The sequence below is a fragment of the Salipaludibacillus neizhouensis genome, assembly GCF_002886185.1.
In the GTDB taxonomy this organism is placed as follows: domain Bacteria; phylum Bacillota; class Bacilli; order Bacillales; family Salisediminibacteriaceae; genus Salipaludibacillus; species Salipaludibacillus neizhouensis.
Genome location: NZ_KZ614146.1, coordinates 1,259,699 through 1,317,369 on the forward strand (window position 1 = coordinate 1,259,699; position 57,671 = coordinate 1,317,369).

General features: G+C 35.4%; 54 protein-coding genes (1 of these 54 cut by a window edge). 45 read left to right on the forward strand and 9 right to left on the reverse strand.

Annotated features, from left to right (window positions below; genetic code table 11):
* The first annotated feature begins 296 nt into the window (after window positions 1–296).
* Window positions 297–470, forward strand: a complete 174-nt coding sequence (locus CEF18_RS05980; protein ID WP_110937607.1) for a histidine phosphatase family protein — start codon at window positions 297–299, stop codon at window positions 468–470.
* A gap of 41 nt (window positions 471–511) precedes the next feature.
* The gene (locus CEF18_RS05985; protein WP_110935629.1) at window positions 512–1,411 is read left to right on the forward strand and encodes a PhzF family phenazine biosynthesis isomerase; all 900 of its coding nucleotides are present in this window, start codon (window positions 512–514) and stop codon (window positions 1,409–1,411) included.
* Window positions 1,412–1,998: 587 nt separating this feature from the next.
* Here CEF18_RS05985 and CEF18_RS05990 read toward each other — a convergent pair.
* Complete coding sequence (locus tag CEF18_RS05990) at window positions 1,999–3,273, reverse strand: IS110 family RNA-guided transposase (protein WP_110935630.1); 1,275 nt, start codon at window positions 3,271–3,273, stop codon at window positions 1,999–2,001.
* Window positions 3,274–3,425: 152 nt separating this feature from the next.
* Between CEF18_RS05990 and CEF18_RS05995 the strand changes: the two genes are divergently transcribed.
* Window positions 3,426–4,253 (forward strand): dihydrodipicolinate synthase family protein, encoded by an 828-nt coding sequence (locus CEF18_RS05995; protein ID WP_110935631.1) that lies wholly within the window; start codon window positions 3,426–3,428, stop codon window positions 4,251–4,253.
* A 399-nt stretch (window positions 4,254–4,652) separates the two neighbouring features.
* Here CEF18_RS05995 and CEF18_RS06000 read toward each other — a convergent pair whose 3' ends face one another.
* On the reverse strand, window positions 4,653–5,273 hold the full coding sequence (locus CEF18_RS06000) for a TetR/AcrR family transcriptional regulator (protein ID WP_110935632.1): 621 nt from the start codon (window positions 5,271–5,273) through the stop codon (window positions 4,653–4,655).
* Between the two features lie 178 nt (window positions 5,274–5,451).
* Between CEF18_RS06000 and CEF18_RS06005 the strand changes: the two genes are divergently transcribed.
* Entirely contained in the window at window positions 5,452–6,240 is a 789-nt protein-coding gene (locus tag CEF18_RS06005; RefSeq protein ID WP_110935633.1) for an SDR family NAD(P)-dependent oxidoreductase, read from the forward strand.
* 365 nt (window positions 6,241–6,605) lie between these two features.
* Here CEF18_RS06005 and CEF18_RS06010 read toward each other — a convergent pair whose 3' ends face one another.
* Entirely contained in the window at window positions 6,606–7,457 is an 852-nt protein-coding gene (locus CEF18_RS06010; protein ID WP_183041262.1) for a LysR family transcriptional regulator, read from the reverse strand.
* A gap of 117 nt (window positions 7,458–7,574) precedes the next feature.
* On the opposite strand from CEF18_RS06010, the gene CEF18_RS06015 reads away from it, so the two are divergent.
* From CEF18_RS06015 to CEF18_RS06115, 21 genes are all read left to right on the forward strand, one after another.
* Complete coding sequence (locus CEF18_RS06015) at window positions 7,575–8,669, forward strand: oxidoreductase (protein WP_110935635.1); 1,095 nt, start codon at window positions 7,575–7,577, stop codon at window positions 8,667–8,669.
* A 508-nt stretch (window positions 8,670–9,177) separates the two neighbouring features.
* Window positions 9,178–9,756 (forward strand): CDP-diacylglycerol--glycerol-3-phosphate 3-phosphatidyltransferase, encoded by a 579-nt coding sequence (gene pgsA / locus CEF18_RS06020; RefSeq protein WP_110935636.1) that lies wholly within the window; start codon window positions 9,178–9,180, stop codon window positions 9,754–9,756.
* A 328-nt stretch (window positions 9,757–10,084) separates the two neighbouring features.
* A complete protein-coding gene (locus CEF18_RS06025) occupies window positions 10,085–10,474 on the forward strand; it encodes a hypothetical protein (RefSeq protein ID WP_110935637.1) in 390 nt (129 codons plus the stop codon).
* Between the two features lie 44 nt (window positions 10,475–10,518).
* Entirely contained in the window at window positions 10,519–10,908 is a 390-nt protein-coding gene (locus tag CEF18_RS06030; RefSeq protein ID WP_220693848.1) for a phosphotransferase, read from the forward strand.
* Between the two features lie 204 nt (window positions 10,909–11,112).
* Window positions 11,113–11,298, forward strand: coding sequence for an HIT domain-containing protein (locus tag CEF18_RS26320; RefSeq protein WP_223292252.1), 186 nt, complete (start codon window positions 11,113–11,115; stop codon window positions 11,296–11,298).
* A 476-nt stretch (window positions 11,299–11,774) separates the two neighbouring features.
* Window positions 11,775–13,022, forward strand: coding sequence for an APC family permease (locus CEF18_RS06040; RefSeq protein WP_110935639.1), 1,248 nt, complete (start codon window positions 11,775–11,777; stop codon window positions 13,020–13,022).
* A 28-nt stretch (window positions 13,023–13,050) separates the two neighbouring features.
* Window positions 13,051–13,623, forward strand: a complete 573-nt coding sequence (locus CEF18_RS06045) for a bifunctional transcriptional activator/DNA repair enzyme AdaA (protein ID WP_110935640.1) — start codon at window positions 13,051–13,053, stop codon at window positions 13,621–13,623.
* On the forward strand, window positions 13,613–14,092 hold the full coding sequence (locus CEF18_RS06050; protein WP_110935641.1) for a methylated-DNA--[protein]-cysteine S-methyltransferase: 480 nt from the start codon (window positions 13,613–13,615) through the stop codon (window positions 14,090–14,092). Before CEF18_RS06045 ends, CEF18_RS06050 begins: the two co-directional genes overlap by 11 nt.
* Window positions 14,093–14,221: 129 nt before the next feature.
* On the forward strand, window positions 14,222–14,761 hold the full coding sequence (locus CEF18_RS06055) for a DUF1572 family protein (RefSeq protein WP_110935642.1): 540 nt from the start codon (window positions 14,222–14,224) through the stop codon (window positions 14,759–14,761).
* A 224-nt stretch (window positions 14,762–14,985) separates the two neighbouring features.
* Window positions 14,986–15,726: a type I methionyl aminopeptidase gene (gene map / locus CEF18_RS06060; protein ID WP_110935643.1), complete on the forward strand. Its 741-nt coding sequence runs from the start codon at window positions 14,986–14,988 to the stop codon at window positions 15,724–15,726.
* A 100-nt stretch (window positions 15,727–15,826) separates the two neighbouring features.
* Window positions 15,827–16,180, forward strand: coding sequence for a hypothetical protein (locus tag CEF18_RS06065; protein ID WP_110935644.1), 354 nt, complete (start codon window positions 15,827–15,829; stop codon window positions 16,178–16,180).
* A gap of 316 nt (window positions 16,181–16,496) precedes the next feature.
* On the forward strand, window positions 16,497–16,919 hold the full coding sequence (fosM, locus tag CEF18_RS06070; RefSeq protein ID WP_110935645.1) for a FosM family fosfomycin resistance protein: 423 nt from the start codon (window positions 16,497–16,499) through the stop codon (window positions 16,917–16,919).
* Window positions 16,920–17,113: 194 nt separating this feature from the next.
* Window positions 17,114–17,653 (forward strand): hypothetical protein, encoded by a 540-nt coding sequence (locus tag CEF18_RS06075; protein WP_110935646.1) that lies wholly within the window; start codon window positions 17,114–17,116, stop codon window positions 17,651–17,653.
* Window positions 17,654–17,707: 54 nt separating this feature from the next.
* A complete protein-coding gene (locus tag CEF18_RS06080) occupies window positions 17,708–18,259 on the forward strand; it encodes a phosphotransferase (protein WP_317624097.1) in 552 nt (183 codons plus the stop codon).
* A gap of 360 nt (window positions 18,260–18,619) precedes the next feature.
* Window positions 18,620–19,156 (forward strand): ATP-binding protein, encoded by a 537-nt coding sequence (locus tag CEF18_RS06085; RefSeq protein ID WP_110935647.1) that lies wholly within the window; start codon window positions 18,620–18,622, stop codon window positions 19,154–19,156.
* 88 nt (window positions 19,157–19,244) lie between these two features.
* Entirely contained in the window at window positions 19,245–19,724 is a 480-nt protein-coding gene (locus tag CEF18_RS06090; RefSeq protein ID WP_223292353.1) for a class I SAM-dependent methyltransferase, read from the forward strand.
* A gap of 541 nt (window positions 19,725–20,265) precedes the next feature.
* Window positions 20,266–20,691, forward strand: a complete 426-nt coding sequence (locus tag CEF18_RS06095) for a GNAT family N-acetyltransferase (protein WP_110935648.1) — start codon at window positions 20,266–20,268, stop codon at window positions 20,689–20,691.
* Window positions 20,692–20,929: 238 nt separating this feature from the next.
* The gene (locus CEF18_RS06100) at window positions 20,930–21,685 is read left to right on the forward strand and encodes an aminoglycoside phosphotransferase family protein (protein ID WP_110935649.1); all 756 of its coding nucleotides are present in this window, start codon (window positions 20,930–20,932) and stop codon (window positions 21,683–21,685) included.
* An 84-nt stretch (window positions 21,686–21,769) separates the two neighbouring features.
* On the forward strand, window positions 21,770–22,777 hold the full coding sequence (locus CEF18_RS06105) for a DUF3231 family protein (RefSeq protein ID WP_110935650.1): 1,008 nt from the start codon (window positions 21,770–21,772) through the stop codon (window positions 22,775–22,777).
* Window positions 22,778–22,787: 10 nt separating this feature from the next.
* Entirely contained in the window at window positions 22,788–23,258 is a 471-nt protein-coding gene (locus CEF18_RS06110; RefSeq protein WP_110935651.1) for a hypothetical protein, read from the forward strand.
* Window positions 23,259–23,538: 280 nt separating this feature from the next.
* On the forward strand, window positions 23,539–24,741 hold the full coding sequence (locus tag CEF18_RS06115; RefSeq protein ID WP_110935652.1) for an IS110 family RNA-guided transposase: 1,203 nt from the start codon (window positions 23,539–23,541) through the stop codon (window positions 24,739–24,741).
* Window positions 24,742–25,049: 308 nt separating this feature from the next.
* On the opposite strand, the gene pdxR is transcribed toward CEF18_RS06115, so the two are convergent.
* Window positions 25,050–26,447 (reverse strand): MocR-like pyridoxine biosynthesis transcription factor PdxR, encoded by a 1,398-nt coding sequence (pdxR, locus tag CEF18_RS06120; protein ID WP_110935653.1) that lies wholly within the window; start codon window positions 26,445–26,447, stop codon window positions 25,050–25,052.
* A 141-nt stretch (window positions 26,448–26,588) separates the two neighbouring features.
* On the opposite strand from pdxR, the gene CEF18_RS06125 reads away from it, so the two are divergent.
* Window positions 26,589–27,452 (forward strand): DMT family transporter, encoded by an 864-nt coding sequence (locus CEF18_RS06125; protein ID WP_110935654.1) that lies wholly within the window; start codon window positions 26,589–26,591, stop codon window positions 27,450–27,452.
* Window positions 27,453–27,761: 309 nt separating this feature from the next.
* On the forward strand, window positions 27,762–28,718 hold the full coding sequence (locus CEF18_RS06130) for an NAD(P)-dependent alcohol dehydrogenase (RefSeq protein ID WP_110935655.1): 957 nt from the start codon (window positions 27,762–27,764) through the stop codon (window positions 28,716–28,718).
* A gap of 95 nt (window positions 28,719–28,813) precedes the next feature.
* Here CEF18_RS06130 and CEF18_RS06135 read toward each other — a convergent pair whose 3' ends face one another.
* Complete coding sequence (locus CEF18_RS06135) at window positions 28,814–29,002, reverse strand: DUF4177 domain-containing protein (RefSeq protein WP_110935656.1); 189 nt, start codon at window positions 29,000–29,002, stop codon at window positions 28,814–28,816.
* Between the two features lie 911 nt (window positions 29,003–29,913).
* Entirely contained in the window at window positions 29,914–30,150 is a 237-nt protein-coding gene (locus tag CEF18_RS06140; RefSeq protein WP_110935657.1) for a DUF3953 domain-containing protein, read from the reverse strand.
* Between the two features lie 584 nt (window positions 30,151–30,734).
* Between CEF18_RS06140 and CEF18_RS06145 the strand changes: the two genes are divergently transcribed.
* Window positions 30,735–31,553: a MerR family transcriptional regulator gene (locus CEF18_RS06145; RefSeq protein WP_110935658.1), complete on the forward strand. Its 819-nt coding sequence runs from the start codon at window positions 30,735–30,737 to the stop codon at window positions 31,551–31,553.
* A 100-nt stretch (window positions 31,554–31,653) separates the two neighbouring features.
* Window positions 31,654–32,862 (forward strand): MFS transporter, encoded by a 1,209-nt coding sequence (locus CEF18_RS06150; protein ID WP_110935659.1) that lies wholly within the window; start codon window positions 31,654–31,656, stop codon window positions 32,860–32,862.
* A 137-nt stretch (window positions 32,863–32,999) separates the two neighbouring features.
* Here CEF18_RS06150 and CEF18_RS06155 read toward each other — a convergent pair whose 3' ends face one another.
* Entirely contained in the window at window positions 33,000–33,545 is a 546-nt protein-coding gene (locus CEF18_RS06155; protein WP_110935660.1) for a helix-turn-helix domain-containing protein, read from the reverse strand.
* 320 nt (window positions 33,546–33,865) lie between these two features.
* Between CEF18_RS06155 and CEF18_RS06160 the strand changes: the two genes are divergently transcribed.
* Window positions 33,866–34,261 (forward strand): DoxX family protein, encoded by a 396-nt coding sequence (locus tag CEF18_RS06160; protein WP_110935661.1) that lies wholly within the window; start codon window positions 33,866–33,868, stop codon window positions 34,259–34,261.
* Between the two features lie 299 nt (window positions 34,262–34,560).
* On the opposite strand, the gene CEF18_RS06165 is transcribed toward CEF18_RS06160, so the two are convergent.
* A complete protein-coding gene (locus CEF18_RS06165; protein WP_110935662.1) occupies window positions 34,561–35,004 on the reverse strand; it encodes a CHRD domain-containing protein in 444 nt (147 codons plus the stop codon).
* Window positions 35,005–35,443: 439 nt separating this feature from the next.
* Between CEF18_RS06165 and CEF18_RS06170 the strand changes: the two genes are divergently transcribed.
* The 6 genes from CEF18_RS06170 (at window position 35,444) to CEF18_RS06190 (ending at window position 41,180) form a co-directional block, all read left to right on the forward strand.
* A complete protein-coding gene (locus CEF18_RS06170; protein ID WP_223292253.1) occupies window positions 35,444–35,908 on the forward strand; it encodes a hypothetical protein in 465 nt (154 codons plus the stop codon).
* 246 nt (window positions 35,909–36,154) lie between these two features.
* Window positions 36,155–36,754, forward strand: coding sequence for a CBO0543 family protein (locus tag CEF18_RS06175; RefSeq protein WP_110935663.1), 600 nt, complete (start codon window positions 36,155–36,157; stop codon window positions 36,752–36,754).
* 42 nt (window positions 36,755–36,796) lie between these two features.
* Window positions 36,797–36,958, forward strand: coding sequence for a hypothetical protein (locus CEF18_RS25765; protein WP_183041207.1), 162 nt, complete (start codon window positions 36,797–36,799; stop codon window positions 36,956–36,958).
* 104 nt (window positions 36,959–37,062) lie between these two features.
* Window positions 37,063–37,338, forward strand: a complete 276-nt coding sequence (locus CEF18_RS06180) for a hypothetical protein (RefSeq protein ID WP_110935664.1) — start codon at window positions 37,063–37,065, stop codon at window positions 37,336–37,338.
* Between the two features lie 908 nt (window positions 37,339–38,246).
* Window positions 38,247–40,727: a phosphatase PAP2 family protein gene (locus CEF18_RS26770; protein WP_259457988.1), complete on the forward strand. Its 2,481-nt coding sequence runs from the start codon at window positions 38,247–38,249 to the stop codon at window positions 40,725–40,727.
* A 294-nt stretch (window positions 40,728–41,021) separates the two neighbouring features.
* The gene (locus CEF18_RS06190) at window positions 41,022–41,180 is read left to right on the forward strand and encodes a hypothetical protein (protein WP_190238677.1); all 159 of its coding nucleotides are present in this window, start codon (window positions 41,022–41,024) and stop codon (window positions 41,178–41,180) included.
* Between the two features lie 141 nt (window positions 41,181–41,321).
* Here the strand turns inward: CEF18_RS06190 and CEF18_RS06195 are convergent, their stop codons facing one another.
* Window positions 41,322–42,125, reverse strand: a complete 804-nt coding sequence (locus CEF18_RS06195) for a rhamnogalacturonan acetylesterase (RefSeq protein ID WP_407690385.1) — start codon at window positions 42,123–42,125, stop codon at window positions 41,322–41,324.
* Between the two features lie 778 nt (window positions 42,126–42,903).
* Between CEF18_RS06195 and CEF18_RS06200 the strand changes: the two genes are divergently transcribed.
* The 9 genes from CEF18_RS06200 to CEF18_RS06240 all read left to right on the forward strand — a co-directional run.
* Complete coding sequence (locus CEF18_RS06200; RefSeq protein WP_223292354.1) at window positions 42,904–43,767, forward strand: ABC transporter permease; 864 nt, start codon at window positions 42,904–42,906, stop codon at window positions 43,765–43,767.
* Complete coding sequence (locus CEF18_RS06205; protein WP_110935667.1) at window positions 43,767–44,636, forward strand: carbohydrate ABC transporter permease; 870 nt, start codon at window positions 43,767–43,769, stop codon at window positions 44,634–44,636. Before CEF18_RS06200 ends, CEF18_RS06205 begins: the two co-directional genes overlap by 1 nt.
* Window positions 44,637–44,704: 68 nt before the next feature.
* Window positions 44,705–46,252 (forward strand): extracellular solute-binding protein, encoded by a 1,548-nt coding sequence (locus CEF18_RS06210; protein WP_110935668.1) that lies wholly within the window; start codon window positions 44,705–44,707, stop codon window positions 46,250–46,252.
* A 375-nt stretch (window positions 46,253–46,627) separates the two neighbouring features.
* Window positions 46,628–47,944, forward strand: a complete 1,317-nt coding sequence (locus CEF18_RS06215) for a Gfo/Idh/MocA family protein (RefSeq protein ID WP_110935669.1) — start codon at window positions 46,628–46,630, stop codon at window positions 47,942–47,944.
* A 1-nt stretch (window position 47,945) separates the two neighbouring features.
* A complete protein-coding gene (locus CEF18_RS06220) occupies window positions 47,946–50,102 on the forward strand; it encodes a glycoside hydrolase family 88/105 protein (protein WP_110935670.1) in 2,157 nt (718 codons plus the stop codon).
* Between the two features lie 72 nt (window positions 50,103–50,174).
* The gene (locus CEF18_RS06225; RefSeq protein ID WP_110935671.1) at window positions 50,175–52,448 is read left to right on the forward strand and encodes a helix-turn-helix domain-containing protein; all 2,274 of its coding nucleotides are present in this window, start codon (window positions 50,175–50,177) and stop codon (window positions 52,446–52,448) included.
* 62 nt (window positions 52,449–52,510) lie between these two features.
* A complete protein-coding gene (locus CEF18_RS06230) occupies window positions 52,511–54,565 on the forward strand; it encodes a glycoside hydrolase family 65 (RefSeq protein WP_110935672.1) in 2,055 nt (684 codons plus the stop codon).
* Between the two features lie 103 nt (window positions 54,566–54,668).
* Window positions 54,669–55,790 carry a glycoside hydrolase family 88/105 protein gene (locus CEF18_RS06235; RefSeq protein ID WP_110935673.1) on the forward strand — a complete coding sequence of 374 codons (1,122 nt, stop codon included), beginning with the start codon at window positions 54,669–54,671 and terminating at the stop codon, window positions 55,788–55,790.
* Window positions 55,791–55,897: 107 nt separating this feature from the next.
* Window positions 55,898–57,671, forward strand: the 5' portion of a protein-coding gene (locus tag CEF18_RS06240) for a glycosyl hydrolase family 95 catalytic domain-containing protein (RefSeq protein WP_110935674.1). Its footprint extends 617 nt past the window's final position; only the first 1,774 of its 2,391 coding nucleotides appear in the window; its start codon is at window positions 55,898–55,900; its stop codon lies off the right edge, out of view.

The following is a 57,671-nucleotide window of genomic DNA, read 5'->3' on the forward strand; positions in this document are numbered from 1 at the left end:
TCTTCCCGTTTCTTATCATAAAACGCTCGTAATCTCTTATTACGTGGAAGGATTTCATCGTTTTAGTACCTAATCCCTATCGATTATATCTTCAACAAACAGGCGCAATTCTGTAATAAGAATTGCGCTTTTTCTATGTGACTAGGGGCATATTGTGGAAGATCAGTATAATTTTTTATCAGAAAATCATTACAAATAAAAGTGATAATTGGAAAATTTATGTTAACATGATAATAGAAAATATAAGAATTTGTGAAACTTTTTCACTTAAACTATATTATTTTGGAGTGGTGGTATTGAATAAAATATACGTTGTAAGACATAGTGAAGCTGAAGGACAATCACCAGATTCCCAACTTACCGAAAGAGATTTTAAACAGGCTAGGGAATTAGCTGATTTCTTTTACGAAGTAAAGGTTGACCGAATTATTTCTAGTCCAATTGAACTAGAAATTCTTAATGAATGGTAAAATGATGAAAACTATCTAATTTGAACTTAGGGGGAATGGGAATGAAGTCGATAACAGTTTATCATTATGATGCTTTTAGTAAAGAACCTGACAAGGGAAATCCTGCGGGAGTAGTTTTAAACGGTGATGAATTGACAGATTTAGAAATGCAAGAGATTGCTTACAAAGTTGGCTTTAATGAGACGGCTTTTCCAGTTAAATCTGATGTAGCTGACCTTAGAATTCGATTTTTTACACCAGGTCATGAAATGAATTTATGTGGTCATGCAACAATGGCAACTATTTATGCTTTAAAAAGTAAAGGGTTATTGGGAGATAAAACAGAGATAACAATTGAAACAAACGCTGGCATTCTACCGATTAAAATTAACACATCTGTCGATAGTGAAATATTTATAACGATGAAACAGGCTTCTCCCCAATTCAAGGAATTCACAGGTTCAAAAGAACAATTGGCCAACTCAATAGGATTAAAGGAATCAGACCTTCATGCTGATTTACCTATCCTTTATGGAAGTACAGGTACTTGGACTTTGCTAATACCGATAAAACAACTTGATACTTTTCAAAAAATGGTACCGAATCATAAGCAATTCCCTGAAATTTTAAAGGAAATGCCTAAATCATCTGTTCATCCTTTTTGTCTGGAAACATACGATTCAAAAGCTGATATGCACGCTCGGCACTTCTCTTCACCCTATTCAGGTACTATTGAAGATGCAGTAACTGGTACTGCATCAGGGGTAATGGGGGCTTTTTATGCAAAATACATAGAAAATAGTTTTATAGAACCTCTGAATCTTATAGTTGAACAAGGTCATGAAATTGAAAAAGATGGTCGGGTTGTAGTACATGTTTCAAAAAATAGTGAATCATTTGATGTTCAAATTACTGGAAATGCAATTTATGTTAAAGATTTTCAAGTTTTGTTAGAAAACTAAGAGTTTGTAAATTTATACACTTAAACAAAGGGGTGCGTTTCTTCAACAAGCAAGTTTTTTGTATAGGGCCAGTTTGTTAAAGAGTAGTTCCAAAGTTTTTGAAATTAAATTGGTAAATTTATGTTAAAATGATAATAGAAAATGTGAGAATTTGTGAAATTTTTCACTTAAACTCCCTCAGTGTGATTGTTATATCTCTTGAATGCTCACTTATTCGCAGGATTCCATAACCCTTCATAAGGGACCAGCGGAGGAATGGAATGAGTGATGATGGTTAAGGCTACATGAAGGCGTGCTCGAATAAAGGAGTTAGATGAAACTCCATTTTTTACCATATACTGCACGTATTCTCCACGCCGCCCCTGGAGGCTAGCCCTCCCATGTCTCAACGGGTCTTATAAAATAAGCCCTCTCATTCCTTCGTCACGCCTATCCAAGGGGTGGAGGCCGGTTTTGCTATAGGTATGGGTCATAGCCCTTTTGTTTAAGTCATCCAGTACTCCGTGCTTTCTTTGGATCCTGCGAATAAGCCAACATTCAAATTTTTAATAAGGTAATTAGGGTATAAAATAAATCTGTCTTCGTCATTATGCAGCTATAGAAGTTGAAGGTTGTACTTTTTCTGGGCAATAGGATTCATTGCGACGGGCCATGCTTACCAATATTCTTGCTAGTTTACCGATCAATTTCATGATAGATTTCATCCCCTTCATTTTCTTAACATGAATATTATTGTAGTGAAGATCTTTGAACTCAGGGTTGTTCATGACAAGACTCATGGTTGCTAAGTAAAGAAAGCGCCGTAGGCGGGATCTTCCTCGTTTAGAGATCACCACTTTTCCATTCCACTTACCAGAACTTGCCTCTACTAGATGTAAACCTGCATGTCGCAATAAAGCATTCCCATGGGCGAATCCACTTAGATCACCAGCTTCACCTAATATGCCAGAAAGTGAGATTTGACTAATACCTTTCATGGCCAGTAGTTTCATAGCGAAAGGGATTTGGTTCAAGCACTCCGTGACTTCCTGTTCAACTCTTTCGAGTTGTATGGAAGCAAGATCGTATTCCTCTAGCAATTGTGATAAGTGAAAGGTGTACGCATCAAGTGCTGTCTGGCTCCCGATAGATTCTTTAGCCAATTCACTTAGTAGACGGGCTTTTCGGAACCCAGGCTGTCTTTTCATGGTGGATCTCCAACCTTGAACAATGTCTTCCGGAGATAAGCTTTTAAGTTCTCCTGGAGTAGGAAATAACCGAAGTGTGGCAATGGCTCCTTTACATGTCACGTTTTTGAAAACTTCTCGCAACTCAGGGAAGACGACATCTACCCAGCGATTGATTTGGTTCACAGAACTGACCAGTCGTTTGACAACAACGTCTCGATTCGACATCAATACTTGGAGCTTTTCGAAGGATTCAGGCGTCTTGTAAATGAAGGCATAGTAGCCGTTTTTGACCATATCAGCGATGACGAGTGCATCTTTTTTATCACTCTTTGATTGAGTATTATCCCTATTTTCTTTATTTCTTTTGACTAAATAAGGGTTGACTGTGACAGCCTCAATGGTTTGATTTAATAACCATTTAGACAAGTTCGTCCAGTAATGTCCCGTTGGTTCCATCCCAACGATCGTAGATTGTAAGTTGTTTTTACGTTTTAACTCGTTGATCCAAACTTTTAACCTATGAAATCCATCCTCATTATTTTCAAAGGATAGGGGATCACCTACAACAATACCGCGGAAATTCACTGCACGAGCCACATGAATATGTTGGGCAATATCAACACCAACAACGAGATGACTGTCTGAAATTCTTTCAATCAATTGATTTTGTTTGTTTTGCATTTTATACTTCATATAGAGCTTCCTCCTTAGAATGATTTGTGTTCGTGTCTATAATCATTTTACTGAGGGGCTCTTTTTTTATCAAACCTGATAAATAACGATCTACAGGAATGCTAAAGGGGAGTTTAGATTAAGTATATAAAAAGGAAAAGGGGGATAACAAAATGCTAACAGAAAAAGTTCATATTGCCGTACCAACAGCTTTTTTTGAAGATGAATCTTTAAATGTCCAAGGGACAATAAGCCATATAAGAGACCTGTATAAACAAGGAGTAAAATCTGTTCTTGTCTCTGGAACTACTGGAGAACAGCATAGTCTAAACCTCCAAGAGAAAATTGAAATAATAAACGGTTTAGAACTGGAAGAAGAACTGATTAGTAATATGGAAATTTTATTTGGTGTGGCTTCAATTAGACAGAAAGAGGCAGAGGAATTAGCTGAAAAGATTCGATACACAAAAATATCCGGTATCATGCTTGGGTATCCCCCCTATGTTATACCAACACAAGAAGAAGCATTCGTTTATATAAAAAGGATTATGGACCTTAGTAATAAACCTACAATTTTATATAACAATCCAAAAAGAACTGGATTTGATTTATCAGAGAAGAGTATTATTCAATTAAGTAAGATAGACTTAGTGGTTGGAATAAAAGATGCTGGCAATAAAGAAAAAGTTGAACGAATAAAAAAAGGTATGCATAGAAACGATTTGTATTTTTATGCTGGTGGAGAAGTGGATTTAGAAGAAAAAGTATTACATGGATATAATCGTCTTTCTTCCATTGCTGGGAATGTTTCCCCGACAGAAATAAGTCAATGGTTTCTAAAAATGCTTATGAAGCAAAAAGTAAGTACACAAGAAAGCGAAAAAATAGAAAATATTATGGAACAAGTTTATCAAGGAAATGCTATTGTGAATCTGAAAAAAATCATTAATCGTAAGGGTATTCCAATGGGGATTTGCAGGAGTCCAATAGGAAATATTTAAATAGATAGTGAAATATTTTAGACTATATACTAAGATGTTTATCTCATCATGTAATATGTAGGTTGCTATTTCTGAACACTTTTAATTTTCCTCACTCGATACTTTTGAACTAACGAGTTTGCATTAGTTCGAGAAGCTAGATGCCCTTTATACCTAAATCCTATCGATTTTTCTTCCGAAATCATGCGCAAAACTGTAATAAGAAATGCGCCCTGGAGGCATATTGTGGAGTATCTCTCGTATTACGCAGTAGAAAATACTGTACAGCGAGAGTCTACACTTTTTAACGACTTTGTGAAGCTAAAGGGTGCGTATATTGTTTAAGTAAATACACTATCCCCCCTAGGCTTAACACAAAAACAGCCTATCCATAAGGATTGGCTGTTTTTGCATATAAGATTACCAAGTAGAACTCTGCATGTATGTTCGAATTAACTTTGTTACCGATTTATTGTATAAGGCTTTTGCTGTTTCTAAGCTTTCGATGTGCCCTCCAAGATAGAGGTGAATCAACCCGTGTAACGATGCCCATATAACGCAGACAACTTCTTGGGGGTCTTTCTCCGCAATTAATCCTGCTTCAATCGCCTCTGTAATAACCTGAGTGAACTGCTGCAATGCTGTAGTTGTAGCATAAATACTTTCTTCCTCTGGTTTAAACTCACTAAAAGCTCCACCGAACATCAATTGATAATAGTTGGGATAGTTATAGCTGAATTCCCAATAGGCTTCACATAGAGCACGAAGATAGTCTTCCATATTTTCCTGCCTTTTTACTGATTGGAAGGATTTTGCTAATAGTTTACAGCCTTCTAGATATAGAAGTTTAATCAAACCATCCTTTTTGTTGAATAAATTATATATAATTTTTGTCGAACATTCCATTTTCTCTGCGACTCTGCGAATAGTGACTGCGTCGGGCCCTTGTTCCTGTAAGAGCATTGCTGCAGCTTCCACAATGGTCTGTTTTAGATTTTCAGTATGCTGTAGTTTTGTTTCTTGATAGGTTTTTAAGTTCATGTGATGTCACCCTCAAATCATTCGGATTAAAAAAGAAACGGTGTTTCCACATCTGTACTATACTGTATTCAATCTTAGCTAGTCAAATTCGTAGACATTAGTTTCCACTTGGGATACAATGATACTCATAAGAAACAGTGTTTCTGTGTTTTGATAAACAACTGAAAGGGATGATGGAATGAAACAAGTTATTGACAAATGGGCTCTGATTACCGGTGCTTCATCAGGTATTGGTAAAGTATTTGCCTACGAATTGGCAGCTAAAGGGAGTCACTTGATCTTAACAGCTCGCTCGGAATCAAAACTTAATGATCTTGCTCGGAAACTAATGGAAAAATATGCTATACAAACGGAGGTAATTGTATCTGATCTGTCACAAGCAGGTGCTCCTTTAGAACTTTACCAAGAAACTATGGATCGAGGCCGCAATGTTGATATATTAGTAAATAATGCTGGCTTCGCTACACATGGATTATTAGAGAACCAGTCTTTAGAAAGAAATCATGATCAAATTATGCTGAACGTTATGTCTCTCGTAGAGCTTACTCATTTATTCTTACCCGAGATGTTGAAGAGTAGTAATGGTGCAGTTATTAATGTGGCTTCCACAGCAGCATTCCAACCAAACCCTTATATGGCTGTATATGGAGCAACCAAGGCTTTTGTACTCTCGTTTACACAGGCGTTATGGGAGGAAAACCGCAATCGGGGTGTTCAATTCCTTACTTTGTGTCCAGGGTCAACAGAAACAGGCTTCTTTGAAAGTGTAGGCACTAATGATGCAGTAGTAGGAAAGAAGGCTAGTCCCAAGCAGGTCGTAGATGTTGCACTTCAATCACTTGGGACTCGTCGATCTTATGTGGTTGTAGGGCGTCTGAACAATCTGGTTTCTCAAATAAATCGCTTTGTTCCAAAAAAAGTAATGCTACAGGCAGTCAGCGGTTTGATACGCCCAGCAAGTAAGTAGAAGAATACGGGTAACATTAAATAGAAGTGAATGGATAAAGAATAGGGGAGTAATGTGGAATAAAAAGGTCGTCAATCGTGTAGTGTAGTAGTACAAGGATACTGGTAATTGAATAGCCCTCTAAAGAGACGATTGCTTTCATAGTAATCGTCTTTCGTATTTGAGTTTATACTATTAGGAGAATCGATTACATGGCTAACGATTGTTATAGCGATTATTGTTGTGACATGTTTGATGATTGGAAAAAATACACCTGTGAGAAAGAAAGAGTCAGATTATAACAATAGTGTTCTTCATGATAGAAGTAGATGATTTTTATATAAGGTAAAATTAAAACCGCCCTTTCTAACCGACGAATACTTACTTTATAGTTTATTCTTATTAATTTTTTCAATAAAGGATGATAAACCCTTATTAGTTGCTAAATCTTTGCGTCTAACAAGATGTGTTTCCATAAGTCGATAATCTTCTGGCAGAGGGGTTGAGTTGAATTCTATTTCTTGGGTTTTATTAATTACTGATACAGGAAGAACTGCTGAAGCCAATCCCGACTTCACACAATTTAACAAAGTGTCTAAGGTACTAACTTCTATAAAGTTAGTTGGTTTTTCCCCGTTACTGTCTAACCAATCAACTAAAACCTTTCTAAATGGGCATCCTTCGGGAAATACTGCCCAAGTCTTTGATGTCTGTTCAGCCTTCACTCCTCTTTTAGTAACTAGACTAACTACATCTTGAATCGTATATTCGATTTCAAACAAATTAGTCTGTGTTTGGCCTGTTATAAATGCAGCATCAAGCTTGTATTTCTGGATCATCTCTAATAATTTTGGTGATGTTCCTGTTATTAACGAAATCGATACATTTGGATGCTGTTTTTGGAAATCAGAAAGTATATTCATAAATTTATTTGAGGCAAGAGTCTCAACAACTCCAATAGCTAACTTCCCCCCAAAGTTTTCAGCTTCTCGAACAGCAAAAATTGCTTCTTCAACCCGTTTATTAATGGAAGCTGCATGTTCATAAAAAATCAAGCCTCTTTCAGTTAAACTAACTCCTTTAGGGTGTCTATTAAATAGAGTAACCTCTAGTTCAGATTCCAGTTTTTTAATTCGATTGGTGATATTAGACTGTACATAGCCTAATTTGTCTGCTCCCTTAGAAAAATTTTCCTGATCAGCTACAGTTAGGAAAACTTTTAAATCAGTTAACTCCATAACATTCTCCTTATCACTTTTATTGATGGATATATCATTTTTAATCATTTTACTAAATACCAACCCCAATGTAAACTTTTAATTGCAAGCAAATAAAAAAACAGGAGTGTTTTGATTATGTCAAAGTATACTAATCTTTTTTCCGAATTTATGATTGGTTCATTGGAGTTATCAAATAGATCGGTAGTATCTCCAATGACTAGAACAAGTGCTCAACCGAACGGGTTAGCTAATGAAAGAATGGTCCAATATTATTCACGTTTTGCAAGAGGTGGATTTTCTTTAATAATTACAGAAGGTACTTATCCTGATTTGACACATGGGCAAGCGTATGAAAATCAACCCGGAATAGCATCTGAAGAACAAGCTGCTGCATGGAAACCAGTGGTAGATGCTGTTCATAATGAAGGAGGAAAAATCTTTCTACAAATTCAACATGCAGGAGCAATTGTTCAATACAATCGATATACGAACTATTCATTAGCTCCCTCTGCCGTTAAGCCAAAAGGAGAAAAACTTAAAGCCCATGGGGGGAGTGGCGATTATTCACTACCAAAAGAAATAAGTAAAAAAGAAATGGAGGCAGTTATTGAGAGTTTTGCCAATGCTGCATTAAGAGCCAAGAATATTGGTTTTGATGGTATTGAAGTCCATGGAGCCAATGGATATTTATTAGATCAATTTCATACGGACTATACAAATCTTCGTGAAGACGAATTTGGTGGGACACCTGAAAATCGTGTACGGCTAAGTGTTTTAGTGTTGAAAGCTATTCGAAATAAAGTGGGTAACAATTTTGTTGTGGGTATACGTGTCTCTCAAGGTAAAGTAAATGATTTCTATCATAAATGGAAAGGAAAAGAGGATGAAGCAAAAATAATCTTTGAGAATCTAGCCTCAGCTAGCCTAGATTATATACACACAACAGAATTTGAAGCAGATAAACCAGCGTTTGGAGAGCACAGTCATACACTTGCTAGCCTAGCCAAAAAATACGGAAATGTACCTGTAATTGCAAATGGGCAGTTAGGAGAACCCGAAACAGCAGAAAAAATGATAGGTAACAGAGAAACTGATTTTGTTGCAATAGGAACTAGTGCTCTAGCTAACCCTGATTGGCCAAACAAAGTAAAAGATAATCAAACATTATCTAAGTTTGATCATCGCGTATTGGATCCAATTGCAGTAATAAGAGAAGAAGAAACTTATTAGTAGGAAATTGAATAGTCAAACTTAATGTATGGTACTCCAATACGGGTATCCTTCAAACAAGAGGTGGATAAAAAGTGAGTTGGATATTTTTAATTATTGTAGCAATCTTAGAAGTTGTTTGGATAGCTGCCCTAAAAATGTAAAAGGGTTTTACAATTCTAACTCCTAGCTTTATAACAATTATCCTGATTATAATTACATTTTATTTCTTTGCAAAATCGGTTATTAGATTACCATACAGTTTATTAACTTTTATCAATTCACTATCAATGCTTATTAAACTCCCTCAGTGTGATTGAACAAGTAGGTAACTATTTTTAAAAAGAGGACAAATTTTGGTTTGTTCTTTTTTTATTGGGCCAGTTTGTATAATAACTCAGGCTTCAAAATTGGGTATTTATGTTAAAATATAAATAACATTAAAGTTTGTACTTAACGGGTAGGTTAATGCATGAAACAATCATAAAGATAATAAGTGTATAAATAATAATCCAAAGGGAGGAACAATATGAATTTACCAAATAAGATAACGATTATTAGGATATTCTTTATTCCAGTATTTTTGATTTTTCTTTTAGCTCCAATTCCTCTAGGCGAGATACAAATAAAAGAAATCGATATCCCCATCGCACATTTTATTGCAGCAATACTTTTTATTATTGCTTCAACTACTGATGGACTAGATGGATACTACGCACGAAAATATAATTTAGTTACGGACTTTGGTAAGTTTCTGGACCCTTTAGCTGATAAGTTGTTAGTTGCAGCAGCATTGATAGCTCTAGTGGAGTTAAATATAGTACCTGCTTGGATTACTGTAATTATTTTAAGTAGGGAGTTTGCTGTAACAGGGCTTAGACTAATCGCAGTTCAAGAAGGAATTGTAATTGCTGCAAGTAATATTGCAAAATGGAAAACTCGAATTCAAATAATCTCTATCTCAGCATTACTGTTACATAATTATCCTTTTGTCTATATTGGTGTTCCATTTGATGTTTGGTCTTTGTGGATAGCTATGATTATTACTCTATATTCTGGATGGGATTACTTTGTAAAAAATAAGCACGTGATGCTTAAAAGTATTTAGCAGCTGATTCACAAGCGGGACAGCGTTGGTTCAACAAGCTAGCTGCCCTTTATTACCTAATTCCTACCTATTATTTCTTCAACAATCAGGCGCAATTCTGTCATAAGAATTGCGTTCTTTCTTTTTGTTTAGGACCATAATGTTGGAGAGTAGTTTCTAATATTTTGAAAATGAATTGGGAAATTTATGTTAAAATGATAATAGAAAATGTGGGATTTGTGAATTTTTCACTTAAGCTAAAAGGGAGTTTAGTTACACAACAGACTTTAAAGGAATTAATAAACAAAATAGTGATATATATATATAAATTATTTTAGGGGGAAAGCAATTGATTAATGAAGTACCAACTGTACAAAAAGTGGAGGAAGAACTAATTGAACATTACGACGACTTAAAAAATATAAATAAAGTTACATACTTAGGAAAAAGTGATAATGTAACATTTTGTATTGAGACTGTAAATACAAAAAGATATTTACTTAAACGTCATATGGAAACTAATTCGAAAAGTGTGATTGAATCTGAATTGTTATGGCTAGAAGAGTTAGAAGCGAACACTAACTTAAAAGTTCAAAGACCAGTAAGCAATATAAACAATCAATTCATTTCAGAAATAATTGATGAAAGAACAGGTAATCATTCTTACTGGACTTTGCAAGTTTGGATTGAAGGAGAAACATTGAATAGACAACCAACTGATGTTGAGTTAAAAAATTAGCTCAATTAATAGTTACTCTTCATGGACATTCCGTTTGTTGGAGTGTGCCTAAAGTATTTGAAAGACCTTACTATAATAATGACAATCTATTGAGTTCGCTAAATCAATTAAAACAAATGTTGGCTTTAAATGTTATGTCTTCTGATGACTATAAAGTATTACAAAAGACTACAGATAAAATAGTAAAGGTAATTAATTCGCAGGATAAAAATAGTGATACTTGGGGTATTATTCATTCCGACATTCATGAAAGTAACTATGTATTTAACCAAGGAATGCCTTCCATTATAGATTTTTCATCATGTGGATTTGGATTTTACTTATTTGATATTACCGAAACCTTTTTGCATCTTATGCCAAAAGGTAGGGAGAAATTAATAACCTATTATCAACAAGAACGCAATTTGCAAGGCAACTACTGTGAATTATTATAAGCGTTTTTCATATGGGCAATTATTCGAAATTTTGCATTTCTATCTAAAAACGCTAATGAACACAATGAGTTAGCTAAAACCATTCCAATGATAGTTGAAAAATTTTGTCAAAAATATCTAAAAGAGGAACATTTCTTGTACAACTAACGAGAGATAGTTGTACAACAAGAACAATAGTTAAGGAATTTATTTAGGAGGTATAGTATGTCGAACGATATATATTGCGATGAAATCTTAAACGGGCTTCTCCCAGTTAAAAAGGTCATAGAAACTGAAAGGGTACTAGCGTTTTATCATACACGCCCCAAATTTGAAGCCCATATCGTAGTGATACCAAAGAAACACATTCCGTCGCTGATTGAATATGACGAGCAGAGAAGGAAATTTTAATAGAACTACTTGGAGTGGTTCAACAAGTTGCAACCCAACTTAACGCAGAGTACGGAGCTTGCGGTGGGAAACCTACATGGGTGAATACCAATCATCTAAACACTTACATGTACATGTTCGGGCTGGAAAACAACTTAGACCCACGGGAGCTTTGGTGAAATAATTCTGTCGCTATCGGACAAGCGTTAGTGCAATAAGATAGGTGCATTTTAGTACCTAATTCCTATCGATTCTTTCTTCAACAATCAGGCGCAAATCTGTAATAGGAATTGCATCCTTTCTTTGTGTATAGGGCCATAATCTGGAACTAAGTGGTTGCTTACAACCAAACCTATAGAATAACAAAAATGGTGATCAAACTTTGAAAAAACAACGCATATGAGCCGTAATTGAAAATCCCCTAATTACATCGCAAAAATCCGGAAGCGTATTTTAATCCTTCATTGTTATACTGCATTTAGAAAAGAGGTGACTACATGCCCAATACATCAATCGGATTATTTCAAGGTATTGCTTTATATATTGCAACCGTTTTAGGGTCAGGTGTGCTTTTTTTATCCGGTGTTACTGCCTCAATAGCCGGACCGGCATCCATATTATCTTGGATGATCGTGATCATCATTAGTTTTCCCCTGGCTTATTCATTTGCCTGCTTAGCAAGGGAATACCCAGACGCTGGAGGGGCTGCCACTTTTGTAAGATATTCATTTGGGGAACATTCAGGTAATATTATTGGATGGTTCTATTTTGTCACAGCAGCAGTTGGACAGACCATCGTTTCTTTAACAGGAGCTTATTATTTAGGGAATGCTTTTGATTTTTCTCAGATTCAAATAACGTTTTCTACCCTATTGATCTTAGTTATTGCCGGGATTACTAATTATTATGGCATTCGAGTAAGTGGCAAAATTGCATTATTGTTAAGTGGGTGTTTATTTCTTCTATTAGTAATAACGATTGTGTTGGCTATTCCTAGTATAAGATGGAATCAATTTAGCCCTTTTTTTCCTAACGGAAGTGGTTCAATTGGATCTGCTGTAACCGTGATTTTTTGGGCCTTTTTTGGTTGGGAGGCGATTTGCAACCTTGCAAGCAATTTTAAGAATCCAAGTCAAAACATCGTTAGAAGTACCATTATTAGTGCCTTAATTATAGGGGTGCTTTTTCTTTCCCTTAGTTTTATAACCATTGGAACAGGAACGTACGGTAATGAGGAGAGTAATTTATCGCCCATTGCCGTTATTATGAATGATACGTTTGGTTTGAATGCTCAATTAATTACCGGTATTCTTGCCTTCATCATTTGTACAGGAACAACAAACGCATTTGTTGCAAGTCTTACTCAGCTTGGTTATTCATTAAGCAGAGATGGAGCGTTTCCTTCTTATTTTTCTGTGCTACACCCAGAAATCCAGATATCAAGACGCATGGTTTTGTTTGTCGTTATGTTCGCTGGGGCAGGGGTTATCATTACAAACGCTCTTTCTCTTACGTTTAATGATATTTTATTTATTCCAACGTCCTTGGGGATACTCGTTTATATTCTTTCAATGGCTGCTGGTGTTAAACTGTTTAGAAAAGGAACCTTTCCCTGGTTGTGTTCATTGACCGCCTTTATCTTATGTGCGCTCGTCCTTCCGTTTTTTCGGTCATATATCATTGTTCCATTGGTTGTCATTTCTATATATATAGCTTATATGTTCTTTTGTAATAAAAGGCGTTAAAATATTGAAAAGACAGGAGTTGAACGAGATGATTGTTCATACAAAGTTTTCTTTCAATGAAATGGTAAAAATCGCTAACAGTTGTGACTATTCATATGACGGTCTGTTTTTCTATGCAGTGAAAACCACAGGAATTTTTTGCCGACCCTCTTGTAAGTCGAGAAGCCCCAATAAAGAAAATATCACCTTTTTTCTAACATCAGAAGAAGCAAAACGAGCAGGCTTTCGTCCCTGTAAAAGATGCCAACCGGACTTGATGAAATTTGATCCTAAAATGGATCTTATTAATGACACAAAAGCATATATTCAAGGGCATTATAAGGAAAAATTTACATTACAACAATTAGCGCAAAACATCGGCATAAGTCCCTATTATTTAGGGCGACTCTTTAAAGAATACACAGCAAGAACACCACGCGCCTATTTAGAGAGTATACGTGTACGTAGAGCCGTTCATCTATTGAAAAGCACTGACTTGTCAATTATTGATATTTGTTATGAAGTAGGTTTTCAAAGCGCCTCAAGTTTTTATCATGCTTTTCAAAAGCAAACACAGCATACACCTCAACAGTATAGAAAGGAAATAAGCTATGATCTATGACGAATGTCAAACAGAGATAGGGCGTCTAAGATTTGTTCTAAGGGAAAATGAAACGCTTGTGCGCATATTTTTAACCGATCATCATTGGTTATCTTTTGTTGGAAATACCCCTGTTAAAAAGAGCTCTGAGCTAGGAAAACCTATTCGACAACAGTTACAAGAATATATTGGTGGGGAACGGAAGGAATTTAATTTACCATTCGCATTTGAAGGGACATCATTTCAAATGCAGATATGGGAAGCATTGCAAGCTATTCCTTATGGGGGAACAAAATCTTATTCAGAAATGGCCCGTTTTATTGGACGACCACAAGCTATTCGTGCCGTTGGCCATGCAAACAGTAAGAATCCGTTGCCGATTATATTTCCTTGTCACAGGGTTATTGGAAAACGTAAAAGTCTGACTGGATACGCTGGAGGTATAGAAATGAAAAAGCAATTACTTCATATTGAGGGTGTCATTATTTAAATACCCCACAAGAAATCAACAATCCTACAGGATCAATTGTACCCATGGGAGGAATAAGTCATGTCCTAAAAACGTGTACCTATGTAATGTAATATTCTATTGTATTATTCTTTAATAAGGGGGAGTTAAATGGAGATTGGAAAAGAATATTTGAGGATTGTAATAGAAAGATTTAATAGTGTAAAAAGCCTTGGAGATAAGACATTAAACCAATTATCGGAAGAGGAAATACATTGGAATTATAATAGCGAGTCCAATAGTGTGGCAATAATAGTAAAGCATTTAAGTGGAAATATGGTTTCAAGGTGGAGTGACTTTTTAACTTCAGATGGGGAAAAAGAATATAGAATTCGTGATGAAGAATTTATAGATGATATAACTGCGAAAGCAGAGATAATTACTGTTTGGGAAAAGGGTTGGAAAGTCCTAATCGAGACACTAACTGATTTAAGTGAGCAAGATTTATTAAAAAATATATACATTCGCGGAGAAAGTCATTTGGTCTTAGAGGCTATTGAAAGGCAAATGGCACATTACGCATATCATGTCGGACAAATTGTATATATGGGCAAACAACTAAAGGATAATAATTGGAAGAGTCTCAGCATTCCAAAAGGGAAATCCGAGAAATATTTACAGGTAATGCTTGAAAAACACCAGGATAAATAGGTTGAGATTGTTCTACTAACGGAGGTTTAGTGCAAGAAGCTAGTTGCCTTTTAGTACCTAATTCCTATCGATACTATCTTCAACAATCAGGCGCAAATCTGAAATAAGATTTGCACCCTTTTTTTGTGTATAGGGGCATTTTGTTGAAGAAAAAGCCGTTCCGTTTATAATAGAACCTAAATGGAACGATAATCATAAAATGCTTTAAAAAGGGAGAATACACGATGATTGCAAAGACTGAAGAGGATTTTAATGGATTAAGAGAAATTGGTAAAATTTGTGGAGCGATTCGAGATAAATTAGTCCAATGTATTAAACCTGGAATTACTACAAAAGAACTCGATGAAATTGCGGAGGAGATTTTTGATAAAGCAGGAGCTCAATCTGCACCAAAAGGAGAATACGATTTTCCAGGGTATACGTGCATTAGCATAAATGAAGAAGTAGCGCACGGGATTCCGGGGGAACGGACCATTCAAGAAGGGGACCTTGTAAATATTGATGTTTCAGGTTCTAAAAACGGGTATTTCGCAGATACTGGAATTTCCTTTGTTGTTGGGAAGGGAGAGATAATTTTGCAGAAAATATGTGACGTTGCTAAAGAAGCATTCGACGCTGGACTTGAGAAGGCAAAACCAGGTTCGAAAAAAAGCGCTCTCGGAAAGGCTGTACACAATGTGGCGAAACAACATGGCTTAACTGTCATAAAAAATCTTACTGGACACGGTGTTGGGCGCTCGATTCATGAAGCACCAGACCATATTTTCAATTACTTCTCTCGCTGGGATGACGAAATTTTAAAAGATGGTATGGTAATTGCCTTTGAGCCTTTTATCTCTACATTTGAAGAGAAAGTTTTCCAATCCGAAGATGGATGGACCCTCCTAACCGATGAAAGCTATGTGGCTCAATACGAACATACGATTATTCTTACAAAGGAAGGACCGATCATTACTACATTGTAAGAGCATAAATACCACAATCAGGAGCAATTCTATAGCAAGAATTGTGCTAGTTCTTTTGTATAGGGCCATTTAATGGAATAAATATAAGGAGAATAGTAAAGTGTATTTACTTTTATTTACCATAATTTATAGTGTAATAACACAGGTTTTGAATATAGGCTATGGACCTGCTATGGGAATTTATTTAATAGGTTTAGGCCTTGTCAAAGGTTTTTTTAGCGAGGAATTAAAAGATGTCTTTAATTTCATAAAAACTAAGTACTTGTACGAAAAAAACGGATTTAAAGACTCTTTAATGGATTTATTGTCTTTAATGTTAATTTTTATTAATTCATATTTAATCGATTATGAGCCATTTTTCCTTTTCAAATTTGTTTATATGTTTTTGCTTATTGCACTTGTATACCGCTTTCTATTTTGGGGCTTAACACGAACAATAAGGAAAAGAAACTAACTTTATGGAGTAAAAGCCAATGTTCGAGAATAGGGTGCGTTAGTGACTTAACAGAAGCAAGCTGCCTTTTAGTACCCAATTCCTATCGATACTATCTTCAACAATCTAGGCGCAATTCTGTAATAAGAATTGCGTCCTTTCTTTGTGAATAGGGCCATTTAATGGAATAAGACTTCCAAACTTAACCGGATATTTATGTTAATATTAGTATAGTTTGTAAACAAATATACTTAAAATAAAGTGGCAGAATACTTCAATAAGATTGATTTCCCTTGTATGATGGAAATATTAAGAAGTCTAAATTTGAGGTGATACGGTGCAAGTGAAAGGTCTCAATCATTTTTTATTTTCAGTGTCTAATTTAGAGGAATCTAGTAAGTTTTATAAAAATGTGTTTGATGCAAAGTTGTTAGTTAAGGGTAGAAATACTGCCTATTTTGATTTAAATGGTATGTGGCTTGCTCTTAATGAAGAAAAAGATATTCCTCGTAATGAAATTAGCCAATCATATACACATATAGCTTTTTCAATATTAGAATCAGAATTTGATATTATGTACGATAAACTAAAGAAATTGAATGTAAACATCCTGTTAGGTCGCTCAAGAGACGAAAGAGATAAAAAGTCTATTTACTTTACTGACCCAGATGGTCATAAGTTTGAATTTCATACAGGTACTATACAAGACAGACTGGATTATTACAAAAAGGAAAAAGCACATATGAAGTTTTACGATTAATTGATTTCTTGTTCAAGCAACGAGTTGCTTTGGAGAGATTGTGAAGGATTGTACTTAAAGTAACGGTAGCGCTTCTTGAATATCCGTATATTGTTGTCCCTGATCCGCTATCGTGGTTAGTTTAACATGAGTTATGTTTTAAATAAACAATTACACGAATTAATCGTCTAACTGCATGAGAGGAAGTGTTTTTTATGAAAAAACTTATTTTATTTTTATCTATGTCAGTATTGGTAGGTACATTGATTGCTTGTACTGATACAAATATTGAAAATGAAGGTGTTTCAGAAGAAACAAATCAAGAAGAGGTTCAAGAAACTACAAATGAAGTCGTTTATGAAATCCCGAATGATAGTTGGGATTTATCGTCAACATTTGAACATTCCATTTTAGATGAAGATGGAAAAGAAGTTTCTTATACGATTGTAGGTAATGAAGAAACGTTAGGTTTTACTGGTCCAATTCCGATGGATGTAGAAATAACTCATAAAAAGATTTGGTTTTATTTTGGGGAAGAAAATATTTATGATAAGCCAGTTGAAGTAAAAGCTGTTAAAGAAGGTACAGAAGAACTTATTGATTTGCATTCAGGTTCATTTTATGAAGGTGCTGAAGTAAGTCCTAATAGTGTCAATATGCCATCTCATTTGGAGTTTCCATCATCAGGATTATGGAAGATCCTTGTTTATATTGACGGTGAGTTTTATGAAAGCATTGTGGTAGAGGTTTATTAGAACGAATAAAATTCTTATTTAACGGGTGCTAGGCTTCAATAAGTGCGAGCCAGCTTGTTGCAGATTAGTGTGATTTTTTATCAGAAAATGAATACAAATAAAGTGTTAACGGGTATAAAAAATGAATTTCCGAACTGGTCAAATTTTGTTGAAAACCAATTTTATAGTTTTTCTGAAGATGTAAAGGACATTTTGGAAGAACAATTATTTAAAAAATCCATTGAAAAATTTGAAAAGATGAAACAACAGTTACCGTCTCCAGATGGACCAAGCTTTGTACATATGGATTTTCGTCCAGCAAATATAATTGTTGATAATGACAAAGTTTCAGGAATAATCGATTTTGAAAGCGTAAGATATGGTTCAACAGAAATCGATTTTACCAAACTGTATCGCGATTTTTTAAGTGTGGATGTTAACTTGTATGATGCATACCAAGAAGGCTATAACAGTATTAGGCCATTAATTGACCTAGAAAATGTATTACCTTTTTACCGATTTACTGATGCCTTTAATAGTATTGGATGGTGTAAACGTCGAGGAATTGAAAAAAATGCTTTATTTCTAGAGGAAAATTTAGCGAGATTAGAAAAATGGTTATTATAAAATATAGATGATTTTCATCTGTTTTTGAAGGAATGTTCTTAACGTAACGGGTGAGCGTTAGTTTAAGAAGCTAGCTGCCCTTTATTACCTAATTCCTACCTATTATTTCTTCAACAATCAGGCGCAATTCTGTCATAAGAATTGCGTTCTTTCTTTTTGTTTAGGACCATAATGTTGGAGAGTAGTTTCTAATATTTTGAAAATGAATTAGGAAATTTATGTTAAAATGATAATAGAAAATGTGGGATTTGTGAATTTTTCACTTAAACTATTTATTGAAGAAGGAATATGTTAGAAAAAGTTGAATTCTATTGAATCTCAAATCAGTCAAATAGATTTGATCATATGGGAGGAGAAAAAATGAAAGGCAAACTTCATATATTGGGAGGTGCTGGGTCAGGAACTTCGACACTGGGAGCTTCATTATCAAAAATCTTGCCTCATACATATCTTGATACAGATGATTACTTTTGGATAACCAAATTTACAGAACAAAGGCAAGTACCTGAAAGAAGACGAATGCTTAAAAAAGATTTATCACTAAATGAAAAATGGATTCTATCAGGAGCTGTATGTGGCTGGGGTGACAATTTTAAATCCTATTTTGACTTGGCTATATTCTTATGGATTCCCCAAGATATAAGGCTTGCGAGATTACAACAGAGGGAATTTAAGAGGTATGGAAATGAAGTATTACCTGGTGGTAGCAAATACGACCACTCAAAAGCTTTTTTAGATTGGGCTTCTTTATATGATAATGCTGGTATGGAAGTTAGAAGTAAATCTTTACACGAACAATGGATGTCAAAATTATCTTGTCCAATATTAAGGATTGAAGGAGATTATTCAATCGACGAAAGAGTGAATATTGTCTTAGATTATTTAAATTCTAATTAAACAAAAGGGTAGCATGTAACTTCTGTTATGGCGCTAATACGACAATATTGGTTTAGCTTATGATACTACTCGTAAAGCCGACCCTGAAATTACAAGGCGTTTACGAAGTCATTTACAAGTGTCCAATGGAAGCAAAATACTTGATATTGCTTGTGGAACAGGTAATTATACTGTTGCTTTAGAAAATACGGGTTTACATATGACTGGAAGCGATATTTCTAAAGAAATGATTAAGAAAGCAAAAGGGAAATCAAAGACCATCAATTGGGAAGTAGCGAATGTAAACAGACTACATTATGAGAATAATATCTTTGAAGGAGTTACATGTACATTAGCGACTCATCATTTTGATAATCTTTTAAGTCCTTTTAAGGAAGTGTTTAGAGTTCTTGATAAAGGTAGATTTCTCATCTTTACTTCTTCTCCTGAACAAATGAATAATTATTGGCTTAAAGAATACTTTTCAGAGGCTATTGAAAAATCTGCTAATCAAATGCCGAATGTAGGAGAAGTCAGCAATGTACTAAAAACAGTTGGATTTAATATCGTTGGTCATGAAACATTCTAAATACAACCTGATTTAAAGGACTTTTTTCTTTACAGTGTCAAGTACGAACCGAAAATGTACTTGGATGAAAAAGTACGTTTAGGAATTTCTACATTCGCAAACTTAGCTTGAAAGGAAGAAGTAGAAGAAGGTTGTAATAGGCTAAAAAAGGATATTGAAACTAAGAAAATAGAAAAAGTTTTAAATAAATTTAGTAGCATTTTAGGTGATTATGTTTATGTTGTTGCTGAAAAGAGATAGTAAATGCTTGTTAACGGGTTAGCGTTAGTTGAACAAGCAAGCTGCCTTTTAGTACCTAATTCTTTCTTCAACAATCAGGCGCAATTCTGTAATAAGAATTGCGTCCTTTCTTTGTGATAGGGCTATATTGTGGAGAAAATTATCTCTTTTTAATTGGATATTTATGTTAAAGTAGAATGAGATTGTGAAGAGAAATACTTAAAGCTAAAGTCGCAGGTTACTTGAAGAAGGATATTTAATTATCTAAGGGGAATTAATATAAATTTATACATATTTTTAATTTACTGGAAGGGGAAGGGAAATGAATGCTAGATTGAATGAATTAAAAATAAGTGACGATAAATCACTTTTAAACATTGATACAATTTACGTTTTTATGCAACGTAGTTATTGGGCAAATAGGAGACCTAAGGATAAAATCAAGAAATCTATTGAAAACTCCTTATGTTATGGGGTTTATGATGGTGGTAAACAAGTGGGTTTTGCCCGTATCGTTACCGATTGGGCGACTATGTACTATCTATGTGATGTATATATTGATGAAGATTACAGAGTACAAGGGATAGGAAAGAAATTGATTGAAGAAATAGTAAGTTCTGAGTGCTTAAGGAATTTATTTGGTTATTTGGGTACCAAAGATGCACACTCACTTTATGAACAATATGATTTTATCCGGGAACAAGAAAAAGTAATGACTCGGATGCCTGACTTTTTAAGAAATAAATAAGGGCATTGTTGTTCAACTAAAGGGAGCTTATATTCAATAAAACCATTTTAAATCATCTTCAACGATCAGGCGCTATTCTGTAATAAGAATTGTGTCCTTTCTTTGTGTATAGACAGTTTGTAGAAAAAGTATGTTCTTTAGAATTTGAAATTAAATTGGAAAATTTATGTTAATATGTCAAAAGAAAACCTAAGGAGATACCACAGGAAGATTAATTAAAATGTAGGGAGAGTACTCCATGGATTTAGATAAACTAATAGCAAAAGGAAATACTGCGAAGATTTATCATTCCGAAAACAAAATAGTAAAAGTTTATAACGATTTTTTGCCTGAAACGGAATCCATAAATGAAGCAAATAAGCAAAAATATGCATATTCATGTGACCTTCCTGTACCTGAGATTTTAGATGTTACTAAAATAAACGGAAAACAAGCAATTATAATGGAATATGTTAAGGGAGAAACATTAGGAGATTTAATGTTCAAAGATAAAGAACAAGCAGAATATTACTTGAATATTTCAGTCGATATGCAAATGAAGATTCATAACATTAATCCCAATCCAGAAGCAATCGAAGCAATGTATGATAAATTATACCGTCAAATTAAGACTACGAATAAATTAGATAACAAACAAAAATCTGATTTGTTAAAGAAATTGGATTCATTTACTTACGAAAATAGGCTCTGTCATGGAGACTTTCATTTATTTAATTTGATTAAGACAGATGACCAAGTGGTAGTTATAGATTGGGTTGATTCGAGTGCAGGAGATATCCGTGCTGATGTATATCGGACCTATCTTTTATATTCCCAAGTTTCTTCTGAATTAGCTGATATGTACTTACGAGTTTATAGTGAAAAGAGCGGAATTTTAAGGTCAGACGTTTTTCAATGGGCTCCAGTCATTGCTGGTGCAAGATTATCTGAAAGTGTGTCAACAGAGAATTCTGAACGACTTATGAAGATTATAAATCACTACTGCTCATTGTGAAATGACAACACCTATAAAAAATATTGAATTAAAATACTATCCTAAGCTAAACCTAAGATAGAAAAAATTTTAGGAGGAAATTATATGCCAGAAAAATCAGCAATTACGTCTTCTGAATTAGGTGTATTATGGCTTACGTATCAAGAAAAGACAATGATTTTACGTATGTTAGAATATTTTATAGAGAAAGCCGAAGACGAAAAAGCCAAGAATATTATGAAAAATTTACATGGAGAGATTGCCACTTACGTTGGTATTATTACAGAAATTTTACAAAATGAAGGGGCGGTCGTCCCAGTTGGCTACACAGCTCAAGATGTCAACAAAGAGGTGCCGAAATTATATGATAATGGTTTTGACATCATGTTTCTTCGCCTATTGAAACAAATTAGTACGGGGCTACACGCATTAAATATAACGATGACTTATCGAGAAGATATTGTACTGATGTTAACCGAGCTAACTGCCATTACGCAAAAGTATTACAACCTTTGCACACAATATTTGCTTGAAAAGGGATTACTTGTTAAATCTCCTCATGTTTCAATGCCAAGATCAGTTGAATTTGTGAAAGATAAGCATTACTTGACTGGACTCTCCGTTAGTCCGTTTAGCGAAAAACGTTCATTAAATACAGTGGAAGTTGCGCAACTTCATCATTCGATTGAATCAAATATTACGGGGCTTCAAATGATTACAGGTTTTGCTCAATGTGCAAATGAAAAAGAAGTAAAAACCTTCTTTAATGAGGGGGCTGAACTTGCTAAAGGCATTGTCAAGGAATTAACTGAAATCTTGCTTGAAAACGACACACAAGCTCCTCAAACAGCAGGTGGTAATGCAACCCGATCAACAATACCACCATTTTCCGATAAGTTGATGATGTATTGCACAAGTCTTTTTTGCAGTTTTTCGATGGGAAGTGGTTCATTAGGGACGGCTTTTAGTTTACGAAATGATTTGCCACCTAAAATGACGATTTTTCTGAAAGATACATTTGAATATGCTCATAAAGGTGCAAAAATTATGATAAAAAATGGTTGGATGGAAGAACCACCTCAAACGGAAGAGCGCAATCATCTGTTGAAGTGAGTGATGGAGGGTGAAGGAGTATAGAAAGCCTAAAAAACATGAGGCGTTATTATGGAGTATAGCTTTACCAGGATTCGGTCAGTTTCTAAATAGAAGTTTATTTAAAGGTAGTGTATTCATTTTTTTGGAGATTCTTATTAATGTTTTAAGCAACTTAAATGTAGCGATTATACATTCATTTACAGGAGAAATACAAAGAGCCATTGATGTAACAAACTTTCAATGGCTTATGTTTTATCCTTGTTTATATATGTTTGCCATGTGGGATGCATACCTTAATGCAGATGGAGAAGTGAACTGCTTTTCCTACATACCTTTTGTATTTGGAGCGTTTTTTATGACAATAGGCTTAATATATTCACCCTCATTAAAACTATTTGGATTGATAATGGGTCCTGTTTTTTTACCTATGCTTTCTTTAATGCCTGGACTTTTGGTAGGGTTTATTATTTATAAATTAGTTACTATCTACAAGACTTAAAAACTTTTCGACTCTTCAACTATCGGGTGGCGTTCGTATTATAAGGTTAACCAGATTTTACTGGTTGACCTTTTTTATATAGGACCTATTATATCAGTAGCCAGGGTAGGACGAACGGGTGCGTGGGACTATTGATCCCGTCAACTAAACTGTCCGCCCCCTACTCATAGAAACATGTTTGAGGCTGGTTGAGACAATGATCTCGAATAACAAGCGAAGCTATGATACTAGGAGATGGAAATAGGTGTACTGGTAAGTAAACAGGAGAGGAAGAGATAGAATGAATCCAGTAATTGGTCTGGATGTTTCAAAAGGAGAAAGTGAAGTACAAGCCTTTTTAGATAAGAGAAAACCTTATAAAAAAAGCTTTAGTGTATTGCACAACAATAATGGTTTAGAGAATTTACTTCGTTTTTTGATAGAAGTGGAGGGTGAAACTGGGGTTAGACCCACAGTAATATTTGAATCCACAGGTCATTATCACACATCACTTGTTCAGTTCTTAGAGGAGAATGATTACCTCTACATTATGGTCAATCCGTTACTATCTTATCAAGCAAAAAAATCAAGTTTACGGAAGGTAAAGACCGATGCGATAGATGCTTATAATTTATGTGAGCTTTTCTATAAAGAAGAATTGGAGCCATATAAACAAAGAGGTATTCAACTTCTGAACCTACGAAATCTCTCAAGGCAGCACGAAACAGTGACAGGTATTTATGTACAAACAAAACTACAATTCCATGCGATATTAGATCAGGTATTTCCTGAGTATAGAGGGGTTTTTGGAGATTTATTTTCAAAAGTTTCACTGAACACCTTATTGGAGTTTAGTACATCAGAAGCTGTTTTGAAGGCTGGGGAAAATCGACTATCAGATAAAATTGCAAGTGAATGTGTAACTAGATCAGAGCGTTGGGCGAAGGATAGAGCGAAAAAGTTGGTTGAAGCAGCTCATCGCAATCCATTTAAAAACACTCTGTACCAGAGCCATTTGATTAGTCTTCAAATGTATATTCAAATGCTTCTCCAGTACCAAGAGCATCTTTCAAAGTTAGATGACCAAATAGATGCCCTGGCAGAAGAAATAGAAGAATATAAGATTATCCAATCGATCCCTGGAATAGGAGGGAAAATCGCGGCAACGATAATTTCCGAAATCGGAGAGATCGAACGGTTTAATCATCCTAAAAAACTAGTGGTCTTCTCTGGTATTGATCCGAGCGTTCATTCATCTGGTAAGTTCACAGCAACAATTAATCGGATTAGCAAGAGAGGATCCAGTCGATTGCGTCATGCCTTATATATGGGAGCCCTCTGTGGGATTCGTAGTTCTCGCAATAAACGGCTTAGAGAGTTTTATGATCGCAAACGAGAAGAAGGAAAACCCTTCAAAGTAGCTATGATTGCTTGTACTAATAAGCTGGTTCATTGGATTTTCATTCTTTTGAAAAGAAAAGAGACTTTCCTAGATTTAGCTTAAGGGATATAATTAAGTAATTAATCCAAAACCTTCCAATAGGATAAAGGAAGGTTATTTGGTATGTTTATTTTTAGTATATCATTTTGTTTTAAAAATTTTTATAGAAAAATATTGACTTCTATTAGCTGGTTTTGTTCAACAAGCAAGCTGACTTTTAGTACCTAATTCCTATCGATTCAATCTTCAACAATCAGGCGTAATTCTGTAATAAGAATTGCCTCTTACATTGTGAATATGGGCAGTTCGTTGAAGAATTATAGCTTCTAGAAATAACAAAAATCCGCCCGAATAAGGGCAACAGGAAATTCTTATTTTATACCCCAAGATTTACTCAGTAGATAAATCCCTCTTTTTATTTCTTCTTCTGATACTCCCGAAAATCCTAATGACATTGTTTTCAATGCAGACCCTTTTTTGTATGAATCAGATACAGGATAAACTCTTACACCATGATTTTCAGCTTTTTGAATAAGTTCTTGTTCACTTAACTCTAAATAAACATCAATGAGAATTCGAGGACCTGAATTTTCTCCGTGAATGTTAACTTTATCACCTAACTCATTTTTAACTGCTTCTAAAATGATTTTTCTTTTCTTACGGTAAAGCTTTCTCATCCTATTTAAGTGTTTTTGCCATTCTCCATTAAGTATGAACTCCGCAAGGGCATATTGGTTATTGGAAGAGACCGTTTGTTTAAACAGCGTGGTAACCTCAGTTGCTTTCTTTAATAATGACTGCGGAAGAATCATATAGCTAATGCGTAGTGTAGGTAGAAAAGACTTTGAGAAAGTTCCTAAATAGATAACACGATTTTCCCTATCCAGCGCTTGTAAGGAAGGGGTAGGTTGACCACTGTATCTAAATTCTCCATCATAATCATCTTCAATAATATACGATTGATTATCAGCTGCCCATTTTAATAATTCTAGCCTTCTATTAATGGTCATAATTCTTCCTAAAGGATATTGATGCGACGGTGTTACATAAATTAAGTCAGGGATGTTTTTCTTAACTGCGTCCATTCTTAAGCCTTCACTATCTAGTGGTAAAGGGATGATTTCTTTTCGATTTAACTCAAAAATTTCTCTAGATCTTGGATATCCGGGTTCTTCAAAGCCGACTTTAAAACCGGTGTTTAGAATGTGACATAACATCTGCAGAAGGTAAGAGGTACTTGCACCAATAATGATTTGATTTGGGTCGCAATTTACGCCTCTGGATTGGTAAAGGTACTCGGTTATAAGAGATCGAAGCTCAATTTCTCCTAAGACGTCGCCAGGTCGACAAAGCTTTTCTGAATATTTATCTAAGCTAGCAACAACGCTTTTTCTCCAAGCAGAAAAAGGGAAAAAACTAGAATCAACGTGACCATAGTGAAAATCAATGATCTCATTTGTTAGTACATTAATATCTTGCACAGGTAATTCAGCAGTCTTTGGATCAGAGTGTATCAAAAATAACTCCTCGTAATCAGCAAAAATCCCGCTCCTTGCCTTACTTAAAATATAGCCTTCTGCTAAGAGTTGATCATATGCTCGTTCAACAGTTGTTTGACTGATAAGTAGTTTTTTGGCTAAGTGTCTTTTTGAGGGGAGTTTCATCCCTTTTTTAATACGTCCGTTGTGCATATTACTTTTAAAAAATTCAATAAGTTGTTGATTCAATGGATTATTAGATTCCCTGTCTAAAAATGGTGTTAAGTCCAATGGCGGTACTCCTTCAATCTGACATTGTTAAAAATCATAAAACTGGCCTTTTTCAAGTGGTCAATTTTAGCTTATGTTTATTATAATCAATATTATTACTTTGACAAGTAATTCAAAGGATAGGATTCTGGGGTGATTATAGTGAATGTAACAACAAAAGGGTGGATTTATGGTTTTATAGGAATACTTATATTTAGCGGTTCCCTTCCTGCAACTCGTGTGGCTGTCGGCGAACTTGATCCATACTTTCTTACAGCATTTCGTGCCGCAATTGCTGGATTATTATCCGTGTTAATCATTATAATTTTAAAAGCAAAACGACCTGAAAAATCGGATGTATTATCATTAATTATTGTGGCGGTTGGAGTTGTTATTGGCTTCCCACTTCTCACAGCTTTGGCACTCGAGCATAATACTGCTGCTCATGCCATTGTATTTTTAGGCCTTCTTCCATTGTCAACAGCAATATTTGGTGTCATAAGAGGGGGAGAACGGCCTACCCCTATTTTTTGGGTCTTCTCAGCAATAGGAAGCTTTTTGGTTGCAGGGTTTGCTTTCTTTCAAGGAGGCGAATCTTCGCTATTGGGCGACTTATATATGTTGATATCTATCATAGTTTGTGGCTTGGGCTATGCAGAAGGGGCTAAATTATCTCGTAAATTAGGTAACTGGCAAGTAATTTCTTGGGCTCTTGTATTGTCCCTGCCCTTTATGGCCATACTCTCCATTTATCTTTTTCCAAGTTCTTGGGAAGGAATTAGTATTGGAACATATGTGAGTTTAGCTTATGTTTCCTTGTTTAGTATGTATATAGGATTTGTTTTCTGGTATAGGGGTCTTTCACAAGGTGGCATAGCATCAGTGGGGCAGTTACAACTATTGCAACCATTCTTTGGCCTTTTACTTGCAGCGGTTATTCTTCAAGAGGAAGTTGGCTTTTTACTCGTTCTAGTAAATGTCGGTGTGGTGTTTTGTGTTGCTGCCGCTAAACGATTTTCACGGTAAAAGCTTTGTAAACAGAACGTACAGAGAGTCTGGATAATGATTACTGAAAATGAACAAACTTTTTCATATTAAATTCTTGTCATGCTTGCATTATAGAATCGATTTTGATCAATCTTTTTTCAAAATGGATTCTTTTTATGTATCGTAAAATAAGGGTTTGTTTGTATTTTTGATCAAGTTTTATCTCAAAACTACAACTACGCCATTAATTGGGAGATCTTTTTTTAATAAAGTCAACATACATTTATCATTGATAATCATTTTGACTGTTGCAGCTTTAAAGCGTATCCATTAAATGGGAGGTAATGTATGAAGGCCATTGTTTGTACAAAATACGGACCGCCGGATGTTCTAGAGCTTCAAGAGATTGAAAATCCTGTTCCCAAAAAAAATGAAGTAATGGTAAAAGTGAATGCGACAGCAGTTAACTCAGCTGACTGGCGGCTTCGAAAAGCTGAACCATTTGCGGTAAGGTTATTCTTTGGTTTTACAAAACCAAGGAGGGGCATTCTAGGCGGTGTTTTTGCTGGGGAAATTGAAGCGGTAGGCTCAGATGTAATACGATTTAAAGTCGGTGACCAACTATTTGGATCTACTGGCATGAGTTTAGGAGCTTATGCGGAGTACAAATGTCTGCCTGAAGATGGAGTGATTGCATTAAAACCAGAAAACATGTCCTATGAAGAAGCTGCCTCCGTTCCTTTTGGAGGATTGACAGCATTGCATTTTCTTAGAAAAGCAAACATCCAAAGGGCACAAAAAATCCTTGTCTACGGAGCCTCTGGAGCTGTAGGTACTGCTGCAGTCCAACTTGCCAAATACTTTGGGGCAGAGGTTACTGCGGTTTGCAGTACGACAAATGTGGAAATGCTGAAATCACTAGGTGCTGATAGAGTCATTGATTACAAGATGGAAGATTTCACTAAAAGTAGTGAGAAGTATGATGTTATTTTTGACACGGTAGGAAGGATGTCGTTTTTACCTTGTAAAAAATTATTAAAGAAAAAGGGAATTATTATATTAGGGTCATCGAATGTGTCGAAAGAGGTTCAAGGGCTCTGGACTTCCATCACAAGCAGCAAGAAAGTAATATCAGGGATGGCCGGTGAAAAGGTTGATAATCTCCTTCTACTTAAGGAGCTTATTGAGTTGGGGGAAATCAAATCTGTGATCGATAGATGCTATGGCTTAGAACAAATTCCGGATGCTCATAGCTATGTTGAAAAAGGGCATAAAAAGGGAAATGTAGTGATAACAGTGGGTTAAATAAAACGTCTAAAAGGCAATGATAGAATGCAGAAGTAGTTGGGGAGTTATATCTTTTATTAATTGGTTGCCTTTTGATTGAAAGGCCCTTTATATCAATTAGGGGACCTTTCAAAAATAATTTCAAAGTATGAAGCAGAACCATATCCTTTCGTAGCTGGAGCAAATATTTGGACGAATCTCCAACCATCTTTAGCATGGTTAACAATAATATTTTGGTAATCCTCTTTTGGTTTACCATTCCAATTACTAAGATCAACTTTCACAAATTTATATTCATACATGATTAAAAACCTCCTGTGTAAGTCATATTATTTTTTATACGTATGAAGGAGAACAATAGTTCAAAATGAGTTAGTGAATGCTTACTATTTGTTTCGTTTTCACACAAATGTTACTTATAACTAACTTGTGAAAGAACATTAAAAAGACAACTCCGAAACGTTAACAAGATATTTACCAGAAGTATTTGATTAAATAAGACCGAATTTTTATAAATAAACTGCTATGAGGAATGGAATTTCCGCATGGCAGTTTATTTATGTTGGAATCACTACTAACAGTTGTAGGTGATGTTCGTAAAATAGAATCTGGAAAAATCGATAGGCGGCCGACTGAGCGTAGCATTCGAAGACTGTTAAAACTCTCCATCTATTATTGATCGATAGATTCCTTCCTTAGAAAAGGTTTTTAATTTACCTTCATATCTTAAGAAAGACTCAACCCACCCGTGCAAATGATGCACAGAACCGTTTCTTTATTAAATGTAAGAATGTTTTCTTCATGGAATTTTCCCCTTCAAACCTTGCTTTTTTAAACTAATATCACACTGGTATTGAGCTTCGTGCACTGAGGGTAGAATAGTTGAACAATTGCAGCGCTAACTTCTAGTGCTAACCCTGCTCCGATAGTTCAAGAAGAAATAAATGAATTAGTGTTTAGTTCTACTGAAATATCTATATAAACTTACTAATCCTATAACAATTAAAACGATCATAGCAATGCCATAAAAAATCGACTTAAAAATGTAACTAAGCGAATTTAACCATAGCGGAACCTAATACAAAAAATAACACCACTACCAGCAATAATCTATTTTTCATATATTTCCTTCTCCCATAAAAATAAGACCTCTCCAACAATCATCCGTTAGAGACTTATAAGCAATCACAGTTTGTTCCACTATGCTACTCCGTTAGCTGAATTGTGAAGTATAAATAAGAACGAAAAATACAAATGCAGATGCACCAATGTTTATATATCCCCAAAATGATTTTTTGTCTTTTTTAAGTTTAATTAAGCCTACTACCAACGATAGGAAACCCAGTAAAATAAAAGAATAAGGCAATAAATCAAATGTTCGAGTTATTAAACTATAGCTACCTAATGTGACGACGGATATTGATAAGATAATTCTTAATACTTTCAGCAAATTCTTTCCCCCTAAAGTAAGTGTCTTCTTAAATTAAGCATCATTTTGCTAAAGTGAAAACATTCATATTAATCCTCATATTCTACTATCACTTTAACATAAATTTACCAATTCATTTTCATAATCTTGGAAACTACTCTCCAACTATTTGGCCCGATTCCGAAGGGCTTCACTCTTTGAATATAACACTTTTGATTGTACAAATGATGGATGTTAATCTTTGATCGTTTAGACAGTATGAAATGGTAAACAGTAAGGCATTCAGTGGTAAAAACGATGTCAATAATGCTACATTTCAATGGCTCATCTCATCGATTTGGATAAAAGGTTCATTGAAAATCTTCTATGAAAGAAGTAAACTGTTTTCATATCCTTGACTCTTCATTAGTAACTGAAGAGTCTTTTTCACGTTTTTTCTTCTGTGAGAATAGAGGCTGCGTTCGTAAACAAAAAGCAGCTTGAAGTAGTGAAAGGCGGTGAATCGAGTGGGAACAGCAAAGACTATCCCACCAGTGCCAATGAAGCAAAGAACCGTCCCCTTGTTTTACCCTTGTTTTAAAAGATAGTAGAGAAAGGATACTCAAATGAGAAATCTGTTTACAATAGGAGAAATGGCAAAACTTCACAATATAACCATGAAAACACTAAGATATTATAATGAGATTGGATTGCTAGAGCCAATTCAAATTGACGAAAGAAATGGATATAGATATTACTCAACGGAACAATTTGAACAAATAAATACGATACAGTATTTAAAGAAATTAGGGTTTTCTTTGAAGGAAATCAAGGGTCAACTATATCATAGGGATATTGCCGGTTTCGTGGATTTATTAGAGAAGCAAAAAAAACTAACAGAACAAAAAATAAAGGAACTCGTACAGGTGAACCGTAGATTCCAAAATCGTATCAACGATATTACATTAGCTCGAGAAATAATGGAATTAGGAGTGGTAAGAGTAGTTGATATAAATGAGAGGAAAGTAGTGAGATTGATGGAAAAAATCGGTTCAGAGCCCGAAATAGAGGTTTCATTGAGGCAGTTAGAGAATATGGCGAACATGAATTCTTCCATTTTTATAGGTGGTGTTGGGCTTACAGTAGATTTAAATAATATCAAAGATAAAAAGTTTGATGAATATAACTCTATTTTCATCTTAACGGAGGAAGAAGATATCGAGAGCTCATTCATTACAACCTTTCAAAAAGGGAAATATGCCAGTATTTTCTATAGGGGCGACCATAACGAATCATCTCCATATTATAAAGTGTTACTAGATTACATCAAGAAGAATGGTCTTCAAATGATGGGAGACTCCATTGAAAGAGTGATCATTAATCAGTACATTTCAAAAAACGAAGAAGATTACCTGACAGAAATTCAAATTCAAGTTACCTATTGACCTTCCCCTTACAGGAAGGTTTATTATTTGTATTGCTACTTGAAAAGGACTTTCCATCTATCGATTTCCGACTAGACAATAAAATAAAGGAGAAAACGAAATGACTACTATAAATAATAAGATTTGGTCACTGTCGTTTGTATTCGTACTGGTTTCCAATGCCTTAGTCTTTATGACTTTTGAAATGCTTTTACCGACTCTTCCCTTATTTATCACGGCCTTAGGAGGAGGTGCAAGTCAGGTCGGTTTAGTAACAGGAATTTTTATGTTATCGGCTATTTTAACCCGTCCATTTACGGGAATTCTTGCAACGAAGGTTGATAAAAAACTACTTTTAATTTTTGGTATTTTCCTTATGGCCCTATCTACAGGTGCCTATTATCTCTCCAACAACATCTCAACGTTATTGCTTATTCGATTAATTCACGGGGCTGGATTTGGTTTAGCAACCACTTACTTTGCCACACTTGCTGCTGAAATCGTTCCTAAAGATCGTCGAGGCGAGGGGATTGGCTATTTTGGTGTGGGAGAAACAGTTGCCATCTCAGTAGGTCCAATGGTTGGTATTATGACACTAGAATTATATGACTTTCAACGATTATTCTTTGGAGGAATGGCTGTTCTTTTTCTAGCTATTATTATGGCTATTTTTATAAAAATAGCACCTAAAGGAAAAAAGGTAGATAAACAAGTAAGTGGAAAATTTAAACTATTGGAGAAACGAGTTCTCTTTCCTGCATTGCTCATCTTTCTAATAGGAATTGCGGCAGGAGGAATTATGTCATTCTTTTCTCTGTACGCAATAGAGAAGGATTTTACTCTAGTAGGATTATTTTTCTTATTGATTGCCGCAGCAAGTTTTATGATTCGATTAATATCAGGAAAATTGTTTGATGTGTACGGGCTAGCGGTGATTCTAATACCGGGTTCTATTCTGTCGATTATAGGATTGATTATCCTATACGTAGCAGTTAGTGATAGCATGTTTTTAATCGCAGCTATCTTTTATGGATTTGGATTTGGTGCTATTTTCCCAGCCATTCAAACATGGTGTTTGAATTTAGTAGAGGAACATGAACATGAGGATGCGATGGCTACTTTCTTCAACTTTTTTGATTTAGGTATTGGAGGAGGTTCCTTTATCCTTGGATTAGTAGCTACAGTTGCATCTTATCAAGCAGTATATCTTGTCGCATCCATTGTGTATGGGTTGGTTCTAGTTATTTATCTTGTTTACTTTGTTAGAAAAAGACAATCAAATAAACAGAGTGGAAAAAGGGAAGAACTTAAAAATCAAGCAATCTACTAGTGTAGGAAGATGGGACTAAGGGGTTTGAAGACGGTGCAAAAGTTTTTGGTGAAGGAGTTCGATGAAGTACAAAAAATAGGTTAGCAATATCACTTGCTAACCTATCCACCTTTATGTACTTATGTTTAGCCATCGCATTATAGTAGATCATCTAACTTTGTATCTGAATAAATCGTGATTAGGATGACAGATTTTGTATCTCCAATATTTTTTACACTATGTGGAACACTTGCGTTCCAGCTAAAAGAATCACCTTCTTCTGCGATCATAGAATCTTCCCCTTGTTCAGCTAGCACTTTTCCTTCAAGCACTAAATGGCACTCTTCACCTTCGTGGGCATGTGGCTCATCTTCTCCAATGGCAAAACCGGGTGGCGATTCAACGATCATCATTCGTAACGGTCCTTTTGAGGTAATATGCTCAATTTTTAAATTTTTCAACGAAGAGATTCTTCTCTCGTCTTTTCGTACGGCACGCATGTGCTGTTTTTTCTCTAACAATAAATAAGGTAATGGCACCTTTAGATACTCCGCAATCGTATTCAGTGTATTAATGGAAGGTGATGTATTGTTGTTTTCGATGTTACTTATAAAACCTTTTGATAGGCCTGTGCCTTCACACATTTGCGCGATTGTAATCTTTTTTCTTTTTCTAATCGAGCGAATTTTAGTTCCTATGTCCAACCTAATCACCTCTAAGTGTTTTCGTTTAAGAAACTAATCATAATAGTAACAAAATCATTGACAGTCTACAAGTCTATTGTTAACATACAGGAAACAATTATTCTTATAGAAAAACAAAATACGTTTTTATTTTTTGTGATTTTGTTTTCAAATATGAATATGTTTTTATTAATAGGATACTGACGGCTTTCTGTTTACTTTTAAGCTGACCGTCTAGACCCTTTTAAGATAAGGAGTGATTTAGGAGGTGGATAAAATAAGTTGTTACTAAATAAGTTATTGGTTGATAGAAAAAATAAATTTCTTTAGGAGGAACAAAAATGAAAAATCAACAAGATATTGGTGCATTATTACTACGAGTAGTTTTAGGAATTATTTTTATAGGACATGGTACTCAAAAGTTCCAAGGTGGTATTGAAAACATTGCTGGGTGGTTTGATAGTATTGGGTTGCCAGGATTTTTGGCTTATATAGTAGCAAGTATCGAATTGGTAGGTGGGATTGCGATAATACTAGGTTTGGCGACTCGTATCGTAGGAGGACTTTTTGTCATCGTGCTATTAGGAGCAATCGTGACAGTTCAATTATCAGCAGGTTTTATTGGAGGGTATGCGTACGATCTTGCGTTACTGGCCATCTCTGCCTACTTATTACTAAATGGAAGCAAGTTATTTTCTTTAGATAGTTATATTTTAAAAGTAAGAAACAAATCATAATTTGTAGAAAGGGGACAGACCTTTCTGGTTGTAACTAATGAAAAATAGGAAGAGCATTTCGGTAATGATCATTATTGCTATTGTTGTTGCACTAGTTATATTTCAAAGAAAAGAAGGGCACAATGAAGATATGAGTATGGAGCAATAAGCGGTGTTAAACGAATAAAAGACCCTTCGATGTTTTTCTGAAGGGTCTTTTATTCATTTTTTCCTCGCTTGAGCGAACCACGCGAGTTCCACTCGTGCCAATGAAGCAGAGAACCGTCCCCTTGTTTTTCCAACTGGCATGTCTTGTTTGGCTAACGGTGTGGAAATTTAAGTGGTATAATTTGACCTCTAATTTCACCTGCTGGATTTTGTTCAGTATGAGCATTAACATAAGTTAATTCTCGTTCCATGAATTTCAATAAATCTTTTACAGTTTCTATACCTGCTTTATTTTCTACAATATCATCATTAGTAATAGTCCCTGTAATAAGACCTCTTCTCGTCGTAATCCCATTTTGCTGCTCAAGCGTTTCTAGGTCAGCCCCAAAAAGGAATGCAACTACAGGTCCGTTTACACCTCGGGCACCAACGTGGATATGTGCTTGAACAAAGTTTTCAATGTTTTTAACTTCTAGTGCAAACTTTATCTTCGTTTTATTTTTATTAGCTACAAATTTCGCTGAACCAAAAGCATCCGTTTCCACAGGAGGGACTTCATTTTCACCTTTTAATCTTGTCCTAAAGAATGTTAGCATCTTTAATCACCTCTCTTTCCTGCAACTAATACAGTCTATGTAAGGTAATTTTAATTTGTATAGGTTAGTAGCTAACTAAAGATGACTAGTTTCTCAGGAAGGGCTACAGAAAATCCTTATTTTATATCCCAAGATTTACTCAGTAGATATATTCCTCTTTTTATTTCCTCTTCTGATACTCCCGAAAATCCTAATACAAAGAGTATGGATGGATCCTAATACTGGAATACGTGGGGGATTTTGAATGTTTTCATGTAAATTAAAGGTAGAATTCTTTAATATGGAAGTGCCACGATGCTTGAATAATCGAAGCATCGCTTTCCTTGTTCTGCTAACTGGCAGTTATGTTTAATAAGAATTCTTTAATGTTTTTTCCAATCAATACATGTAATCTAACATATGGGGAATGATTAGATAAACTGATATAAGGAGAGTTAATGTGAAACAAATAATACTTTGGCTAATGTTTCTAGTTCCTATTGCATCTCTGTTGCTAATTGGAGATAAAACTCTTAGAAGATTTCTCCCAGTTGCATTGTTTGTTACTGTAGTCAACACTCTTATTTACCAAGCTGCATATCATTATAATTGGTGGAGAGAACCTGGGCTGTTTGACTGGGACAAAGTTGCAAATATTCCTTGGGTATATAGTGCATATTTAGTAGCAACATTATGGATTTTTAAGTTAACCTACGGAAAATTTACTGTTTATTTAATAACAAACCTAATATTGGATGGTGTATATATATATTTATGGTATCCAATCCAACAAAAACTTGGATTAGCTACAAGCGAAATGTCACCAGATATTACTTATTTAATTATGATCGGAGTAGCCCTTTTAATATATGGTTTTCAGATTTGGTATGAAAAAGATTTACATAGTTATAAAGATAATAACTAAATCCTTCCTAATTTCTTCTTAAAGAAACGGAGGTGCAAGAAGCTAGTTGCCCTTTAGTATCTAATTCCTATCGATTCATTCTTACACAATCAGGCGCAATTCAATAATAAGAATTGAACCCTTTCTTTGTATATAGGGGCTGATTGCGAAAAAAAATACTTAAACTAACTGGCAGGTAAGTTGAATAAAATTAACTATTATTACACAAACTGACATCACCGAATTCACATATGGGAATGTGATAAAATGTTTAAGAATTTCATAAATATTGGTTTTAATATTGAGTCGTTTATTTCTATTTTTGGAATTTTGATTGGTTTGGTTGTTCTTATTTTATTTTTAAAATTAAATTGGAAAAAGTATGGTTTATTATTTATCTTATCTGCGTTAGTTGGCAACATACTTTGTTATATCTTTGTTAAATTGAATTTCTACTCATTTCCATACTTGTTATTCCCGAAAATACTAATAATGCCTTTAACTCCAATTACATTTTCTTTTCCAATAATAGTTCTAATAGCTGTACGTTATAGCCCCAACCACTGGGGATGGAAAATACCCTTCTATTGGACAATCGTCCATGTAGGTATGTTTTGGGAAACTTGGTTGTTAGAAAATACAAGATTAATTGAATATAATTTTAAATGGGATTTTTGGGATTCTTATACTTGGTGGTGGATATTTTTCTTGATTTTTGAATGGGTTGGAGGAATTATAGTACCTGAAAATTTAAGAAAACCTATTAACATTCAATCTTTGAGATTCGGTAAACTAGGGTGGGCAATTATTCACTTCATATTAATTGTTACAATTTTTCTCGGAGGTTACTATTTAGGCTCTCTTTAGATAAAACAATAATAAACTAAAAAAAACTAAAGGGTGCAAGAGTTGAATAAGGCTGTTTATTTAAACAACTATAATACTTCTTTATTTAAAGTGGATGAAGATGTGGAGATAACTAAGCAATGGAAACAAGATGAGAGTGATTCTATCTTCTTCAATCAGGCGCGATTATCAACAACGGAGGTAGAAAAAAGATCAAACTTTTAAACTAAACTGAAAATTAAATCTGCTGGAGAGGAATCTATTTTGTCTTAATCTTTTTTCAAAATGGATTCTTTTTATTTATGTAAAATATAGGTTTGCGTTGTATTTTGATCAAACTATACCTTAAAGCTACAACTACGCTGTTAATTGGAAGTGGGGCAGAGGTTACTGCGGTTTGCAAAAGTCTGATCTATTTAATCGAGTGGCTCGTCTACGAAAAGAAAGCCATTACGATGGATCGCGACGCCAGAAACATTGAGTATTTCACAGAAAAATATCGTGGCAGGCTTAACCCGGAACTGGCCGCGTATAAAGCGAAGATCGAAGGTGGGGAATACAAGAAGTCATCTAGGTCTTCTTTCATTCTAGCAAGCGATGAATAACAAGAAAAGTAACAGACAAGCATTTAAATTAAAATTATAAGGGGAAGAAACATGAACAGATTAGAACGTGGAGCTCTTTTATAAATTCCAATGGAAATTCCAGATTAAGTACTTAATCAAGATTTATTCTAATCTAATATTTAAAAGGATAACATTTACCGAACTAGAGGTCTTTCATCAATTTGCTAGATTTGATGGAGACCTCTTTCTTCATGCTCTTTGTTACGTAACTTTGATAATAGTTTTCTAGAAGAAACTACAATTTACATCAAAAATATCCACCGTAGGACATTGTTTACATAATTTTAATAATTCCACTATATTTAGTTAACATAAATTCCCTATACTGAAATTAGTGTGGTTAATAAGTAGTCAATCTCTTAAATTTCATCTAAGAGATTGACTAGAATATTTAAGGAGAACATAGAATAGTTGAAAAAATCATCATGTAAAAAATTTAGAGCAGAAAATGTGTTGACAACCGATTAGCAATTAATTCGGTTTTGCGGATAACAGAACCGCAAAAGTAATATGTGTAAAATGGTAGCTGCATAAAGTGGGGTAATGGTATTAATCTAAAAGTTAGGAGGACAAAGTGGAAGGACATGATTACTATAAAGAAAGTATATTGACTTATGCTACTACTTTTGGACGAAGTATTCTAACTTTTTATTAGCCAGCTATTTGTCTTATGTAATCAATGAAGCAAAATATGGAAACTTAATAGTGGAATTAATACCTCAACGTGTTTTGTAATTTATCTTCTCCTTAATAAAGTAATAACCACATGAGGAAAACGTACATTTTTTTCATTACTATTTGAACGTAAATTGTAATACTCAAGTAGAAAATTATTTTAATGTGCGAGGTTTTAGAAAGTGATTTGAGAAGGGAGAAATATAAAAATTATGATATGTATAAAAAGACAATTAATTAAATCACTAACAATACTTGTAATTCTATCCATGGTATTTTCTATGCTTCCTGTTCAGGCAGCCAGTCAATTTTCTGATATCGAGGGGAAGTTTGCGAAAGATGAAGAAGCTGCAAATTCGTTTAAAGATTCATCATCTATTCCAGCTTGGAGCAAAGGATTTGTAGGTGGTGTTTTAGCTGAAAATATTATGGTTGGATATCCAGATGGAAGTTATAAACCTCTCCATAACATTACTCGTGCAGAAGCAGTAGTTACATTAAAAAATGCTTTAGAAACAGATGAGCTTTCAAAAACATCAAAAGCTTCAAAAGCTACAAAATCATCTAAAGCTTCAAAACCATCAAAACCAAAAAAACCAAAAAAACCAACAAAATCAACAAAACCATCAAAACCACAAGGGACTACTAATGAAGTAAATGTAGATGTTCCTGAAGTGGAGCAACCTTTACCAGCAGTGGATAATGGTGGAAATGCTAATGATTCTACCTTAAAGAATATAGATGCGACTAATCCTTTTATTCATATTTTAGACGGTTTTGATCAAATATGGTCAATGAATCAACCAAATTGGAGAGACGGAACAGCGTTAACTGAACCAGGTGCAAATGATGAGATTGCAAACTATGGTGACGGACCTACCGTTTATTTTGATGGATATAAAAATGATAAGACAAAAGTAGTAGCTGATAAGAAAACATTTGTTAACGTAGAAATCAAAGATGCAGAGACTTGGGCAGCTAATATGAAATATGTAGAAGATGTTACTAAAAACAGAACAGATGAAGAGGCGTTAGCAGCCTATTATGATGATCAAAGAGATAAGATATATAGTATGATGGATGCTTATGGGCCTTTGGCTAATACCTACGTAGATATAGTGGACCCTGTAACAAGTGTTGTAAGATCAACAGGGGACATGAATAAGGTATTGGAAGAAATGACTGTTGAAGATCAAAGCCAAGGAATGGGAGAATGGCAGGAATCTGAACTTTCAGATGCGATGGATTTAGTTTCTTTAATTAGATTTAGAAATCCTTCTTCGTCTAACCCTTCTAAGTACTTTTTCTCTTCTCCGAGACCGTACAGAATGAATTCAAATGGAGAAGTGAAAGAAGTTGTTGATGAGAACGGTTTACCTGTTTGGGAAACAATCGGTAGTGGTGAAAATGTAGTAGAGGATTTACCTTCAGGTGGTAAAAAAGAAACAGGAGAAAAACATTTCCAACAATATGAAACGAATGTGGAAGTAATTCCTGCATTGGACTATGTAAGAAGAAAAGCGGAAGACGGAAGAGGAAAAGATGGAGCTTTTCCAAGTGGACATACAAGTGCATCGTATTTGTCAACATTCGGATTTGCATACGCAACACCGGAAAGATATGCTGAATTTTTAACAAGAGCAGCTCAAATGGGAGAAAATAGAATAGTGAGCGGAATGCACTCTCCACTTGATGTTATAGGTGCAAGAATACAATCTACAGCAATGACTGCATTTGCATTTAATATTGAAGAAAACAGAGAGGTATTAGATAAGGCTTATGAAAATGCTGGAGAGGTATTCGGTGAATTAGCTGAATCAAAAGAAATGAGCTTGTACGAATATGCGCATACGGTAACAGAGGATTATACGTTTGAAAGTGCGTACGATAAAGAAAAGTGGGAAGATCATGAAGCAAATAAAGCTTTCTATCGGGAAAAACTTACTTACGGATTACCTCAAACAGGAACAAAAGGTTTAGACCCTGTAGTACCTAAAGGGGCAGAAGTTTTATTAGAAACTCGTCAACCTTATTTGACAGATAAACAACGTAGAGAAGTAATATATACCACAGAAATTGAATCAGGCTACCCTGTAATAGACGAGTCAAATGGTTGGGGTAGAATTGATTTGGTAACTGCAACTGATGGATATGGTGAGTTTTTACACAATGTAACAGTTGATATGGATGCTTCAAAAGGTAGATTTAATGCCCATGATTGGTGGAGAAATGATATTAATGGTAGTGGTATGCTTACCAAGCAAGGGACAGGAACGCTTACATTGACAGGAGATAATAGTTATAAAGGAGGCACATTGCTAGAAGAAGGAACGCTAGAAGCTACATCTACGACTGCTTTTGGTGAAGGCGATCTTTATTTAGAAAATGGAACAGCTTTAGTGAAAGTAGACGGACCTTTACATTTAAATGGAAATTTCACAATAGAAGCTGGAAACTTAAATATTTCAATGGATGATGACAACAGTCAACTAAATGTTGATGAACTGTTATACATTGATGGTGGGGATCTTAATTTAGATTTTTCTAATTATGAAATAGAAGGTGCTCAAGACATGACTTTAATGACTGCCAACAAAGTGAAAGGTAAATTTGATAATGTAACTGCTTATGGTTACAATGTGACTGTCACTTATGAAGATAATAGTGTCATTGCACATATCGAAGCAAAATAATAGCAATTGGTAATTTGAAATATCTAAGCTGTCGACTATTGTCGGCAGTTTTTTAATTAAATCTAAAAAGCACCATCTATCACATTTAACGGTCGTTACAACGCTTATTGGTTTAAGCTGTTTTATCAACAGTTAATAAAAAGAACGAACTTAAACTATGCATAGAAGCTCGTTCATGTAAATAAGACAGATATCGCTATAGAGGCAGAAAGCAAGGATGATTCATGGAAGTTAAAGGACGTACTCGCCGACACGTATCAAATGTCCAGATACTTTCGACAGTATGCCCCTGCAATGATAAAGATTAAAAAGGAGATATTTGGCGTTGATTATAATGACACTCGTAAGGTAGTGAAGGAAATGGATGATGCAGAACTTTATGGTTGGATGGCGGGGAGGTATCAGGAGTATGATCGGGAGTTGAGAGAGGGTTTGGTAAAAGAGAGTGTTTAGGGTTCGTGGGTAACGCCCCATTATCCAACCGAATTTTTTTAATATCTACCATTTATTCATACCAACAATGATAAGTTTATCCGATTGGATAGGGAACGATGGTACCTGTGCTACCCTTTACCTTTTAGTAAGAGAACTCCATCATTTTGATAGATGGCTGTGAAGTAGGGGAATCTTTAATCGGTATATCTCTTCGGCAACCAGTTCAGCAATTTGCTTCGCACCATTTTCTTGAAAATGTGTATTGTCACTTACACCCTCTGGATAATTAGGGTGTTCGCCTTCGGCAAACCACATGAAGAGATCTTTACTTCCTTCTGGTCCAAGTTGATTGTACAAGTCGATACTTCTTTCAGACATGTCGATAACCGGCACTTGTTCTTCTTCTCCAAGCTGCTTCATCGCTTCTGGATACTCTCCGTGTGACCGCTTTGCTTGTCCATCTTCTGTAAACCTTCTTCTTTCAACCGGCGTTAATAAAACCGGTATAGCCCCTTTTTCACGAGCTCCATCGATATACTGTTTCAAATAGCTTTTGTAAGTTGTGAAGGGTTCTGTATAACGAGCAGGGTCATTTGACTTTGAATCATTATGTCCAAACTGAATGAATAAGTAATCTTTCTTTTCAATTTCAGCAAGTATATTGTCTAACCGGCCTTCATCAATAAAGCTTTTGGAACTTCTCCCTGAGGTGGCTTGGTTTTGGACTACAATTTTTTTATCAAACATTGGGTCAAGTACTTGGGCCCACCCTGTACGAGGAGCTCGGTCTTCTCCATAATAAGATGCAGTTGAATCACCCGCTATATAAATGGATACATTGTTTTCATGGCTTTCTTCTGTCCCGGACGATGAATAGGCCATAGCCGTTTGAGTCCCCCATCCTAAACTGATAAAAATCAATGCAGCAAATAGTAACATGCCTTTCTTGCTAATTTTTTTCATTGTCTCACTCCTTTTATAAGTTATAACTCTTCTCAACTTTATTTCTTGTTTTCCTCTCACCATTCCACCTCTTTCCTATAAGTAGTAAAGACTGGATTCACACCTTATCCCTCTTAAACAAATTATAACGAAGCTGTTATTACATATTTTGCTCAAATCAATTCATGTATCTTACATTTACCGAGAATGTTTGCGTTTCTGCTTCAATATGAATGATCCTCTCTATATTGATTAGGAGAAGTTCCTGTTATCCGAGTAAAGACACGCAATTTGTAACATTTAAAAGTTTAGTAGAAAACTAGAAGTTAACTTCTGGTTTACAAAGGGCCGGCTGAAAGTCATGGACACTTTCGGAAGGCCTCTACTATTAGCTGGAAATTGGGAAGATTACACTATCCAATTAGAGGTTTAGCTAGAATGTGCATATCTTACATCCAGCAAACAATTTGTGCAAAAGCGTTAAAATCAGTATAGAAAACGCTTACATAAAATAAAAAACTTATGATTGTTCATAAACTTGTATTAGCTAGGATACGATACATATTTTGTTTCTAAATCTACAATTTGTGTATTTCATGTAGAAATGGATGGTTGAATGAGCTTGATGGTGCTAGTTATAATCAATTTGTAATATTAAAAAAAAGAGGGGGAGGGTAGGGATATGGGTGACTCATCGATAAAAAAGCAAAGGGAGTCAAACCTTTCAATTAATACAAATGTATTGAATAAGAAGAAAAATCTTATTAGTAGATATTTAGATAATATTAAAAAAAACTGGATGCTTTATCTAATGATCGTTCCAGGGCTGTTATATTATATTATCTTTAAGTATGTCCCATTGTTTGGAAGCGTTATCGCATTTCAAGATTATCAAATTTTTAGTGGGATTTTAGATAGTCCTTGGGTTTGGTTGGATAATTTTAAGTATATATTTTCCTATCAAGATTTCTATCAAGTGTTAAGGAACACTGTCATGATTGCTTTTTATCAGCTGATTTTTGGGTTCCCAGCTCCAATTATTTTAGCATTGTTATTTAATGAAGTACGATTAATGTTTCTTAAAAGAACAGTTCAAAGCTTGTTTTATCTCCCTCATTTTTTATCTTGGGTAGTAGTAGGAGGAATTGTTTTTGAATTGTTGGCTTTAGAAGGAATTGTTAATGCCATTCGCGAGTTATTTGGTGCAGCACCAATTCTGTTTATGCAGGAAGAGAGTTATTTTCGTACAATTGTTGTCATCTCAGGAATATGGAAAAGTGTTGGATGGGGAACAATCATCTATTTAGCTGCAATTACGGGAATTAACCCAAGTTTATATGAAGCAGCAGTAATTGACGGTGCGAATCGTTGGAAACAAATAAGATATATCACCTTACCATTGTTATTCCCAACTATTTTAATTCTATTTTTACTGAACATTGGTAATTTCTTAGAGCTTGGATTCGATCAAATCTTTAACTTACTAACTCCGATGACATATTCAGTAGGGGATATTATTGAAACATATGTTTATCGAGCAGGGGTACTTCAAGGACAGTTTAGTGTAACAACGGCAATTGGTTTATTCCAATCAGTTATTGGCTTTATGTTGCTTTGGATTTTTAATAGGCTTGCTAGAAAATCAGAACAGGGGTTATGGTAATGAAAAAATCATTGGGAGAAAAATGCTTTCAATTCTTTAACTATACTTTTCTTATTGTCATTTCAGCAACAATGATTCTGCCTTTGCTACAACTGTTAGCAGTTTCCTTTAGTTCTCCAATCGCTGCTGAATCAAAACAGGTATTCCTGTTCCCAGTGGAATTTACCTTAGCTACATGGAAACATATCCTTCAAAATGATGTGCTTTGGAGATCTTTTGGAGTGACGATTTTCATTACAGTTGTTGGGACAATTTTAAGTATGTTATTTACAGTCTTAACAGCATTTCCATTGTCTAGAAAAGAATTTCTCCCCAAAAAGCCGATCATGCTTGCGATTGTCATCACGATGATTTTTAATGCACCAATGATTCCATATTTCCTAACTGTTAGAGAACTCGGATTGATGGATTCAATATGGGCACTAATTATTCCAGGATTAATTAGTACCTTCAATATGATCATCGTAAGGACCTTTTTCATGGGAATACCAAGTGAACTAGATGATGCAGCAAAAATAGACGGATGTAATGATTTTCGTATATTATTTCAGATCTATATTCCTTTATCGAAGCCTGTACTTGCAACAATTGGCTTGTTTTATGCGGTTGGTTTCTGGAATACGTTTCAAAGTGCAGTACTGTTTATACGTGACCAAACTTTATGGCCATTACAGATGAGACTTCGTGGATATTTCACATCACCAGAAGCTCTTGCTGAGGTCAATTTAATTACGGGTGACTTTGATTTCAATACAATAACTTTGAAAGCGGCAACAATTATTTTTGCTACGGTACCAATTGTCTTGGTGTATCCATTCTTACAAAAATATTTTGTCAAAGGTGCTGTACTTGGATCAATCAAGGAATGAGTCGATTAAACCGAAAATCGGTTTGATAGTAAAGATAGTTATTATGAAAAAACAAAGGGGGATTTTGAATGTTTAATAGTAGTAGAAAGCCATTTTTACTCATGTTTTTTACCTTGATGCTTGTTATTGGTATTCTAGTTGGTTGTTCTAGCAATAATGAAGTGGATAGTGAGTCAGGAGTTTCTGATGACGATTCATCAGAAGAAGTTAGTAAAGTAAAAGTGTTTAAAAGCCATCTGTCTAAAGGAACTCTTCCTGGTCCTGACGATCCGCATGTTCAACAAGTATTGGAAGATACAGGCGTTCAATATGAATTGATGTCCGAACCTGCTGGAGCGGATCCAGCTGAATACTTAAATTTAATGTTTGCATCTGAAGAATATCCGGATATCTTCCGCCCAATTGGTAAATTTGACCAAACCCTAATAAGTCAAGGTGCAGCACTGCCATTGGATGATCTACTCCCGAAATATGCACCAAATGTGTGGAAAAACATTCCTAAAGAGGCATGGGATGTCGTACGATCTGCTACACCCGATGGGAAAATCTATTATGTTCCAAAGGTATACCTAGTTCCAGAACGTGCTGCATTAATTCGTCAAGACTGGATTGATGCAGTAGGTATGGATATGCCTGAAACAGTTGAGGAATATAAAGAGCTATTAAGAGCATTTCGTGATGATGACCCAAATGGTAATGGAAAACAGGATGAACTTCCTACATCAGGAAGGGAATTTGGTAAATGGATGGATCACTTATTTTCGATCTATGGAGTAGCAATGTGGGAAGGTGAACCTGAATGGGATATTTATGAAGGTGAAATTCAATATGCTGGTGTTTCCAAAAATATGAAGGCATCTATTTCATTTATCCGTGATTTATATGAAGAAAAACTACTAGACAATGAAACCTTTTTAAATAAAGGTGAGGTTTGGACAGCGAAAATTAATACTAACTTAGTAGGCAGTTGGTATCATTTACCGGCTAACTTACGTGATCGTCACAACGCAATGCTTGAAGGAGCACCTGAAGCAAATGTTGTTGGAATGCCACTTCCAAAAGCAGAAGGATTTGAAGGGTATATCACTCAAAAAAGCATGGGAGAACCAGAATGGATGATTCCTGCTGCATCTGAGAAAAATGCTGCCTCAGCTTTAAAATTACTAGACTACTTCTATGATACGGCAAATAACGATTTTATCAGATATGGGATTGAGGGAGCACAACATAAAGTAGAAAATGGGGAAAAGATATTGATTCCTCCAACCGATGAAACACCTATCGCATTAGGAATGAGAAATTTAGTAACGAAAGAAGATATGGAGAATCGTATTGATGAAACGATGGAAGAATATCAAATCGAAATGGTTAAGGATATATTTGAGATAAGTACTGCAGATGCTCGAAGAATCGAAGGAGACGGTTTACCATCGACTGTTTACGAAGGATTTCCAGATATTCAATCGCACAAACTATTCCAAGAATATTTAACGAAAATTGTTATTGGTGAATGGCCAATCGATAAGTTCGATGAGTTTGTGGATAGATGGTATCAAGCTGGTGGAGATAAAGTTACTGAAAGAGTGCAAGAATGGCATGAAAGAGTAAATGAATAATAGCTAATTGAAAGAATTTCATAAGTCATCTTTGTATATAGATTTTCGAACATTCTTAATGATCTCCATTTCAGACGGACGCTTTCCGTGGGGCTCGTCTTCAACTAATTCTTCCTCCGAGAATCTCCGTCAGAATGGATTTTCAGACTTCGCTGATCCCACAGGAGTCGCCGTCTTACACTTCAATCATTCTTTTTTACGAACATTGATATCGGTATTTGTTCAAACGTTCGTTAAAATAGCTGAAAAATTGTATTATGAAATTGATTCAATTAATAAGTTTAACAGAAGTTGTTGCTCAAAAATGTGATTTTTGAGCAACTCTCATTTCAATTTTCTATAGGAAACGAGAATCCATGGAAAGGATTGAATCTAATGAAGAAAAGATATGCTATTTGTGGCCTAAGTGGGAGAGCTCTAGGTATGTTTGCTAAGCCGATTACCACTACATTTTCTGAAAGTTGTGAAATAGTTGGGTTATTAGATCGTGATTCTAAACGATTTGAATTATTTGAAACTAGATTCCCGGATCTAACTCCTGTAGAAACGTATGGAGAATCGGAATTCGATCGAATGGTTGATGAAACAAAGCCAGATGTAATCATTGTTGCAGGACGTGATGATAGTCATGCGAAGTATATAATTGCTGCCCTCCGGCGTGATCTTGATGTCATTACAGAAAAGCCAATGGTCACTACAGGTGAGGATTGTAGAAAAGTTTTAGATGCTGAGCAAGCTAGTAAAGGAAAGGTAACGGTTACCTTCAATTACAGATATGCACCAATTCATACAAAGATTAAAGAAATAATTATGGAAGGAAAGTTAGGAAGAGTTACCTCTATTGATTTGAATTGGTATCTAGATACACATCATGGATCAAGTTATTTCAAAAGGTGGAACAGGTTAAGGGAACTCTCTGGTGGACTATCAATTCATAAAAGCACACACCATTTTGATTTGGTCAATTGGTGGATAGACCAAAGGCCTGTTGAGGTTTTTGCATATGGGGCTCTTAATTACTATGGTCCAGATAGCGAATGGAATCCTAGTAAAGAGGATGGTAGGCATTGCGAAACTTGTATGCATACGGAGGACTGTGCCTATTACTCTAGGTGGAACTCGAGGAAGGAGCGGTTTCAAGTTCCAGATGATCACCTTGAATCACTTGAAGAGGGTAAAAAGTACCCTTATACAAACTATCGACCTGATCAATGTATTTTTGATTCAGAAATAAATATCGAGGACACATATTCAGCAACTATAAAGTACAATCGAGGGGCATTACTTAGCTACTCTGTTAATTTTTCACTACCATATGAGGGCTATCGTCTTGCAATCAATGGAACAAAGGGTAGGTTGGAAACAGTTGAATACCATGCACCAGGTCGGACCCCATTTCCTACACCGAAACAAACAATCGATTATTTTCCACTATTTGGTTCGAAGGAAACGATCCATGTTGTGCACCGCGAAGGAAGTCATGGGGGAGGAGATCCGCTACTTCTAGAGGATCTTTTTATGGGAGAGGATCGTCGGAGACCCTACAAAAAATTATCTGGAGCACTTGACGGAGCATATTCTGTATCAACCGGTGAGGCTGTTTGGAAATCAGTAAAAGAGCACCGTCCAATCACGATCGACGAAGTTCTTGCAAAACAACAGGATTACACATCAAGTGGGGAGATGAATTGAATTGAACCATTTTAATCATTTCTCTCCAGAAGAAAGCATGTCTTTTCAGCATAAAATGGAGGATGTTCTTACTACAATTGCTCAACGCTACATTGGAGCAAACCCCTCCAGACCTCCTAATTATCGGGTAACGAGAAAAAGTGCTATCAAGAAAATGGAGAATCACCGTTATGTTTTTCCTGCTGTAAAGATGTTTCCAGGGATACAAAATGGCCAAAAAATATATGCATGGGCTAAGCTGTGGGTTGTAGAGGAACACTCCTTTCCTTTTCTGCTTACATGCTTAGGACCTGTTCGCTTATATCATAATGGTGTTAAAAGATTTGGGTCAACGAGTGAAGAGGAATCCACCGATGTAGATAGTAAACTTTCATTAGATTTAGTCAAAGGTTGGAACCATTTTGTCCTTGAAATTGAAAAAGGAGAGCATGGATGTGGAGCTGTTTTTGGTACAGGAAACCGTAAAAATGTCCCTTATCACTTTTTAGCCCCTTCTTTTGAAAGGGCAGGAGAGGAAGGTTGGATTTATACTGAACCGATGGAGGAATCCCTTGATCAAATTCCTTCTTTGACATGTAGAGAATATTCAACAGGCTGTAACTGGCTTCCAAAAATAACCTCTTTGCCGAAAAAGGCTGACCAATTTTCACATTTATATGGGTCGAAAAAAGGATATGTGGCTTATGCTTGGACAAAGATAGAAAGTTATAGCCTAGAGCCTCTTGTTCTTAAAGGAACAACAACTGGTCCAATACAACTGCTTCTTAATGGTCAAGATTTATTTCAGCAAAATAATCTTGGTGAATTAGAGGTCATTATAAAAGTACCAATTGGATTACATGACTTGGTTGTTATTAGTGAAAGTGGTCAACAGAACTGGGGATTTACTTTAGAACTTCTCACAAGGAATGCTAGGTTATGGATTCCACATGAGGTAAAAGGGAGTTCGGATGCTTGGCTTTATTTAGGACCATTCTTAAATGATGAAAAGGTAATGATTTCTAACTATCAGTCAATGGATACTGTTGCTACAAACCAAGAAAATCAATCCTTTTTTTGGTGTACGGATCGAGGAGCGTATGTTCGACCCTTTCTCGAAAATCAGCTATTTGGCAAATGGAATTATCCTTTAGGTGTTACGATGTATGGTTTATTAGAAATAGCAAAAGAGTTGCATAAACCTGATATGTTAGATTACGTACTAGACCATGTAGAATTAGCAACTTCTAGATATGATTATTCAGTATGGGACAAGAAACAATATGGTGCAGCCGGTATTAACAATCAACTTTCTGATATTGATAGCCTTGATGATTGTGGCTCCTTCGCTGCCCTCATGATACTTGCAAATAATAATCGCCCATTAAAAGGAGCTAGGGAAACGGCAGATGTTATCGCCAATTATATAATGAATCAGCAAAGTCGCTTAGAGGATGGTGCATTCTATCGTGAAATTGGTGTATCACAAAAAATGAATAAGACGATGTGGTGTGATGATATGTACATGAGTGTACCATTTTTTTGCAGATATGCTGAACTAATTAGTGACAGTAGCTATTTGGATGAGGCTGCCAGACAGCTTCTACTATATAAGGGATACCTTTATATGGAAGAAGTCCAACTTATGTCACATGTCTATCATGTTAAACAGAAGAAACCTACTCAAACAACATGGGGAAGAGGAAATGGTTGGGTATTATTCTCTTTAACGGAGTTATTAAAAGTATTACCTGATGACCACGAGTTATATCCTCATATATTGACGTTTTATCTTCAACTTGCGGAAGGATGTTTGAAGGTCCAAGGGGTTAATGGATTATGGCATCAGGTTTTAATTGATCCAGAATCTTACGAAGAATCCTCCTGTACATCTATGTTTATGTATGCTTTTGCTAATGGAGTTCGGTTCGGATGGATTGATGACAAAGAACAATATTTACAGGCTGTCATGTCAGGGTGGAAAGGGTTAACCGAGCGGGAAATCGATAAACAAGGCAATATTTATGGAGTATGTAAAGGATCAAGTTATTCGTTTTCAAATTATTATTATAAGCACGAGCTTCCATGGACAATGAATGATACACATGGAATTGGTATTGTTTTATTAGCTGGAATTGAAACTATTAGGATGATTAGAAACCAAGAAAAACACTGTTAAACTCTAAAATTGTCGTAACCTCCTCACGAAAATGAATATGTAGTATAATGCCAAAAAGGAGGTCGAAAAAGGATGTTCAAATCATTTCAAAAATGGCTAAAATATTCATTGTTCAAAACGGAGACGAGGTTGATTTTATTTTTAACGATGGCCGTTTTTTTTATCATTCTCATCGTGAGTATAACATCCTATCAAACTTCCAAGTCAGTGTTGCAGGAGGAGTTAAACGAACCACAGCAACAAATGCTACAAGTTAGTATGAACTTTATCGATAATCACATTATTGAAAGCGATAACATTGCAATTAAGGTTGCACTTAACGAACATATTTATAAGTTTTTGAACAGCGATATACAGAATTCATATAACGATATTTCAGAGATTTATCAGCTGTTATCTACTTATATCAATAGTTCATCTCACATCAATAGTATTTACATATATGATATTAAACATGATAGTTTTGTTTCGATGCCCCAAGGATTTAGTTCACGTAAAACAACGTTTATCGATTCAAATTGGGTAGGTATAGCTGACGAGTTCGGTGATGAAATGATGATTGTAAAAAAAAGAAACGTTCATGATGGAGAAAAACACAATCGTTCTGAAGTGACTTTGTTTAGAAAAATAATGATTCAAGGTGAATTCAAGGGAATAGTTGCTGTAAATCTTGGAAATAACGATTTATTTGAACCATTAACTCCACCAAAAATGTCTAATTTAAGCAGTACTCGGTTTATTATCGATCAAAATAATGAAATTATTTATTCAACTTCTAGCAAAAAACTGGATTCTAAAGCAGTTGTGAGTTCAGTATCTGAATTAAATGACAAACATTTGGGAGATATCACCTATCATGACCGACAACTGCTTGTTAGCCAGAACATATCTCCACTGACGGGCTGGAAATATGTTTCTTTAGTACCTCAAGATAGTTTACTAGCAAAATCTAAAAAAGTCGGTCATGTCGTTCTTTCAGTGTCGATTATCGCTTTGTTACTTGGTGGGGTTGCCATTTATTATATCAACAACATTGCTTTTAGACCTATACGTCGAATGAAACAGCTATTTAATATTGGTAAACAAGACATGAACGACGATGATTTACTGCACTTAGAAAATCTTACAGGGGAATTACTTCATGATCATGCTCACATGATTCGGAAGGTAAGAGCTGAGGCAACGGCCAAGTTTTTTAGCGATATTTATAATGAAAATCTAACCAATACTAGAGAGATTAGTGAAAAATGCAAAGGGTATTTTCAAGAATCAGCAAATAACCCGTTTAAAGTCGCAATCATTTCTATTGATAATTTCTATGAATGGTCATATCGGTATTCAGATTCAGATCATTCTCTCTTAAAATTTGCATTAGCGAATATAATAACAGAAATAGTAGAGCCACATTCACACAGCGAATGTATCGACCTTGGAAAGGATAAGTTTGTGATTGTCCTTGATCCAAGTGAAGATGAAACACTGTTAGATGGAAAAATAAAGAAATCACTTTCCGATATTCATAGAATACTAAGGTTTAGTATTTCAATCGGAATTAGTAATCAGAAATCTGATTTCGGAAGATTATTGGAGGCGGTTTTTGAAGCAGATACAGCCCTTGGAAACAGGTTATATACTGGATATGGAAGCATATTGAAATTTGAAGAATTAATGGAACAGGATATTCGGAAAATATCAATAAATGATCATGTTTTAGATCAATTGACGGAAGCTATTGAAACTGGGGACAGGTTACGTTCTAGCAACTTAATTGATCATATTATTGGAGAGATTAAGAGAAGTAATTTGAATCCAGAGAAAGCGCTATCAATTATTAGGAGGATTGGTGAGAGATATCTTCGTTTTGGGCATAATGAGGATAAAGTGAATAGTAAAGAAAGAAATTTCTTTAATCAACTTCACACGATTCACATCGATGATATTGCGGACTTTCTTAATTACCAGGCAAATGTATTGATCGAGGAATCTCAGTCATCAGTAATATGTAAAGAATCCCTATTAAATGAAAAAATGATCGATTATATGAAGGCGCATTTAAATGAGCCAATCGGTATAAAGGAAATTGTCGATGCAATTGGTATTAGTGTAAGCTTGGCAAGTGCAATTTTTAAGAAGGAGAAGAATGAAACGATTTACGGATATTTTACTAATTTGAGAATGAAGCGTGCTGCTGAATTATTGTTGCATACGGATAAAAAAATTTCGGATATTGCTATAAAAGTTGGGTACCATCATGAAAATAGTTTTATTCGGGCATTTCGAAAATGCAATAATATTACACCGGGTAAATACAGGGAAGTGTTGAAGGCCAGGAAAGAAGTTATGTAATTAATTAGATACTTCACAGATTCATAAATTAGGTGATTTTAGTAAATTGGGGTGGAATAATAATGTTAAATAGAAGGAATATTGTAGACCGTCACAATCCTAGTATTACGAAGATAGAGTCACTTGCACCACTATCAATTGGTAACAGAGAGTTTGGGTTTAGCTGTGACTTTACAGGGTTACAGACCTTTCCAGAAGCATATGAGACTCCACTTGGGACGCAATCAAATTGGGGGTGGCATTATACTGGTGGACCAAATCTTTATTCCGAGAAAGATATTATGTATCAAGGTTTTGATACATATGGACGACAGGTAAATTACCCGATGAAACCGGAAGGGAAAGAGGTAGCTTATAACTGGTTACGTCAAAATCCTCACAGACTACATTTAGGGAGAATTTCATTTCGGTTTTTAAGAGAAAATAATCAGTTCGTGCAATTGGATGAGATTACAGGAATAAATCAAAAACTTGATTTATGGACAGGGATCGTTGAAAGTGAATTTTTTGTAGAAGGAGTTCCAGTCCAGGTCAAGACGGCTTGTCATGCAGATCATGATGTCGTTGCTGTACAAGTATCTTCCCCATTAATTAAGGAGAAACGTATTCAGGTATTTACTCTTTTTCCAGCGCCTGATGTGACTCATAATAGTTGGTCAAAAGCTACACAGCCTGACTGGGATAATGATGACAGACACCAAACAGAATATCACTCACATACTGACAAATCAGTTTTACTTACACGGAAGATGGATCAGGATCAATATGATGTAAGATGGGATTGGAATAATGGTTCCTTGCAGCAAACGGGAGAACATGAATATACACTAATTGGTGATGGGAGCTCTGAATTTTTAGAATTTGCGGTTTCCTACGCACCGAAAGAACCACCTTCTGTAAAACCAAAAACAGTATTTGAATCTAGTCGTTCCTTCTGGGAAGCATTTTGGCTAAATGGTGGAGCTCTCGATTTTTCTGGTAGTACCGACCCACGTGCGACGGAACTTGAACGAAGGGTAGTTCTTTCACAATATTTATCTACTATTCATAGTGCTGGTTCATTACCCCCACAAGAAACAGGTTTTATGTATAATAGTTGGTTTGGAAAATTCCATTTGGAAATGCACTGGTGGCACGGAGCACATTTTCCTCTATGGGGACGAAAGGAATATGTAGAAAATAGTCTTGAATGGTATCAATCTATATTGCCTCTAGCAAGGGAACTTGCTGAATCACAAGGTTATGCTGGGGCTAGATGGCCTAAAATGGTGGGGATAGATGGCAAACAAAGTCCTTCTCCGGTAGCACCAGGGTTAATTTGGCAACAACCACACCCAATGGCATTGGCTGAGATGTGTTATTTAGTTCATCCAACTACAGAATTTCTTAAGCGCTTTCAATCGATCGTTTTTGAGGCTGCAGACTTCATGGTGTCCTATGCACATTGGAATGAGAAGAAGGAAGTTTATGTTCTTGGACCACCACTAATACCTGCTCAAGAGTGTCACTATATACACGATAGTTTAAATCCTCCATATGAGCTTGAATATTGGAAGTATGGTTTGGAAATCGCAATTAGTTGGGCTAACCGATTAAATCTACCTGTGAATCCAATGTGGTCACGGGTAGCCAATTCATTAGCAAAGCCACGATATGAAGATGGTGTGTATCTTGCACATGAGAATTGTTTAAATACATTTACAGAGAAAAATCATGATCATCCTTCCATGCTTGGAGCCTTAGGTATTTTACCTGGTACGTTGGTGGATCCGGAAATCATGAGAAATACGTTATATAAGGTAAAAAAAGTATGGAATTGGGAATCTGCATGGGGGTGGGATTTTCCAATGTGTGCAATGACTGCTACTAGGTTGGGAGAAAGAGAGCTAGCTTTAGACTTTTTATTAATGGATGCTACTAAAAATACGTATTTGGTAAATGGCCATAATTATCAACGGTCTGGTTTGACCGCATACTTACCAGGTAATGGTGGGCTTTTAACCGCGGTTGCCATGATGGTTTGTGGATGGAAGGATGGTTCAGATCATCATTGCCCAGGGTTCCCACAAGATGGTAGTTGGTCGGTGAAATGGGAAGGGTTACATTCCTTATTATAAAGTAGAGTAAGTTCTTTTACATGGTGTAGAAAGAAGGAAATTTTAGCATGATATGACGAAAAAAATAACAATAGATGAAATGATAAAGGAGAATGAATGACTAATGCAACCAAACCAATGGTCAATGAAAATTGCTGAAACAATACTTTCGCAATGCGAAAATGGATATCACCCCAAAATTGCTAATAAATGGGGATATGTAGCGGGAATGACATTAAAGGCATTTGACTGGCTTTCAGAATGGAGTGGTAATGAAGAATATCACTTAATGGTTAAAAGACATATGGATCTATTTATTCAAGAAAATGGAACGATAAAAAACTATTCCATTGAGGAATATAATTTGGATCATATTAATGAAGGAAAGAACTTATTCTTACTTTGGAATCGTACTGGAGAGGAAAAGTATAAGAAGGCGATTCAGCAGCTAGTATCACAGCTTGTAGGACAGCCAAGAACAAGTGGAGGAGGTTTTTGGCATAAAAAAATCTATCCTTTTCAAATGTGGCTTGACGGTGTTTATATGTCATCACCTTTTTTAGCTGAATATGCGAAAACATTTCATGATTCTGAAGGATTTGACGATGTTGCAAGGCAAATCCTGTTGATTGAGGAGAAAACGCGCAACCCAAAAACGGGGCTACTGCATCATGCATGGGATGAAAGTAGAGAACAGCGTTGGTGTGACAAGGAAACGGGTCAATCATTCCACATCTGGGGACGTGCAATGGGATGGTATTGCATGGCCATTGTTGATTCCCTTGAACATTTTCCAGTTAATCATCCGAAACGTGGTCAAATCATGGGTATTTTTGAGCGAATGGCCCACGCTATTAAAAGTGTTCAAGACCAAGAGAGTGGACTCTGGTATCAGTTATTGGATCAAAACGGAAGAGAGAAAAATTATTTAGAAGCATCTGGTTCCTGTATGCTGACATATGCATTGGCAAAAGGAATCCGTTTAGGTTATTTGTCGGGTATTAATCTGGATGTCGTAATCCGTTCGTATGAAGGTATCCATAAACATTTTGTCACTGAAGATGAAGATGGCGTTCACCTCCATGGTATATGTAGAGGGGCTGGTCTTGGTGGGGATAAGTACCGGGATGGTTCTTATGACTATTATATGAGTGAGCAAATAGTAAGTGATGATCTTATGGGAGTAGCCCCATTTTTACTAGCGAGTATTGAAATGGAAAAATTAGCTAAACCTCAAATTATATGAAAATAGTCATTGAAAATAATAGATAAATAGATTGATCGAGAAAAATATCACTTGCACACTGCAAGTGATATTTTGTTAAAGAGAATCGAACTGGAGGTTTTTAGTTAATGATGGATAAGAAAAATTCTAGAAATCGCATTTCTTTAAAATATCCTGCAGCATGGTGGAGGAATATGTGGAGAGATGGTTTACCATCTGGAAACGGCAAATTAGGTGCTTCTGTTTCAGGTGGTGTGAGTTTGGAAAAGATCTTAATCAACCATGAAGGGTTATGGCATAGGGGCAAAAAAGATGTACTTCCAGATGTTGGTTATACGCTAAATGAAACACGTGATCTAATGAAGAAAGAAAAATACAAGGAAGCAAGCTGGCATTTAACAAATACATTAAAAGAGAACGGATATGATACTCGCTTAGCATCGTTTTTACCTCTTGTTGAATTAACCCTTAGGATGCAGCAGACAGAAGGGTTTAAACACTATCGTAGAGAAGTTGATATGGAAACAGGAGAGGTATCGGTAAGGTGGAAAGAGGGAAATGAGTTATTTGAACGAAATTTATTTGTTTCACGAGCGGATGATGTTGTTGTATATGAAATAAAATCAACAAGTGAATTACTAACTACAGATTTTCAGCTTGGACTACGTAAGACGGATAGGAACAACATGGAGCAGCGGGTAAAAGAATTGGAATGTTCAGTTCAGTACAAAGTAGAAGATAATTTTATCTTCTTTACGGCAAAAAATGATGATAACACTGAATATGGGGCAGTATTACGAATAATTCCTACTGGTGGCAAGATGAATAGTGACAATAATTGTCTTCGCTGTGAGGATGCTAAACACATACAAACGATTATGAAAGTTTTTATTAAAGGAGACCATGTAATAGAGTGGGCACGTATTCAAGAAGAGCTATTAGAAATGAAGGGTGATTACCAAGACTTGCTACAGGCACATATTCCATTACATACAAAATTATTCCATACAGCCTCCTTACAATTGAGTGATTCTGAAGAAGAACATTCAAATGAAGAACTCTTACTAGATGCTTATGAAGGAGAAGCTTCCATTCCATTAATAGAAAAATTGTGGAAGTATGGAAGGTACCTTTTTATCTCTGGTACGAGACCTGAGGGACAACCGTTTGGGATGTATGGTCTTTGGGGTGGAGATTATAATCTGATGTGGTGTCATCGGATGGCAAATGAAAACATTCAAATGATGTATTGGCATGCAACAGTAGGGGGGCTATCCGAACTAGTGCCAGCCTTATTTAATTATTATGAGGACATGATGGAAGATTTTCGAGGGAATGCAAAAAAATTATATGGATGTCGTGGTATATATATACCTGCAGGGACAACTCCTGGTATTGGTGTACCAAATCAAATCGTTCCTGTAATTATGAATTGGACCGGGGCAGCTGGATGGTTGGCACAGCATTATTATGACTATTATCTATACACTGGGGACAAGAAAATTTTGATAGAGAAAGTGCTCCCATTTATGAAAGAAGTTGTTCTTTTTTATGAGGATTTTCTTGTCATAGATGAAGGTGGTAATTACCAGTATCTACCCTCAGTTTCACCAGAAAATACTCCAGATAATTTTATGCCAAAGGATGGTAAACAAATTGCACATCCTATGCCAACCACAATCAATGCAACAATGGATTTGGCGATATTGAAAGAAGTGTTACATCATTTAATCGAGGGAGCAAAGGAAACGGCTTTTTATTTAGATGAAATTGAAAAGTGGCAGGAAATGCTTACCCGTATACCCCAATATGAAGTCAATCAAGATGGTGCCACTAAAGAATGGTTACACCCTGCATTTGAAGACAGGTACAACCATCGCCATATATCTCATATCTATCCTG

What these genes read in the sequence shown, in the direction of transcription:
- CEF18_RS05985 (WP_110935629.1), top strand. Translation starts at nt 512, where the DNA reads ATGAAGTCGATAACAGTTTATCATTATGATGCTTTTAGTAAAGAACCT.
- CEF18_RS05990 (WP_110935630.1), bottom strand. Translation starts at nt 3,273, where the DNA reads ATGAAGTATAAAATGCAAAACAAACAAAATCAATTGATTGAAAGAATT.
- CEF18_RS05995 (WP_110935631.1), top strand. Translation starts at nt 3,426, where the DNA reads ATGCTAACAGAAAAAGTTCATATTGCCGTACCAACAGCTTTTTTTGAA.
- CEF18_RS06000 (WP_110935632.1), bottom strand. Translation starts at nt 5,273, where the DNA reads ATGAACTTAAAAACCTATCAAGAAACAAAACTACAGCATACTGAAAAT.
- CEF18_RS06005 (WP_110935633.1), top strand. Translation starts at nt 5,452, where the DNA reads ATGAAACAAGTTATTGACAAATGGGCTCTGATTACCGGTGCTTCATCA.
- CEF18_RS06010 (WP_183041262.1), bottom strand. Translation starts at nt 7,457, where the DNA reads ATGGAGTTAACTGATTTAAAAGTTTTCCTAACTGTAGCTGATCAGGAA.
- CEF18_RS06015 (WP_110935635.1), top strand. Translation starts at nt 7,575, where the DNA reads ATGTCAAAGTATACTAATCTTTTTTCCGAATTTATGATTGGTTCATTG.
- pgsA (WP_110935636.1), top strand. Translation starts at nt 9,178, where the DNA reads ATGAATTTACCAAATAAGATAACGATTATTAGGATATTCTTTATTCCA.
- CEF18_RS26320 (WP_223292252.1), top strand. Translation starts at nt 11,113, where the DNA reads ATGTCGAACGATATATATTGCGATGAAATCTTAAACGGGCTTCTCCCA.
- CEF18_RS06040 (WP_110935639.1), top strand. Translation starts at nt 11,775, where the DNA reads ATGCCCAATACATCAATCGGATTATTTCAAGGTATTGCTTTATATATT.
- CEF18_RS06045 (WP_110935640.1), top strand. Translation starts at nt 13,051, where the DNA reads ATGATTGTTCATACAAAGTTTTCTTTCAATGAAATGGTAAAAATCGCT.
- CEF18_RS06050 (WP_110935641.1), top strand. Translation starts at nt 13,613, where the DNA reads ATGATCTATGACGAATGTCAAACAGAGATAGGGCGTCTAAGATTTGTT.
- CEF18_RS06055 (WP_110935642.1), top strand. Translation starts at nt 14,222, where the DNA reads ATGGAGATTGGAAAAGAATATTTGAGGATTGTAATAGAAAGATTTAAT.
- map (WP_110935643.1), top strand. Translation starts at nt 14,986, where the DNA reads ATGATTGCAAAGACTGAAGAGGATTTTAATGGATTAAGAGAAATTGGT.
- CEF18_RS06075 (WP_110935646.1), top strand. Translation starts at nt 17,114, where the DNA reads ATGAAAAAACTTATTTTATTTTTATCTATGTCAGTATTGGTAGGTACA.
- CEF18_RS06085 (WP_110935647.1), top strand. Translation starts at nt 18,620, where the DNA reads ATGAAAGGCAAACTTCATATATTGGGAGGTGCTGGGTCAGGAACTTCG.
- CEF18_RS06095 (WP_110935648.1), top strand. Translation starts at nt 20,266, where the DNA reads ATGAATGCTAGATTGAATGAATTAAAAATAAGTGACGATAAATCACTT.
- CEF18_RS06100 (WP_110935649.1), top strand. Translation starts at nt 20,930, where the DNA reads ATGGATTTAGATAAACTAATAGCAAAAGGAAATACTGCGAAGATTTAT.
- CEF18_RS06105 (WP_110935650.1), top strand. Translation starts at nt 21,770, where the DNA reads ATGCCAGAAAAATCAGCAATTACGTCTTCTGAATTAGGTGTATTATGG.
- CEF18_RS06115 (WP_110935652.1), top strand. Translation starts at nt 23,539, where the DNA reads ATGAATCCAGTAATTGGTCTGGATGTTTCAAAAGGAGAAAGTGAAGTA.
- CEF18_RS06130 (WP_110935655.1), top strand. Translation starts at nt 27,762, where the DNA reads ATGAAGGCCATTGTTTGTACAAAATACGGACCGCCGGATGTTCTAGAG.
- CEF18_RS06135 (WP_110935656.1), bottom strand. Translation starts at nt 29,002, where the DNA reads ATGTATGAATATAAATTTGTGAAAGTTGATCTTAGTAATTGGAATGGT.
- CEF18_RS06145 (WP_110935658.1), top strand. Translation starts at nt 30,735, where the DNA reads ATGAGAAATCTGTTTACAATAGGAGAAATGGCAAAACTTCACAATATA.
- CEF18_RS06150 (WP_110935659.1), top strand. Translation starts at nt 31,654, where the DNA reads ATGACTACTATAAATAATAAGATTTGGTCACTGTCGTTTGTATTCGTA.
- CEF18_RS06160 (WP_110935661.1), top strand. Translation starts at nt 33,866, where the DNA reads ATGAAAAATCAACAAGATATTGGTGCATTATTACTACGAGTAGTTTTA.
- CEF18_RS06165 (WP_110935662.1), bottom strand. Translation starts at nt 35,004, where the DNA reads ATGCTAACATTCTTTAGGACAAGATTAAAAGGTGAAAATGAAGTCCCT.
- CEF18_RS06175 (WP_110935663.1), top strand. Translation starts at nt 36,155, where the DNA reads ATGTTTAAGAATTTCATAAATATTGGTTTTAATATTGAGTCGTTTATT.
- CEF18_RS26770 (WP_259457988.1), top strand. Translation starts at nt 38,247, where the DNA reads ATGATATGTATAAAAAGACAATTAATTAAATCACTAACAATACTTGTA.
- CEF18_RS06190 (WP_190238677.1), top strand. Translation starts at nt 41,022, where the DNA reads ATGATAAAGATTAAAAAGGAGATATTTGGCGTTGATTATAATGACACT.
- CEF18_RS06195 (WP_407690385.1), bottom strand. Translation starts at nt 42,125, where the DNA reads ATGAAAAAAATTAGCAAGAAAGGCATGTTACTATTTGCTGCATTGATT.
- CEF18_RS06200 (WP_223292354.1), top strand. Translation starts at nt 42,904, where the DNA reads ATGCTTTATCTAATGATCGTTCCAGGGCTGTTATATTATATTATCTTT.
- CEF18_RS06205 (WP_110935667.1), top strand. Translation starts at nt 43,767, where the DNA reads ATGAAAAAATCATTGGGAGAAAAATGCTTTCAATTCTTTAACTATACT.
- CEF18_RS06210 (WP_110935668.1), top strand. Translation starts at nt 44,705, where the DNA reads ATGTTTAATAGTAGTAGAAAGCCATTTTTACTCATGTTTTTTACCTTG.
- CEF18_RS06215 (WP_110935669.1), top strand. Translation starts at nt 46,628, where the DNA reads ATGAAGAAAAGATATGCTATTTGTGGCCTAAGTGGGAGAGCTCTAGGT.
- CEF18_RS06225 (WP_110935671.1), top strand. Translation starts at nt 50,175, where the DNA reads ATGTTCAAATCATTTCAAAAATGGCTAAAATATTCATTGTTCAAAACG.
- CEF18_RS06230 (WP_110935672.1), top strand. Translation starts at nt 52,511, where the DNA reads ATGTTAAATAGAAGGAATATTGTAGACCGTCACAATCCTAGTATTACG.
- CEF18_RS06235 (WP_110935673.1), top strand. Translation starts at nt 54,669, where the DNA reads ATGCAACCAAACCAATGGTCAATGAAAATTGCTGAAACAATACTTTCG.